General features: G+C 72.6%; 50 protein-coding genes (2 of these 50 running past the window's edge). 18 read left to right on the top strand and 32 right to left on the bottom strand.

Translation table 11 applies throughout. The annotated features are described in order from the left end of the window. The 4 genes from MUN78_RS01965 to MUN78_RS01950 form a co-directional block, all read left to right on the top strand. On the top strand, nucleotides 1-1,134 hold the 3' portion of the coding sequence (locus MUN78_RS01965; RefSeq protein ID WP_244728436.1) for a multicopper oxidase family protein. 447 nt of this gene lie to the left of the window's left edge; only the last 1,134 of its 1,581 coding nucleotides appear in the window; its start codon lies beyond the left edge, outside the window; the stop codon is at nucleotides 1,132-1,134. Nucleotides 1,135-1,257: 123 nt separating this feature from the next. Further along, nucleotides 1,258-2,442: a CE1758 family FMN-dependent luciferase-like monooxygenase gene (locus MUN78_RS01960; protein ID WP_244692756.1), complete on the top strand. Its 1,185-nt coding sequence runs from the start codon at nucleotides 1,258-1,260 to the stop codon at nucleotides 2,440-2,442. A gap of 28 nt (nucleotides 2,443-2,470) precedes the next feature. Next, the gene (locus MUN78_RS01955; protein WP_244728434.1) at nucleotides 2,471-2,917 is read left to right on the top strand and encodes a MarR family winged helix-turn-helix transcriptional regulator; all 447 of its coding nucleotides are present in this window, start codon (nucleotides 2,471-2,473) and stop codon (nucleotides 2,915-2,917) included. A 47-nt stretch (nucleotides 2,918-2,964) separates the two neighbouring features. Beyond that, complete coding sequence (locus MUN78_RS01950; protein WP_244728432.1) at nucleotides 2,965-3,672, top strand: CE1759 family FMN reductase; 708 nt, start codon at nucleotides 2,965-2,967, stop codon at nucleotides 3,670-3,672. Nucleotides 3,673-4,116: 444 nt separating this feature from the next. Here MUN78_RS01950 and MUN78_RS01945 read toward each other — a convergent pair whose 3' ends face one another. The 6 genes from MUN78_RS01945 to MUN78_RS01920 form a co-directional block, all read right to left on the bottom strand. Continuing rightward, complete coding sequence (locus MUN78_RS01945) at nucleotides 4,117-5,748, bottom strand: ATP-binding cassette domain-containing protein (RefSeq protein ID WP_244728430.1); 1,632 nt, start codon at nucleotides 5,746-5,748, stop codon at nucleotides 4,117-4,119. Further along, nucleotides 5,741-6,688 (bottom strand): energy-coupling factor transporter transmembrane component T family protein, encoded by a 948-nt coding sequence (locus MUN78_RS01940; protein ID WP_244728428.1) that lies wholly within the window; start codon nucleotides 6,686-6,688, stop codon nucleotides 5,741-5,743. The genes MUN78_RS01945 and MUN78_RS01940 overlap by 8 nt, the downstream gene beginning before the upstream one ends. Nucleotides 6,689-6,696: 8 nt before the next feature. After that, nucleotides 6,697-7,545, bottom strand: coding sequence for a histidine kinase (locus MUN78_RS01935; RefSeq protein ID WP_244728427.1), 849 nt, complete (start codon nucleotides 7,543-7,545; stop codon nucleotides 6,697-6,699). Further along, nucleotides 7,529-8,587 (bottom strand): nucleoside hydrolase, encoded by a 1,059-nt coding sequence (locus tag MUN78_RS01930; protein WP_244728425.1) that lies wholly within the window; start codon nucleotides 8,585-8,587, stop codon nucleotides 7,529-7,531. The genes MUN78_RS01935 and MUN78_RS01930 overlap by 17 nt, the downstream gene beginning before the upstream one ends. 108 nt (nucleotides 8,588-8,695) lie before the next feature. Continuing rightward, nucleotides 8,696-10,159 (bottom strand): purine-cytosine permease family protein, encoded by a 1,464-nt coding sequence (locus MUN78_RS01925; protein WP_244728423.1) that lies wholly within the window; start codon nucleotides 10,157-10,159, stop codon nucleotides 8,696-8,698. 142 nt (nucleotides 10,160-10,301) lie between these two features. Beyond that, nucleotides 10,302-11,207, bottom strand: a complete 906-nt coding sequence (locus MUN78_RS01920) for a LysR family transcriptional regulator (protein WP_244728421.1) — start codon at nucleotides 11,205-11,207, stop codon at nucleotides 10,302-10,304. Between the two features lie 72 nt (nucleotides 11,208-11,279). Between MUN78_RS01920 and hisD the strand changes: the two genes are divergently transcribed. Both hisD and MUN78_RS01910 read left to right on the top strand, forming a co-directional pair. Beyond that, the gene (gene hisD / locus MUN78_RS01915) at nucleotides 11,280-12,593 is read left to right on the top strand and encodes a histidinol dehydrogenase (protein ID WP_244728419.1); all 1,314 of its coding nucleotides are present in this window, start codon (nucleotides 11,280-11,282) and stop codon (nucleotides 12,591-12,593) included. 69 nt (nucleotides 12,594-12,662) lie between these two features. Next, nucleotides 12,663-13,517 carry a nitrilase-related carbon-nitrogen hydrolase gene (locus tag MUN78_RS01910; protein WP_244728417.1) on the top strand — a complete coding sequence of 285 codons (855 nt, stop codon included), beginning with the start codon at nucleotides 12,663-12,665 and terminating at the stop codon, nucleotides 13,515-13,517. Between the two features lie 9 nt (nucleotides 13,518-13,526). On the opposite strand, the gene MUN78_RS01905 is transcribed toward MUN78_RS01910, so the two are convergent. Beyond that, complete coding sequence (locus tag MUN78_RS01905; protein ID WP_244728416.1) at nucleotides 13,527-14,801, bottom strand: magnesium and cobalt transport protein CorA; 1,275 nt, start codon at nucleotides 14,799-14,801, stop codon at nucleotides 13,527-13,529. Between the two features lie 120 nt (nucleotides 14,802-14,921). Then, nucleotides 14,922-16,097 (bottom strand): MFS transporter, encoded by a 1,176-nt coding sequence (locus MUN78_RS01900; protein ID WP_429952297.1) that lies wholly within the window; start codon nucleotides 16,095-16,097, stop codon nucleotides 14,922-14,924. Between MUN78_RS01900 and MUN78_RS01895 the strand changes: the two genes are divergently transcribed. Beyond that, entirely contained in the window at nucleotides 16,090-16,296 is a 207-nt protein-coding gene (locus MUN78_RS01895) for a hypothetical protein (protein ID WP_244730147.1), read from the top strand. The genes MUN78_RS01900 and MUN78_RS01895 overlap by 8 nt on opposite strands. A 110-nt stretch (nucleotides 16,297-16,406) precedes the next feature. Here the strand turns inward: MUN78_RS01895 and MUN78_RS01890 are convergent, their stop codons facing one another. Further along, nucleotides 16,407-16,868: a MarR family winged helix-turn-helix transcriptional regulator gene (locus MUN78_RS01890; RefSeq protein ID WP_244728414.1), complete on the bottom strand. Its 462-nt coding sequence runs from the start codon at nucleotides 16,866-16,868 to the stop codon at nucleotides 16,407-16,409. Between the two features lie 179 nt (nucleotides 16,869-17,047). Between MUN78_RS01890 and MUN78_RS01885 the strand changes: the two genes are divergently transcribed. Then, nucleotides 17,048-17,695 carry a dihydrofolate reductase family protein gene (locus tag MUN78_RS01885; RefSeq protein WP_244728412.1) on the top strand — a complete coding sequence of 216 codons (648 nt, stop codon included), beginning with the start codon at nucleotides 17,048-17,050 and terminating at the stop codon, nucleotides 17,693-17,695. 111 nt (nucleotides 17,696-17,806) lie between these two features. On the opposite strand, the gene MUN78_RS01880 is transcribed toward MUN78_RS01885, so the two are convergent. Together MUN78_RS01880 and MUN78_RS01875 are read right to left on the bottom strand one after the other, a co-directional pair. Beyond that, nucleotides 17,807-19,204 (bottom strand): aspartate aminotransferase family protein, encoded by a 1,398-nt coding sequence (locus MUN78_RS01880; protein WP_244728410.1) that lies wholly within the window; start codon nucleotides 19,202-19,204, stop codon nucleotides 17,807-17,809. Between the two features lie 121 nt (nucleotides 19,205-19,325). Then, the gene (locus MUN78_RS01875) at nucleotides 19,326-20,813 is read right to left on the bottom strand and encodes a CoA-acylating methylmalonate-semialdehyde dehydrogenase (protein WP_244728408.1); all 1,488 of its coding nucleotides are present in this window, start codon (nucleotides 20,811-20,813) and stop codon (nucleotides 19,326-19,328) included. Nucleotides 20,814-20,973: 160 nt separating this feature from the next. Between MUN78_RS01875 and MUN78_RS01870 the strand changes: the two genes are divergently transcribed. After that, entirely contained in the window at nucleotides 20,974-22,782 is a 1,809-nt protein-coding gene (locus MUN78_RS01870) for a PucR family transcriptional regulator (protein ID WP_244728406.1), read from the top strand. Between the two features lie 429 nt (nucleotides 22,783-23,211). On the opposite strand, the gene MUN78_RS01865 is transcribed toward MUN78_RS01870, so the two are convergent. The 4 genes from MUN78_RS01865 to MUN78_RS01850 all read right to left on the bottom strand — a co-directional run bounded on the left by MUN78_RS01865 (nucleotide 23,212) and on the right by MUN78_RS01850 (nucleotide 26,618). Next, complete coding sequence (locus MUN78_RS01865; RefSeq protein WP_244728404.1) at nucleotides 23,212-23,868, bottom strand: Maf family protein; 657 nt, start codon at nucleotides 23,866-23,868, stop codon at nucleotides 23,212-23,214. A gap of 56 nt (nucleotides 23,869-23,924) precedes the next feature. After that, the gene (locus MUN78_RS01860; RefSeq protein ID WP_244692738.1) at nucleotides 23,925-24,659 is read right to left on the bottom strand and encodes an ABC transporter permease; all 735 of its coding nucleotides are present in this window, start codon (nucleotides 24,657-24,659) and stop codon (nucleotides 23,925-23,927) included. Then, complete coding sequence (locus MUN78_RS01855; RefSeq protein WP_244729982.1) at nucleotides 24,656-25,423, bottom strand: ABC transporter ATP-binding protein; 768 nt, start codon at nucleotides 25,421-25,423, stop codon at nucleotides 24,656-24,658. Before MUN78_RS01855 ends, MUN78_RS01860 begins: the two co-directional genes overlap by 4 nt. Nucleotides 25,424-26,030: 607 nt before the next feature. Further along, on the bottom strand, nucleotides 26,031-26,618 hold the full coding sequence (locus MUN78_RS01850) for a TetR/AcrR family transcriptional regulator (RefSeq protein WP_244728403.1): 588 nt from the start codon (nucleotides 26,616-26,618) through the stop codon (nucleotides 26,031-26,033). Between the two features lie 57 nt (nucleotides 26,619-26,675). Here MUN78_RS01850 and MUN78_RS01845 point away from each other — a divergent pair, with 57 nt between their 5' ends. Next, a complete protein-coding gene (locus MUN78_RS01845; protein WP_429952296.1) occupies nucleotides 26,676-27,998 on the top strand; it encodes a class I SAM-dependent RNA methyltransferase in 1,323 nt (440 codons plus the stop codon). 46 nt (nucleotides 27,999-28,044) lie between these two features. Here the strand turns inward: MUN78_RS01845 and MUN78_RS01840 are convergent, their stop codons facing one another. From MUN78_RS01840 to MUN78_RS01830, 3 genes are read right to left on the bottom strand one after another with little or no spacing between them, the layout of a single operon-like run. Further along, nucleotides 28,045-28,428, bottom strand: coding sequence for a cupredoxin domain-containing protein (locus tag MUN78_RS01840; RefSeq protein ID WP_244728399.1), 384 nt, complete (start codon nucleotides 28,426-28,428; stop codon nucleotides 28,045-28,047). Beyond that, a complete protein-coding gene (locus MUN78_RS01835) occupies nucleotides 28,428-29,861 on the bottom strand; it encodes an NAD(P)H-quinone dehydrogenase (RefSeq protein WP_244728397.1) in 1,434 nt (477 codons plus the stop codon). The genes MUN78_RS01840 and MUN78_RS01835 overlap by 1 nt, the downstream gene beginning before the upstream one ends. Nucleotides 29,862-29,897: 36 nt before the next feature. After that, on the bottom strand, nucleotides 29,898-30,377 hold the full coding sequence (locus MUN78_RS01830) for an SIP domain-containing protein (RefSeq protein WP_244694108.1): 480 nt from the start codon (nucleotides 30,375-30,377) through the stop codon (nucleotides 29,898-29,900). A 231-nt stretch (nucleotides 30,378-30,608) separates the two neighbouring features. Between MUN78_RS01830 and MUN78_RS01825 the strand changes: the two genes are divergently transcribed. The 3 genes from MUN78_RS01825 (at nucleotide 30,609) to MUN78_RS01815 (ending at nucleotide 36,571) form a co-directional block, all read left to right on the top strand. Then, nucleotides 30,609-33,446: an aminotransferase class I/II-fold pyridoxal phosphate-dependent enzyme gene (locus MUN78_RS01825; RefSeq protein ID WP_429952295.1), complete on the top strand. Its 2,838-nt coding sequence runs from the start codon at nucleotides 30,609-30,611 to the stop codon at nucleotides 33,444-33,446. Nucleotides 33,447-33,563: 117 nt separating this feature from the next. Next, on the top strand, nucleotides 33,564-34,367 hold the full coding sequence (locus MUN78_RS01820; protein ID WP_244692733.1) for a purine-nucleoside phosphorylase: 804 nt from the start codon (nucleotides 33,564-33,566) through the stop codon (nucleotides 34,365-34,367). Between the two features lie 740 nt (nucleotides 34,368-35,107). Further along, nucleotides 35,108-36,571, top strand: a complete 1,464-nt coding sequence (locus MUN78_RS01815) for a flavin monoamine oxidase family protein (RefSeq protein ID WP_244728395.1) — start codon at nucleotides 35,108-35,110, stop codon at nucleotides 36,569-36,571. Nucleotides 36,572-36,733: 162 nt separating this feature from the next. Here MUN78_RS01815 and MUN78_RS01810 read toward each other — a convergent pair whose 3' ends face one another. From MUN78_RS01810 to MUN78_RS01765, 10 genes are all read right to left on the bottom strand, one after another. After that, complete coding sequence (locus MUN78_RS01810) at nucleotides 36,734-38,404, bottom strand: amidohydrolase (protein WP_244728393.1); 1,671 nt, start codon at nucleotides 38,402-38,404, stop codon at nucleotides 36,734-36,736. 82 nt (nucleotides 38,405-38,486) lie between these two features. Continuing rightward, nucleotides 38,487-38,864: a cupin domain-containing protein gene (locus MUN78_RS01805; RefSeq protein WP_244728391.1), complete on the bottom strand. Its 378-nt coding sequence runs from the start codon at nucleotides 38,862-38,864 to the stop codon at nucleotides 38,487-38,489. A 115-nt stretch (nucleotides 38,865-38,979) separates the two neighbouring features. Continuing rightward, nucleotides 38,980-40,353: an NAD(P)/FAD-dependent oxidoreductase gene (locus MUN78_RS01800; RefSeq protein WP_244692729.1), complete on the bottom strand. Its 1,374-nt coding sequence runs from the start codon at nucleotides 40,351-40,353 to the stop codon at nucleotides 38,980-38,982. 94 nt (nucleotides 40,354-40,447) lie between these two features. Beyond that, nucleotides 40,448-41,047: a helix-turn-helix domain-containing protein gene (locus MUN78_RS01795; protein ID WP_244692728.1), complete on the bottom strand. Its 600-nt coding sequence runs from the start codon at nucleotides 41,045-41,047 to the stop codon at nucleotides 40,448-40,450. A gap of 171 nt (nucleotides 41,048-41,218) precedes the next feature. Then, complete coding sequence (locus MUN78_RS01790; RefSeq protein WP_244728389.1) at nucleotides 41,219-42,355, bottom strand: arginase family protein; 1,137 nt, start codon at nucleotides 42,353-42,355, stop codon at nucleotides 41,219-41,221. A 5-nt stretch (nucleotides 42,356-42,360) separates the two neighbouring features. Next, nucleotides 42,361-42,762 (bottom strand): cupin domain-containing protein, encoded by a 402-nt coding sequence (locus tag MUN78_RS01785; RefSeq protein WP_244728387.1) that lies wholly within the window; start codon nucleotides 42,760-42,762, stop codon nucleotides 42,361-42,363. Next, nucleotides 42,717-43,868: an ABC transporter ATP-binding protein gene (locus MUN78_RS01780; protein WP_244692725.1), complete on the bottom strand. Its 1,152-nt coding sequence runs from the start codon at nucleotides 43,866-43,868 to the stop codon at nucleotides 42,717-42,719. The genes MUN78_RS01785 and MUN78_RS01780 overlap by 46 nt, the downstream gene beginning before the upstream one ends. Next, complete coding sequence (locus tag MUN78_RS01775; protein WP_244728385.1) at nucleotides 43,865-44,683, bottom strand: ABC transporter permease; 819 nt, start codon at nucleotides 44,681-44,683, stop codon at nucleotides 43,865-43,867. The genes MUN78_RS01780 and MUN78_RS01775 overlap by 4 nt, the downstream gene beginning before the upstream one ends. After that, a complete protein-coding gene (locus tag MUN78_RS01770; protein ID WP_244728383.1) occupies nucleotides 44,680-45,531 on the bottom strand; it encodes an ABC transporter permease in 852 nt (283 codons plus the stop codon). The genes MUN78_RS01775 and MUN78_RS01770 overlap by 4 nt, the downstream gene beginning before the upstream one ends. 86 nt (nucleotides 45,532-45,617) lie before the next feature. Then, complete coding sequence (locus tag MUN78_RS01765) at nucleotides 45,618-46,676, bottom strand: ABC transporter substrate-binding protein (RefSeq protein ID WP_244728382.1); 1,059 nt, start codon at nucleotides 46,674-46,676, stop codon at nucleotides 45,618-45,620. Between the two features lie 151 nt (nucleotides 46,677-46,827). Between MUN78_RS01765 and MUN78_RS01760 the strand changes: the two genes are divergently transcribed. The 3 genes from MUN78_RS01760 to MUN78_RS01750 all read left to right on the top strand — a co-directional run bounded on the left by MUN78_RS01760 (nucleotide 46,828) and on the right by MUN78_RS01750 (nucleotide 50,502). Next, on the top strand, nucleotides 46,828-47,568 hold the full coding sequence (locus MUN78_RS01760; RefSeq protein WP_244692721.1) for a TetR/AcrR family transcriptional regulator: 741 nt from the start codon (nucleotides 46,828-46,830) through the stop codon (nucleotides 47,566-47,568). Nucleotides 47,569-47,709: 141 nt separating this feature from the next. Beyond that, the gene (locus MUN78_RS01755; RefSeq protein ID WP_244729979.1) at nucleotides 47,710-48,960 is read left to right on the top strand and encodes a M24 family metallopeptidase; all 1,251 of its coding nucleotides are present in this window, start codon (nucleotides 47,710-47,712) and stop codon (nucleotides 48,958-48,960) included. A 189-nt stretch (nucleotides 48,961-49,149) separates the two neighbouring features. After that, nucleotides 49,150-50,502, top strand: a complete 1,353-nt coding sequence (locus MUN78_RS01750; RefSeq protein WP_244728380.1) for an MFS transporter — start codon at nucleotides 49,150-49,152, stop codon at nucleotides 50,500-50,502. A gap of 33 nt (nucleotides 50,503-50,535) precedes the next feature. Here the strand turns inward: MUN78_RS01750 and MUN78_RS01745 are convergent, their stop codons facing one another. From MUN78_RS01745 to MUN78_RS01730, 4 genes are read right to left on the bottom strand one after another with little or no spacing between them, the layout of a single operon-like run. After that, nucleotides 50,536-51,714 carry an ABC transporter ATP-binding protein gene (locus MUN78_RS01745; protein ID WP_244728378.1) on the bottom strand — a complete coding sequence of 393 codons (1,179 nt, stop codon included), beginning with the start codon at nucleotides 51,712-51,714 and terminating at the stop codon, nucleotides 50,536-50,538. A 5-nt stretch (nucleotides 51,715-51,719) separates the two neighbouring features. Continuing rightward, complete coding sequence (locus MUN78_RS01740; RefSeq protein WP_244692718.1) at nucleotides 51,720-52,502, bottom strand: ABC transporter permease; 783 nt, start codon at nucleotides 52,500-52,502, stop codon at nucleotides 51,720-51,722. Further along, nucleotides 52,499-53,392: an ABC transporter permease gene (locus tag MUN78_RS01735; protein WP_244728376.1), complete on the bottom strand. Its 894-nt coding sequence runs from the start codon at nucleotides 53,390-53,392 to the stop codon at nucleotides 52,499-52,501. Before MUN78_RS01735 ends, MUN78_RS01740 begins: the two co-directional genes overlap by 4 nt. A gap of 4 nt (nucleotides 53,393-53,396) precedes the next feature. Continuing rightward, nucleotides 53,397-54,524, bottom strand: a complete 1,128-nt coding sequence (locus tag MUN78_RS01730) for an extracellular solute-binding protein (protein WP_244728375.1) — start codon at nucleotides 54,522-54,524, stop codon at nucleotides 53,397-53,399. 191 nt (nucleotides 54,525-54,715) lie between these two features. Between MUN78_RS01730 and MUN78_RS01725 the strand changes: the two genes are divergently transcribed. Continuing rightward, entirely contained in the window at nucleotides 54,716-56,056 is a 1,341-nt protein-coding gene (locus MUN78_RS01725) for a flavin monoamine oxidase family protein (protein WP_346730604.1), read from the top strand. A gap of 68 nt (nucleotides 56,057-56,124) precedes the next feature. Beyond that, on the top strand, nucleotides 56,125-56,272 hold the 5' portion of the coding sequence (locus MUN78_RS01720) for a PucR family transcriptional regulator (RefSeq protein ID WP_244728371.1). 1,715 nt of this gene lie beyond the right edge of the window; only the first 148 of its 1,863 coding nucleotides appear in the window; its start codon is at nucleotides 56,125-56,127; its stop codon lies off the right edge, out of view.

Genomic DNA, 56,272 nt, shown 5'->3' with positions numbered 1-56,272 from the left:
GACGGCGGACCGCACCAGGAGATTCCGGCGGGAGGCAGCTGGCGCCCGGCGTGGACGATCGACCAGCCGGCGGCGACGCTCTGGTACCACCCTCACCCGCACGGGGCGACCGAGACCCACGTCCTCCGCGGCCTCGCCGGCATGTTCATCCTCGACGACGATCGCACGGCGACGGCGGCGCTGCCGTCGGAGTATGGGGTCGACGACGTCCCCGTGATCGTGCAGGATCGCCGCTTCGCCGACGATGGCGGCTTCGTGCTCTCCGGCGACGGCGCCGAGCCGGGACTCCTCGGGGACACCGTGCTCGTCAACGGCACGGTGGGCCCGGTCCATGAGGTGCGGCGCGAACGCACCCGGCTGCGCCTGCTCAACGCCTCGACGGCGCGCAGCTACCGCTTCGCGCTTCCGGATCGGCCGCTCACGATGATCGCCGGGGACGGCGGCCTGCTGGACGCCCCGCTGCCGCTGGACGCGATCCAGCTCTCCCCGGGGGAACGGGCGGAGGTGATCGTCGAGATGCGCGCCGGCGAGACGCTCAGGCTCCGCTCCGAGGCCGTCGAGCTCGGCGGGGTGCTGCTGCCCGGAGCTTCCGGAGGCGGTGACGCCTTCGACGTGCTCGAGCTGCGGGCCGCCGAGACGCTCGAGCCGTCGCCCGAGCCGACCTGGGAGCCGTCGGCGCACGCGGAGGCCGATGCGCTCCACGAGACGGACGCGGTCGAGACGCGGGAGTTCGAGCTGAACGGGCGGGAGATCAACGGCGAGCGGATGGACCTGGGGCGCGTCGACGCCGCCGTGGAGCTCGGAGCGACCGAGCTGTGGGCCGTCCGCAGCACCCAGGCGATCCCGCACAGCTTCCATGTGCACGACGTGCAGTTCCGGATCCTGTCCGTGGACGGCGCGCCGCCGCCCCCCGAACTCGCCGGACGGAAGGACACCGTGCTCCTCGAGCCGCAGCGGCGATACCTGCTGCTCATGCGTTTCGACGACTACGCCGATCCGGACCACCCGTACATGTTCCACTGCCACATGCTGCTGCACGAGGACGAGGGGATGATGGGGCAGTTCGTCGTCGTGGAATCGGGCAGCGGGGCACGAGCGGAAGCGGGCCTCGACGCCCCGGAGCACGCGCACTGACGCGCGGTTCGCAGCGGCGGGAATAGATGCGGGCGGCGCGTGTTACATTTATATGCAAGCGCATATAAATGACGGCGGCACCGGCCGCCGTCGCGATCGCCCACCACCACGGGAGCCAGCATCATGGAATTCGGGATCTTCTCCGTCAGCGACGTCACCCGCGATCCGGTCAGCGGGGAGACGCCCAGCGAGGCCGAGCGCATCCGCGGGCTCGCACGCATCGCCGTGCACGCGGAGGAGGTCGGACTCGACGTCTTCGCGATCGGCGAGCATCACAACCCCCCGTTCTTCTCCTCGAGCCCCACCACCTTCCTCGCCTACATCGCCGCCCAGACGCGGCGGCTGAAGCTCAGCACCAGCACGACGCTCATCACCACCAACGACCCGGTGCGCATCGCCGAGGAGTACGCGATGCTGCAGCACCTCGCCGAGGGCCGCATGGACCTGATGCTCGGACGCGGCAACACGGCCCCCGTGTACCCGTGGTTCGGCAAGGACATCCGCACCGCGTTGCCGCTCGCACTCGACAACTACAACCTGCTGCACCGCCTGTGGCGCGAGGACGTCGTGGACTACGACGGCAACTTCCGCACTCCGCTGCAGGGCTTCACGAGCACGCCGCGCCCCCTCGACGACGTGCCCCCGTTCGTCTGGCACGGGTCGATCCGCACCCCCGAGATCGCGGAGCAGGCAGCCTACTACGGCGACGGATTCTTCTCGAACCACATCTTCGCGCCCTCGGAGCACTCGCTGCGCCTCATCAACTTCTACCGCGACCGCTTCGAGCACTACGGGCACGGCACGAGGCAGCAGGCCATCGTCGGGCTCGGCGGGCAGACCTTCATCGCGAAGCACTCGCAGGACGCCGCACGCCAATTCCGCCCCTACTTCGACGAGGCGCCCGTCTACGGCCACGGGCCCAGCCTCGAGGACTTCACGAGCCAGACGCCGCTCACCGTCGGCAGCCCGCAGGAGGTCATCGACAAGACCCTCGGCTTCCGGGAGATCTTCGGCGACTACCAGCGCCAGATGTTCCTCATCGATCACGCGGGGCTCCCCACGAAGACCGTGCTCGAGCAGCTCGACCTCCTCGGCGAGGAGGTGATCCCCGTGCTGCGACGCGAACTCGCCGCGCGACGCGATCCCGAGACCCCCGAGGCGCCCAGCCACGCGAGTCTCGTGCGGGCGAAGTACGGCGACGAGGCGCCGCGCCAGCCCCGACCGAACGCGAACCGGGGCGATAACGTGACCGGCGGCTCGCCCTACCAGGACTCGCCCGCCAAGCGCGGCGCATCCTTCGGGCTCTGAGCGAGCAGGCTGACGGGAGGACGACGGCATGGACGAGCAGCGACGACGGATCGATGTGCGCCTCGCGAACGAGGCGTGGGAGTCGCTCATGTCGGCTCACGCGAGCCTCATGCAGGTCTTCGCGGCCGAGCAGATGTGGGAGGAGATCAGCATGCGCGAGTACGACGTGCTGTACACCCTCGCGAAGCACGGCGCCCCGGTGCGCATGAGCGAGGTGCAGAGCGGCGTGCTGCTCAGCCAGCCCGCCCTCTCGCGGATGATCGACCGCCTCGCCCAGCGCGGCCTCGTCGCCCGCGAGCCCGATCCCGTCGACGGCCGCGCGGTGCGCCTCTCCCTCACCGAGGAGGGCGCCCGGATCCAGCGCGAGGTCGGCCGCGCGCACGCGAAGAGCGTCGCGCGGCAGCTGGACGCCGCGCTCACCCCCGAGGAGATGCGCCAGCTGCGGCATCTCGCCAGCCGACTCGCGGCGCGCTGAGCGCGCGGCCGGATCCACCCACCATTCCGAACCTTTCAGGAGCCCCCATGAACGCCCCCTTCGACGGTCGCCCGCCCGCGGAACCCGCGCACGGCCCGACCATCCGCACCCTCGCCGTCGTCAGCGCGGGCACGAGCGATCCGTCGACCACGACGATGCTCGCCAATCGCGTCGCCGATCGCGCGGCCGCCCTCGCCGCCGCGCAGGGCGTCGAACTGCGGATCCGCTTCGTCGATCTGCGCGCCCTCGCGGCCGACATCACGACCGCGCTCGTCGCGCAGCACGTCTCCCCCGCCCTGCAGGAGGTGAGCGACATCCTGCGCGACGCCGACGCGATCGTCGCGGCGACCCCGGTGTACAAGGCGGGTGCGAGCGGCCTGTTCACCGCGTTCTTCCAGGTGCTCGACAACGACCTGCTCATCGGCACCCCCGTCGTGCTCGGCGCGACCGCCGGCAGCGCGCGGCACGCCCTCGTCGTGGACGACCAGGTGCGCGGGCTCTTCGCCTATCTGCGCACCGTCACGGTGCCGACCGGGCTCTTCGCGGCGCCCGACGACTGGAACAGCCGGGAGTTCGGCAGCCGCATCGAGCGCGCGGCCGGCGAGCTCGTGGCGCTCATCGCCGCCGACTTCCGCGGCTCGGTGCGCTCCGGCTCGTGGGGCGCGTACCAGCACTCCTACGGCAGCGCGGGCGGCACGGAGCTCGGCATCGACCTCGACAGCGACCTCATGCGGCTCGCGACCGGCGGGCGGTAGGCGCGGCGCGGCGGTCCGACCGCGGCGTCGGGGGCATCCGTCGAGGATCCGGCTTCGGTCGCGACGGTGCGCGTCCGTCCGAGTGCTGCGTCGGTCGGCGATGCAGCTTCGGTGGGCCCGATCCGGGAGATTCGGGCTCACCGAAGCCGCATCGCCGACCGAAACGGCGCGGACGGACGGACCGGCCGGACAGCGCGGGCGGCGCGGGCGGACGGGGCGGCGCGGGCGGCGGCGCGGGCGGGAACCCGATGACCGCACCCGCGACACCGTTCGGCTGGTGCTTCGGTGAGAGATGCGGCCTCGGTGAGCGGGTTTCGGGAGATTCGAGCTCACCGACGCCGCATCGCCGACCGAAACGGCGCGGGCGGACGACGCGGCGCGAGCAGGGCGGGCGGACTACGCTGCGCGGTGGCGGCATCGCGGACAGCGCGGGCGAACCCGGCCTCACGCGCCGAGGCGCAGGGTCCGGTCGGCGATGGCGTCCGCCCACCGCAGATCGTGGGTCGTCAGGATCACGGCCCCGCCCGCCTCGACGAACGCCCGGAGGATGCGCTCGAGCCGCCGCATGGCGGGGAGATCGCGGCCGAGCGTCGGCTCGTCGAGCAGCAGCACGCGCGGCGCGAGGAGCAGCGCCGAGGCGATGACGAGCTCCTTGCGCTGCGCGGGCTGCAGGTCGGAGGGGTGCGCGTCGGCGAGCGCCGCGAGCCCCGTGCGGTCGAGCAGCGCGTCGACCTCTGCAGCGCGCTCGGCGCGCAGACGCGCGCGATCCGCGCGGCGATGCCGCGGCAGTGGTGCGGCCCGTTCGAGCTCGCCCCGCACGGTCGCCGCCGAGAGCTGCGCGCTCGGATCCTGCCCGACCCAGGCGACGCGCCCCGCGCGGCGGTACGCCGGCAGTCCCTGCAGCGGGATCGCGGCATCACCGGCTCCGACGAGCACCTCTCCCGCGACCGCGGCATCCCGCCCGAGGAGTCCGGCGATCCCGCGCAGCAGGGTCGACTTCCCGGCGCCGTTCGCGCCGATGACGGCGAGGATCTCGCCCGCCCCGAGCCGGAGCGCCAGGGGTGGGACGATCGTCGCCCCGCCCCGAGCGATCGACAGCCCGCGCAGCTCGAGGAGCGCCACGGGATCCGGCGGCGCCGACGCCCTGCGATCCCCCTCCGGGCGCATCTCGGGCTCGCCGTCGGATCGATCCCGCCCGGGAGGCTCCCCTGCGGGAACCGCATCCGGATCGGCCACGGGAACCGCATCCGGATCGACCACCGGCGCCGCGTCCCGGCCGACGGCGGGCACCGCATCCCGATCGGCGCTCCGTTCCGGCGCCGGCACCGGCGCAGATGCCGGCACGGGAACCTCGAGCGTGCTCCACACCCCGTGCGCGGCGAGCAGGGCGTCGCCGGCGGCGGGGGCGAGCGCGGGCGGGGCGACCTCGCGCACGGGGCGTCCCTCCTCCAGGAAGAGGACGCGATCCGCCGCGGCGCTCAGTTCGTCGTGCTGGTGCCCGGCGAGGAGCACCGCCCCGCCCCGCGCGCGGAACCGCGCGAGCGCGCCGCCCAGCCGCACTCGCGACCCGGGATCGAGGGACAGGCCCGGCTGATCCAGTACGAGCAGCCCGGGGTCGAGCGTCGTCAGCCCAGCGAGGGCGACGAGCTGCCGCTCCCCGCCGGAGAGCGCGTCGAGGCGGCGCCCCCGCAGCCGAGCCGCTCCGAGTGCTGCGAGCGCACCGGCGACGTCGACGGCGCGGCGATCCCCCGCGAGCCGCGTCGGCAGGCGCAGCTCGTCGTCGACGAAGCTCGTCATCCCGGTGATCTGCGCCTCGGGATCGTCGCCGAGCATGGCGACGGCGGCGCCCGGCGACGGCGCGCGCCGCAGCTCGCCCGACGCGATGCCGCGCTCGGCGAGGAGTCCCGCGGCCAGGCGGCACAGGGTCGAGGTGCCGGAGCCCTGGGGGCCGAGCACCGCGATCATCTCCCCTCGGCCGATGGCGAGATCGATGCCGGCGAGCGCCGGCGTCTCGGCGTCGTGGTAGCGGAACCCGGCCCCGGAGAGCACGAGCACGGCCCCGCCGCCCTCAGCCACGGAGCACCCCGATGAGCTCGGAGGCGGTCGGCAGCGGCAGCACGCCGATCGCCGAGGCGACGAGCAGCGCCGCAGCGACGAGCGGTGCGCCCCAACGCAGGACGGTCTGGATCCGCCCGTCGGGGTGCTCCTGCAGCGGCGCCGGCCGCACCGCCCGCCCGAAGCCGCGCTGCTCGAGCGCATCGTGCCGCTGATCCAGCTCGACGAGCGAGGCGCTCAGGAGCCCCGCCAGGATCCCGGGGAGCAGGCGCAGTCGCGTGACCGCCCGGGAGGTGTCCCAGCCGCGTGCCGCGCGGGCGTCGAGCGCGTGGGAGATGCGGTCGCGCAGGAGCGGGACGAGGCTCATGGCCGTCGCGCAGACGTACGCAATGCCGAGGGGGGCGCGCAGCCGGATCATGCCGTCGAAGGTGCGGGCCGAGTCCGCTCCGAACGCGAACAGCGCGCAGACGCCGATCATGGCGGCGACGCGGAGCCAGAGCTGCGCGGCGACGGCGAGTCCTTCCACGGTGATCGCGACGGGACCGCGCTCCCAGAGCACCGTCGCGTCGGCGCCCGGGTAGAAGAGCCCCTGCACGACGCCGACGACGAGCAGCATCGGCCCCGCGAGCACCGCGAGGGTCGCGAGCCAGCGGCCGAATCGCACCCGCGGCGAGCGCGCGGCCCCGGCTCCCGCGCCGACGAGCAGGAGCGCCGGGACGAGCGGCGAGGGGAGCCCGTAGACGAGCACGAGGGCGCAGCCGAGCAGCACGAGCTCGGTCGCGGGGTGCAGACCGCCGACGCGGGGGACGCCGGCGCCGGAGCGGGGGACGCCGGCGCCGGAGCGGGGGACGCCGGCGCCGGAGCGGGGGATGCCGGCGCCAGAGCGAAGGACGCCGACGCCGGCGTCCCGATCGCCCGGCGCGGGGATCGGGACGCCGGGGTCCGTCGGACGAGCGCGCACGGGAGCGCTCAGCGCCTGCTCGCCGCCGGCCGCGGGGGCGCGAGCGAGCGCATCGCCATCGGGTAGCGCCCCACGATCCGCCGCGGCAGGGTGCGCAGCGCGAGGAACGCGAGAAGGAACACGACGGCCTTGTCGGCGGTGTCTGAGGTGAGGCTCTGCAGCGTCGTGGCGTGCAGCATCTCGAGGCCCGCCGCCTGCAGGGTCGCGACGATGCCGCCGGTGCCGACGCCGAGCCCGCCGCCGAAGACGAAGGCCGCGACGGGCGCCCCGAGGGCGCCGCTCGGCAGGCCGACGATCGCGCCGGCGAGCACGGCCCACCAGACCGCGCGGAACGCGCCGATCCTGGCCGCCCAGCCCGCGGCGGCCCCGACGAAGGCGGCGCCCGCCGTGAACGCGATGACGGTCGGGTTGACGGTGACGCCCCAGATGACGTTGCCGAGCACACCGGTCAGCGCGCCGGCCGCGGGACCGGCGAGCACCCCGACGATCACGGATCCGATGGAGTCGAGGTAGAGTGGCAGCGGGGTCAACGTGCCGACGATCTGCCCGACGGTGATGTTCAGTGCGATCGCGATCGGCATGAGCGCGAAGATGCTGCGCGGGATCATCGGCAGCGTGCCCGCGGCGATGAGCGCGGCGCCGGCGAGATAGCCGAGCATCACCCAAAGGGTGGCATCGCCGAGATCCTGCCCGAGCGTGGCGGGCTGGGCGAGGAGCACCGCGACGTACGTCGCGATGATCACGAGGGAGCCGGCGGCGGTGAGGAGGTAGGCCCACTTCGGGGCGGCGGTGCGGGATTCTCCGGGACTCGTCGGTGCGACGAGCCCCTGCCCAGACCCGTTATCGGGTGCGGTCATGCTGCGGTCCTTTCATCAGGGTGTCGGTGAGGTGTTCGAGGAAGCGCCCCGCCTCGACGCGGCGGATGAGCTCCGCGCCGGCCGGCCTCTCCCAGCGGCCCAGCCAGTCGGCGACGGTCTCGCCGCGGGTCAGGGTCCCGGTGAGCTCGACATCGATCGGGGCGAGCGCGGTCTCCGCCCAGGGAATTCTGCCATCCCCGTTCGCTGCCCGGTCGCGGCGCGCCCATTCGAGCGCCGCCGCGAGGACGAAGGGATCGTGGATGTGCGCGAGGTAGCCGTGCCCGTCCTGCTCATGGAACTCGAAGTAGAAGCGCAGCGCCTCGCCGAGCTCGTGCAGCACGCCGGACCACGCGGCCCCGCCCTCGGCCCCCTCGGCGATCCTTCGCCACCGATCGGGCGTCATCTCGACCATCTCGGTCGCCTCGATCGGCCCCACGACGAGGGGGTGCGGCGCGCTGCCCGCGACCGAGGCGGTGCCGAAGGCCCCGAAGACCCGCGCCGCGGCCTCGGGATCGTAGCTGACGTTCCACTCCGTCGTGGGGAGCGTGTTGCCCCGGTAGTTGAACGCTCCGCCCATGACGAAGAGCCTGCGCAGGAGGCGCGGCAGATCCGGCTCGAGCTCGAGGGCGAGCGCGAGGTTCGTCGACGGACCGATGACGACGCCGATGAGCTCGCCCGGGTGCGCCCGCGCGGCCTCGACCCAGGCCTGGGCCGCCGTCGCGGCGGCCGGGACCGCGGCGGACTCGGGCAGCGCGGCGTAGCCGGAGCCGGTGTCGCCGTGGGTCACTTCGGCGTATGCGGCGTCATCGGCCGCGTGCGCGAGCGGGGCCGTCGCCCCGCGGTGCACGGGCAGATCGGGCCGGCCGGCGAGCGCGAGCCAGCCGAGGGTGTTGCGCACGACCTGGGCGGTCGACACGTTGCCCCCGCTCGCCGCGATCCCCGTGATCTCGACGTCGCCCTGGCAGAGCAGGTAGGCGATGGCGATGGCGTCGTCGATGCCGGGATCGCAGTCGAGGAAGAGGGGGATGGTGTGCGCGGCCATCCCTCTATTGTGACGGACGGCGGCCGAGCCCAGGACCCGGCGGTGCGGCGGGCGGCGCCGCGCCCCGACGCGGTGCGGATCGGACGCATCGCGAACGGGGCGCCCGCCTCACCGTCGGCCGAAGGCGACGGCCTGCGCCCCGGTGGCCGCGAGGTCGGCGCGCGCCGCCTCCCGCTCCGCCTCGCGGTCGATCGTGCGCCCGAGGAGGAGATAGACGACGCCGGAGACGAGGAGGCCGACGAAGAGGGCGATGTCCGCCCCGCCGAGGGCCTCGGCGACGGGCCCGACGTACCAGGCCGTGACGGCGAACGGGATCATGGCGACAAGCCCGACGGCGTAGGCCGTCATGCCCCGCCAGCCCCAGTTGCCGTACAGCCCGTTCGGCCGGAAGATCTCCGAGATCACGTAGTGGCCGCGTCGCACGAAGAAGTAGTCGACGAGATTGACGGAAGTCCAGGGCACGAGCACGTAGAGGAGGATCACGAGGAAGCTGCTGAAGTTGTCGAGGAACTCTCCGGTGCTCACGGAGGATCCGACGAAGGCGATGAGTGCGACGACGCTCGTGGCGACGAGGCGCACCGCACGGGTGGGGCGGACGGGACGGATGGAGTCGGCGACGGTGATGAGCTCCATCGCGGCGGCGTAGATGTTCACCGTGATGACCGCCACGAGACCGGGCAGCGCGGAGAGGAGCAGCACGGTGCCCGAACCCGGGAGCACCTGATCGGCGAGGGCGCGCACCGCGCCGATCGGATCGCCGCCGGCGAAGACCGCCGCCACGAACGCGCCGAGCAGCATGAGCCACGACGCGCCGACGAAGATGCCGCTGTAGGTGTAGAAGAGCGCGCGGCCCGGTTTCGTCTCGGGCCGCAGGTAGCGCGAGTAGTCGGAGACGTAGGGCGCCCAGCCGAGGGCGTACGAAGCCGCGGCGCCGAACTGGGCGAGGAACGCGGCCCAGGTGAAGCCGGAGAAGCCGAACTGCTCGGCCGGCAGCGGCACCACGACGACCGCCGCGACGGTGAGGATGCCGAAGGTGAGGAGGAAGAGCCAGGTGAGCCACTTCTGCGTGCGATGGATCCAGTGGTAGCCGAAGATGGCGAGCACGAGCGCGAGCGCGCTGATGAGGAAGTACCAGAGGACGTTCACGTCGGCGTGGGTGACGGCGACGAGGATCTCGCCCCCGAGCATCTGGTTGAACATGTTGAAGCCGACGAGGCTGAAGACCACGATGAGGCAGATCACCGCGACGCCGCGGTACCCGAACTGCGCGCGGGACTGGATCATCTGCGGCAGGCCGAGCTGCGGGCCCTGGGCCGAGTGGAACGCGGTGAAGACGGTGCCGACGGCGGCTCCGAGCAGGATCGCCACCGCGGACATCGCGAAGGATCCGCCGAGCGCCGCACCGAGCATGCCCGTCGCGAGCGTGGTGATGTTCGCGTTGGACATGAACCACAGGGAGAAGAGGCTCTTCGGACTGCCGCCGCGTTCGTCGAGCGGCACCCACTCGATGGAGCGGGACTCGATCAGCCGGCCGCGGTCCTGCGCGGCCGCATCGGGCGTGGGGTTCGCCATGGATCACCTTCCGTTGTGATGCGCGTGCGGTCGCTGCGGTGCGCCGACGCCTGTGCTCTCAGCACCATAGGCCGAGCCGCGATATCACACCAGACGATATTTCCCTGTGCCTGCCATCGTCTCAAGCTATGGCGCATCGTCCTCAGAGCTCGCCCCCGAGTCGCCGCACCATCTCCGCGGCCACTCGGATGAGCTCGGCGGTCGCCGGCGCGAGCGTGGATCCGGCGCGCGAGATCACCGCGATCGTGTCGAAGAGGGGCGGATCGAACGGGACGGTGCCCAGCCCCTCAGGGAAGGTCGGGCTCGCCGCCACGGCGCTCGAGACCAGGGTCTCCCCGGCGCCGCGCCGGACGAGCTCGAGCGCCGGCCCGACGGCCTCGACCTCGATCACGGGTTCGAGCCGCACGCCGGCCCGCTGCGCGCGCTCGGCGAGCTGGCGGCGCGTCGGGTCGGTCCAGCCGTAGTGCGCGTCGTAGACGATCATCTCCGTCGCGGCGACCTCCTCGATCGTCATCGGGCGCCCGCGCGCGGCCTCGGCCCGCCCCACCCAGAGCACCTCGTCGCGCATGAGCGGCGACACCTCGAGCCCCTCGTCGTCGATCGGGAGCACGACGAGGCCCGCCTCGAGATCGCCGGAGCGGACGCCCGCCGCGACCTCGGCCGAGTTCTGCCCGACCGCCCGCAGCCGCACGCCGGGGTGCTCCCGGCGGAAGCGGTCGATGAGCTCGGGGAGGAAGTAGTACGCGGCGTTGCGGAGCACGCCGATCGAGACCGTGCCGCCGGTGATCCCGCGCAGCGCCTGCAGGGCCGAGGTGCCGCCGTCGGCGGCGTCGACCGTGCGCTGCGCCCACGGGAGGAGCTCCTCGCCCGCGGGGGTGAGCTTCAGGCGACGGCCGCCGCGGACGAAGAGGGCGAGCCCGGTCTCGACCTCGAGCTTGCGCACGAGCTCGGAGACGGTCGGCTGGGTCGTCCCCAGCTCCTCGGCGGCCGCCGTGAAGGATCCGCTCATCGCCGAGACGAGGAAGGCGCGCAGTTGCGTCAGTGTCATCGTTCAAGACTATACGAAGCATAGATGATCATCCTCTTGTGCGATGGTTTCCCGGCTCCGTAGCATCGCAGCATGCTCTCCTCACCTGAAGTCCTCGCGTCCCTCTCGGGCCGTTTCACCCGTCTCAAGACCCCGGGCGTCGACGCCCCCGCGGCGCAGCGCGATCCCGCCGTGGTGTCGCGCGTCTCCGAGATCCTGCTCGACATCCAGCGGAACGGCCTCGACGCGGTCGCCCGGTACGCTCGGGAGCTCGATCGCTGGGAGGGCGGCGGCTTCGAGCTCACCGCGGAGACCATCCGCACGAGCGGCGACCGACTGGACCCCGCGCTGCGCGAGGCCATCGAGCTCGGCTCCGAGCGCACGCAGGCCTTCGCTCGGGAGCAGCGGGCGCACCTCGGCGATTTCGAGGTCGAGCTCGCCCCCGGCCTCCGCACGGGCGTGCGCTACGTCCCGGTATCCCGCGTCGGCGCCTATCTCCCCGCCGGGCGCTTCCCCCTCACCGCGAGCGCGTTCATGACCGTAGGCGTCGCGAAGGCCGCGGGCGTGCCGACGGTCGTCGCGTGCACGCCGCCGCAGCCGAGCGGCGGCGCCAACGACGCCGTCGTCTACGCCGCGCACCTCTCCGGCGCCGACCGCATCTACGTGCTCGGCGGCGTGCAGGCGCTCGCGGCGATGGCCTACGGCCTGCTCGACGAGCTGCCCGTCGACATGATCGTCGGCGCGGGCAACGCCTTCGTCGCCGAGGCGAAGCGCCAGCTCTTCGGCACCGTCGCCATCGACCTCCTCGCCGGCCCCTCCGAGGTCGCGGTGCTCGCCGACGGCACCGCCGATCCGGTGCTCGTCGCGGCCGATCTGCTCGGCCAGGCCGAGCACGGCCCGAACTCCCCCGCCGCCCTCGTGACCACCTCGGCAGAGCTCGGCGCCGCCGTCGCCGAGGAGGTCGAGCGGCAGCTCGCCGACCTCTCGACCGCCGAGATCGCCGGCCCCGCGTGGCGCGACTACGGGTCGATCACGATCGCCGAGGACGCCGACACGGCCATCGCCCTCATGGACGATCTCGCCCCCGAGCACCTCGAGGTGCTCACCGCGGACGACGACTACTTCCACGACCGCCTCCGCAACTACGGCTCGATCTTCCTCGGCCCGTGGAGCACCGTCGCCTACTCCGACAAGGGCATGGCGGGCACGAACCACGTGCTGCCGACGGCGGGCGGCGCGAAGCACTCGGCCGGCCTCTCGGTCTCCCGCTTCCTGAAGCCCCTCACCTACCAGCGCATCGCGCGCGAGGCGACCCCGCTGCTCGCCCCGGCCGTCGAGACGATCTCGAACTCGGAGGCGATGGCGGCCCACGCGGCCACGGCCCGCCTGCGCCGCGAGCGCCTGTAGCATGAGCCGCGGGCGCGCCGGGATCGGCCCGCCCGCGGCTCCGAGGACGACGAGAAGGACGGTGACGGGATGACCGGCGGCGACGAGAGCTCAGTACGGATGCGCTGCGCGCAGCTGGCGCCCGTGATCGGCGACCTCGCGGGCAACGCGGAGCGCATCGAGCGGGAGATCGCCCGCGCCGTCGCCGAGGGCGTCGAGCTGCTCGTGCTCCCCGAGCTCGCGACGAGCGGCTACGCGCTCAGCACCGAGGAGGCGCGGGCCGCCGCTCGGCGACCGGACGACGCGATGTTCTCGCGCTGGGCCGGCATGCTCGGCGAGCGCCTCACGGTGGTCCTCGGATTCTGCGAGGCCGGCGAGGAGCCGGGCGAGGAGGTCGCGACGGTCTACAACAGCGCCCTGATCCTCACCCCGGGCACCGCCCCCGTCGCGTACCGCAAGCTGCACCTGTGGGACACCGAGAAGCTCGTCTTCACCCCGGGCAGCGCCCCCGCCCCGGTCGTCGAGACGCCCTTCGGCGGCCTCGGCGTCTGCATCTGCTACGACCTCGAGTTCCCCGAGATGCCGCGCTCCCTCGCGCTCCGCGGCGCCGACGTCATCGCCGTCCCCACCAACTGGCCGCTCCTCGCCCACCCCGCGGGCGAGCACGCGCCCGAGGTCGTCCAGGCCATGGCCGCGGCCCGCGCCTCCGGCGTCGCGATCGCCTGCTGCGATCGGGCCGGCGAGGAGCGCGGCATCGCGTGGACCGAGGGCACGTGCATCGTCGGCACGGACGGCTGGATCGCGGCCGAGGCCGGATCCGGCGGCGGCCCGGCCCGCGCCGACGCGACGATCCCGCTCCCCGCCGAGCGCCGCAGCATCAGCACCCGCAACCACCTCTTCGCGGACCGCGCGCCGCGGCACTACGACCCGCGACTCACCGCCTGAGCGACCCGGCTACATCCACTTCTTCCAGCGGAAGAGCCCGTACAGCAGGCCGGCGAAGCCGATCATCGCCCCGACGGCGATCGGGTAGCCCGCGGCCCAGTGCAGCTCGGGCATGATGTCGAAGTTCATGCCGTAGACGGCGGCGATGAGCGTGGGCGCGAAGAGGATCGCCGCCCAGCCCGAGATCTTCTTCATGTCCTCGTTCTGCCGCTGCGCGACGAGCGTCGCGTTCACGGTGAGGATCTGCGACAGCGCGTCGCGCAGCTCGACGGTCTCCGAGCTCACGCGCGCGAGGTGGTCCGCGACGTCCTGCAGATAGGTCTGCAGCTCCTCGGGGATCGCGTACTTGTCCGCCCCGCGTCCCAGGCGGTTCGCCACGCGCGTGAGCGCGGCGCTCGTGTGCAGCATGTCGATCACCTCCTGGCTGAGGTGGTAGATGCGCGCCGCCGCCGCAGCGTCCCCGCTGAACACCTGGCGCTCGATCTGCTCGCGGTCGATCTGCAGCCCGTCGAGGGCGGGGAAGCAGCGGTCCACGACGGCGTCGAGCAGACGGTAGGCGGCCGCCTCCGGGCCGAGCTCCAGCAGTGCACGATCGGTGAGCTGCGGGGCGCGCCCGGTGATGGCGCGCTCGGCGGAGCCGTCGATCCGGTCCGGGATCGGGGTGCCGTCGATGAACCGCCCGTCCTGGCAGACGATCGCGATCGCGTCCGGACGGACGAGCACGTGGAACTCGCTGAACTCGACGTCCTCGCGCGCATCGTCGTAGTGCGCCGACTTCAGCACGAGGAAGAGGACGTCGCCGTAGCGCTCGACCTTCGGGCGCTGCCCGGCGTGCAGCAGGTCCTCGACGAGCAGCGGATGCAGCTCCCAGGCGGACGCGAGCTCCGCGATCGTCTCGGGATCGGGATGCACGAGCGCCAGCCACGCCATGTCGACAGGGGCCGTCCGGGGTCCGGCAGCAGGGTGCGCCGACCCCGTGCGGATCCCCGCAGCCGGAACGTCGGCCACCGCGGATCCCGACACCGCTGACCCCGCCGCCGGCGATCCGGCGGCCGGCACACCCGCTGCCGGCGCACCCGCAGCCGGGCCGCCGCCGGCGACCGCGAACGCCGCGGCGAAATCCGGCACCACCGACAGTTCCCCGGGAACGCCGCCGCGGATGCGCCTGGCCAGGATCTGCGCGCCCGGGCCGTGCGATCCGAGGCGCCGTCCGGCGGCTCTCGGCTGCGCCGGGATGCGCCCGGCGCGCCCCGCGCCCGGCGCATCGCGATCCTGAAGCGTCATGACCGGCCTCCGTTCTCCCGAACCTACCCTAGACCGTGAGCCGGACCGGCACGGGCCGCGCCGGCACGCGCCGCGCCGGACGCCCGTCATCGCATCGACGCCGCGCCCGCCCCCGGACGGTCAGGCGTCTCCCGCGGCGATCGCCTCCGCCTCCCCCGCGGCGCTCTCGTGCGAGCGCCCGATATGCGCGAGCGTCCGCCCGGCGACGCCGAGCACGAGCATCGACACCAGCACGGAGACGGCGCCGACCCAGTAGGGCGCGCCCGCTCCGAGCGCCTCGGCGATGGGTCCGGCGACGGCCGGGGCGACGGCCCCGCCCATGAAGCGCACGCCCGAGTACGTCGACGAGGCGACGTTGCGCGGAAGGTCCGTGGCCTCCATGACGGCCTCAGTGAGCGCGGTGTTCATCACGCCGAGCAGCAGGCCGCTCACGATGACGACCACGACGAGTCCGGTGAGGTTCTCGACGAAGACGCCGAGGAGGACGAGGCAGACGGTGAGCCCGCCGAGCATCGAGAAGAGCACGGGGCGCAGGCCGAGGCGACGGGTGAGCACCGGCGCGACGAGCACCGAGGTGATCGCGAGGGCGAGTCCCCAGCCGAAGAAGACGAGGCCGAGCTCGTGCGCCCCGAATTCGAGGCCGTGACGCGCGGCCGCCGCCTCCATCGGGTACGGGCTGTAGGCGAGCAGCACGAAGAATCCGAAGTTGTAGAAGAGCGCGACGAGCGCGAGCGCGAGCAGGGCGGGGGTGCGCAGCGCCCGGAATCCGGCGAGGATCGACACCTTCGCGGGCGCCGGCGCGTTCCGGGGCTGCCGCAGCAGGGCCAGGATCGCGATGAGCGCGATGCCCATGAGCGCGGCGGTGCCGAAGAACGGCCCGCGCCAGGAGATGCTGCCGAGCGCGCCGCCGACGAGCGGGCCGGCGGCGAGCCCCACCCCGAGCGCCGCCTCGTAGAGCACGATCGCCTGCCGGGAGCCGCCGGACGCCGCGCCGACGATGGCGGCGAGCGCGGTCGAGATGAAGAGGGCGTTGCCGAGGCCCCAGCCCGCCCGGAACCCGATGATCGCATCGACGGAGCCCGAGGCCCCGGCGAGCGCGGCGAAGACGACCACGAGCACCAGGCCCGCGATGAGGGTCCGCTTCACGCCGATGCGGCTCGATACCCAGCTCGTGAAGAACATGGCGGCGCCCGTGACGAAGAGATAGCTCGTGAAGAGCAGCATCGTCTGGCTCGGCGAGGCGTCGAGTTCGGCGCTGATGGCGGGCAGGATCGGGTCGACGAGTCCGATGCCCATGAAGGACACGGCGCAGGCGAAGGCGATGGCCCAGACGGTGACGGGCTGGCGCAGGATGGACGGCTTCGGCGCGGGGGCGCCGGTGCGGGGGCGAGCGGTGGTGGACGTGGGAGGCTCCTGGGGGTCGGGCGCGAACGGGTCGCGCGGTCGTCGGGAATCGGATGGGGCCGGCCGGATCGGGCTGAGCGGTACGGCCTGAGCGGATCGGCCGTGACGAGGCGTTCGGATCGGCCGTGACGAGGCGTTCGGATCGGCCGTGCCCGGCACCCCGCGCAGGACGCGGCGCGGCCCGCGCGGTGCCCCGCCGCGCTACCCGGAGGGGTCGTCGATGCGGTCGCCGAGCTCGTCCATGAGCTCGGCCGCGCGGGCGAGCGTGGCACGGTCGAACGCGGAGAGCGCTTCGAGATGGGGGCGCACACGGTCGGCCGCGTCGGCGCGGTACGCGTCGAGGGCGGCCCGCCCTTCGGCGGTCACCGAGACGAGGGTGGCCCGGCCGTCCTCCGGGTCCGGAGCACGGCTCGCCCACCCTTCCCCCTCGAGCCGCTGCACGAGCCCCGTCATGGAGGGCTGGGCGACCCGCTGCTGATGCGCGAGCGTGCTGATGCGCGCGGCCCCCGCATGCTCGAGCTCGGCGAGCACGCGCCAGGCGATCAGCGAGTATCCCCCGCCGGCGACCCGGCCGGCGATGCGCGAGAAGCGTCCGGTGACGCGTGTGAGGTCGAGCGCGAGCGCATCGGCACCCGAATCACTCTCTGCACTCGTGTCTCTCATAATCGAAGATCGTAGCACTTTTTACATTGTATAGCTATGTTTATCACCGAAATCGATTCGCCGCCGCGATCCGAGCCTTGACACGGCGCGAGGTGACGAGGATCATGCGAGACAGCGGGCGACCGCTCGTGTGAGACCGCGCGGCGCCGCATGCGCCGCGTCCGCCGGAGGAGACGACCATGGGAGCATCGGCGCGCACCGGGCGCATCGTCATCGATCTGTTCACCACGCTCGACGGCGTCGCTCAGGCCCCGGGCGGTCCCGAGGAGGATCCGCGCGGCGGGTTCCGCTTCGGCGGCTGGCAGGCCCCGATCGACGACGACATGGTCGGAGGCGCGGTGCTCGACTACGTCGGGCGGATGGACGCGCTGCTGCTCGGCCGGCGCACCTACGAGATCTTCGCCGGCTACTGGCCCCTGCACGCGGACAACCCGGTCGGGCGCACCTTCAACGCCGTGCCCAAGTACCTCGCGTCCCGCGATCCCGCGGTGCCCGCGCCCTGGGCCGGCACCACGCGGGTCGGCGACGACCTGGCCGCCGAGCTCGACGCGCTGCGGGAGCGCCACCGCGAGATCCACGTGGTCGGGAGCATCGACCTGGTGCAGACCCTGGTCGCCGAGCGACTGTTCGACGAACTCTGCCTCTGGGTGTACCCGATCGTGCTCGGCGAGGGGCGCACCGTCTTCCCCGCGGGAGCGGCGCCCACGAACCTCCGCCTCATCGAGCCCCCGAGGAGCGGCGACGCGGGGGCGGTGCAGCTGCGGTACGCCCCGCTGCCCGGCGCCCCCGGGACGGGGGTCATGCCGGAGCCGCAGGACCCGGCCTAGGCTCGCGGGCACGGCCAGGCGGCCGGGGGCGCCGGGATCCCGCCGGCCCCGGACGCGCCGCGGCGCCCGTCGATCCGCTGGGGATCGACGGGCGCCGCTGATCGGAGACGCCTACGCGCGCAGCGCGGCGGCCTCCGCATCGGCGACGTCGAGCGCCGCGTCGATGATGTCGAGGCCCGCGCGCAAATCCTCCTCGGAGATAATGAGCGGCGGCGCGACCTGCAGGCGGTTGCCCGCGGCGAACGGCCAGAGGCCCGCGGCCTTGCACGCCGCGACGACCTTCGCAAACGGCGCGCCCGCCGCGCCGGCGGCGTTGAACGGCACGAGCGGCTCGCGCGTCTCGCGGTCGATCACGAGCTCGATCGCCCAGAACAGGCCGGTGCCGCGCACCTCGCCGACCGAGGGGTGCTTCTCGGCCATCTCGCGCAGGCGCGGTCCCACGACCCGCTCGCCGAGATCCTTCACCCGCTCGAGGATGCCCTCCTCGGCGAAGATGTCGAAGGTCGCGACGCCGGCCGCGGCGCCCAGCGGGTGCCCGCTGTAGGTGAGCCCGCCGGGGAACGGCTTGTCGGCGAAGGTCTCGTGGATCGCCTCGGAGATGACGACGCCGCCGAGCGGCACGTAGCCCGAGTTGACGCCCTTCGCGAAGGTCACGAGGTCGGGCTGCACGTCGAAGGCCTGGAACGCGAACCACTCGCCCGTGCGGCCGAAGCCGGCCATGACTTCGTCGGCGATGAGCAGGATCCCGTGCTCGTCGCAGAGCGCGCGTACGCCCTCGAGGTAGCCGGGAGTCGGGATCAGGATGCCGTTGGTGCCGGTGACGCTCTCGAGGATGATCGCGGCGATGGTGCTCGGCCCCTCGAGCTCGATGGTCTGCCTGAGGTGCGCGAGCGCGCGCTCCGTCTCCTGCTCGGGGGTCTCAGCGTAGAACGCCGAGCGGTACGGGTAAGGGCCGAAGAAGTGCACGATGCCCGAGTCGAGCGTGCCGTTCGCCCAGCGGCGCGGCTCCCCCGTCAGCGTGATCGCGGTCGACGTCGAGCCGTGGTAGGAGCGGTAGCGGGCGAGGACCTTCTGGCGGCCGGTGTGGTGGCGCGCCATGCGCACGGCGTACTCGTTGGCGTCGGCGCCGCCGTTCGTGAAGAACACGGAGCGCGCGCCGTCGAAGGAGTGCTCGACGATGCGCTTGGCGAGCTCGCCGCGCACGTCGTTGGCCATCGCGGGCTGGATGGTGGCGAGCCGGCCGGCCTGCTCCTGGATCGCGCGCACGAGACCAGGGTGCTGATGGCCGAGGTTGAGGTTGACGAGCTGCGAGGAGAAGTCGAGGTACTCCGTACCGTCGTAGTCCCAGAAGCGCACGCCCTCACCCTTGGCGATCGGGAGCGGGTCGATCTGACCCTGCGCCGACCAGGAGTGGAAGACGTACTGGCGGTCATTCTCGCGCACCGCGCGCTGCGCCTCGGTATCGCCGAAGCTCTGCTCGGCCCCGTGCAGATCGGTGTAGTCGCCCATGGATGGTTCCCCTTCGAGTGAGTGGTGGGATTCGAGTATCGGATTCGCGCGACGCCGCGGGACCCGGATTCAGCTTCTCAGCATCCGGGTCCCGCGGCGTCGGCGGATCAGCTGGTGCTGATCAGTGGTTGCTCGGGAAGCCGAGATCGATCTTCGACTGCTCCGGATCCGGCCAGCGCGTTGTGACGACCTTCGAGCGGGTGTAGAAGTTGATCGACTCGGGCCCGTAGATGTGGGTGTCGCCGAACAGCGAGTCCTTCCAACCGCCGAAGGAGAAAGCGCCGACCGGGACCGGGATCGGGACGTTGACGCCGACCATGCCGGCCTCGACCTCGAACTCGAACTGGCGGGCGACGCCGCCGTCGCGGGTGAAGATGGCCGTGCCGTTGCCGAACTGGTGCTCGTTGATGATCCGCAGACCCTCCTCGTAGCTGTCCACGCGGACGACCGCGAGCACCGGCCCGAAGATCTCGTCGCGGTAGACCTTGCTGTCCGTCTTGACGTGATCGAGCAGCGTGGCGCCGGTGAAGAAGCCGTTGCCCTCGTAGGCGAAGTCGCGGCCGTCGACCACGATCGTCGCGCCCTCTGCCTCGGCGCCGGCGACGTAGGACTCCACGCGCGCCTTCGCCTCGGGGGTGATGAGCGGACCCATGTCGGTGCCCTCGGCGGCGCCGTCGCCGATCTTCAGGTTCGCGATGCGGCTCGTGAGCTCGGGGATCAGGCGATCCGCCAGCTCGTCGCCGACGGCGACGAGCACCGAGACGGCCATGCAGCGCTCGCCCGCGGCGCCGTAGGCCGCGGAGATCGCGGCGTCCGCCGTGACCTTCAGGTCGGCGTCGGGCATGACGAGCATGTGGTTCTTCGCCCCGCCGAGGGCCTGCACGCGCTTGCCGTTCGCGGCGGCGCGCTCGTAGATGTACTTCGCGATCGGGGTGGAGCCGACGAAGGAGACGGCCTTCACCTCGGGAGCGTCGAGCAGGGTGTCGACGGCGACCTTGTCGCCGTGGACGACGTTGAGCACGCCGTCGGGCAGGCCGGCCTCGCGGAAGAGATCCGCGATGAACACCGAGGCGGAGGGATCGCGCTCGGAGGGCTTGAGGACGACGGTGTTGCCGCAGGCGATGGCGCTCGCGATCATCCACAGCGGGACCATGATCGGGAAGTTGAAGGGCGTGATGGCCGCGACGACCCCGACGGGCTGCTTAATGGAGTGCACGTCGACGCCGGTCGACACCTGTTCGTCGCGCTCGCCCTTGAGGAGGTTGAGGAGACCGGCGGCGAACTCGACGTTCTCGAGGCCGCGCGAGACCTCGCCCGCCGCGTCCGAGAGCACCTTGCCGTGCTCGCTCGTGACGATGGCGGAGAGCTCGGGGGAGCGCTGCTTGAGCAGCTGGCGGAGGTTGAAGAAGACGTCCGCGCGCTTCGTCAGGCTCGTCTTCCGCCACCCCGGCAGCGCGGCCTTCGCCGCGGCGACGGCCTCCTCGACGGTCGCGACCGAGGCGATCGCGAGATCGTGGATCTGCTCGCCCGTGGCCGGGTTGTAGACCGGCTGCGTGCGCTCGGCGGCGGTCTGCTTCTCGCCGCCGATGACGTGGGGGATGAGTGCCATCCGTGTCGTCCTCTCCTGGAAGATGAAGACACATCACGCGAGTTCCGCGCAATGTGTTCGGAAGCGGTGCTCCCGGTAAGATCAGTCTGACAGCAGGAACGCCATCGATCGAGCGTCAGATCATCGCCGAATGCGAGCCATTCCGTACAATATGTATGACATGTTCTCCTCTCCTGACCCCGCTCCCCTCGAGGCGGCGCACGCCGTGAGCGTCGCCGACGCGCTCGCGCTGCCCGAACTCGCGGCCGGCTCCCCCGAGGTCGTTGCCGGCGCCGACGGCCTGCAGCGGCAGCTGCGCTGGGCGCACGTCGTCGCGGGCACGAGCGCCATCCCGCTGCTCGAGGGCGGCGAGCTCGTGCTCACGACCGGCGCGGGCTGGCCCACCGATCCCGAGGGGCTCCGGCGTCTCGCGCGCGAGCTCGTCGCGGCGGAGCCCGCCGCTGTGATCCTCGAGCTCCACACGGCCTACGCGGAACCGCCCGCCCCGCTCGTACGGGCGTGCGAGGCCGCGGGGATCCCGCTCGTGGCGCTGCGGCGCGAGGTGCGCTTCGTTCAGGTCACCCAGCGGATCCACCAGCGGATGCTGGCACTGCAGACCGAAGCCCTCGCCGCCCGGGCCGAGGTGCACACGATGCTCACGGAACTTGGGCTCAACCGCAGCCCCGTCGACTACGTCGTGGAACGGCTGTCGGAGACCCTCGACGCGCCGGTGGTGCTCGAGGACTCGGCCGAGCGCGTCGTGGCATGGTCGGGCCGGGGGCACGATCCCGAATCTGTGCTGGCGCCGTGGTCGCGCGCGACCGATCCGGACGGCGGGGCGGGGCGCGGCGCCGCGGATGATGGGGCTGGCGACGGGACGACCCGAACCGAGGCGCACGGCAGCAGGGCCGCGAGCGCGGCCGCGCGGAGCGCCGAGGCCGTGCTCCCGACGGGCTCCGAGCGCGTGCCCGTGGAGGCGCAGGGCGAGCGCTGGGGGCGGCTCTCCGCGCTGCCGGGACCACCGCACCCCGCCGGTCGGCGCACCGTGCTCGAGCTCGGGGCCTTCGCGCTCGCGCTCGGGAAGCTGGCCGACGACCGCGAGTGGCTGCAGCTGAGCTCGAAGCGGTTGTTCGACGTGCTGCTGAGCGGGCGCTACCGGCGCGACGCCGAGCTCGCGACGCAGCTCGCCGCCGCCGGGCTCCCGCTCGAGGGGCGCGTGCTGCTCGGCGCGACGCTGCGCGGGATCGGCGACTTCGGCGCGCACGACTCCCTCGAGCACGCGATCCTCGAGACCGCGCTCCGGCGGGCGGTCGCACCCGAGGGACGGGCGATCATCGTCACCGATCCGGGGGCCGGCGCGCGCGACGGATCCCGCGCCGCTCCGCCCGGCGAACCGGAGACGCGGGCTCCGCTCCTCGCGCTCCTCTCCTTCCCGCAGGACGACCCGCGCGTCGCCCCCGCGCAGGCCGCGGCGACCCCGCCGCTCGCGGCGCGCCTCGCCCGGGAGCTCGACATGCTGCTGCCCTCGACGACCCCGAAGGCGTGGCGAGCGCACCTCGCGCTCGGCGCCGCGGGCACCGGGCTGCGCTCGCTGATCGCCTCAATGGAGCGCGTGCGCGCCGCCGGCCGGCTGCGGGCGGTGGCGGGCGCGGGACGCGTCACGGTGCAGCAGGCGGAGCGGCAGGCCCTCGCCTATCTCGTGCGCGGCATCGCCGCCGATCCGGAGGTGCAGGAGTTCGCGGCGGAGACCCTCGGGCCGCTCATCGCGCACGACGCCGCCTCGGGCCCCGGGCACAGCGGCGATCTGCTGCGCGTGCTCGGCGCCTACCTCGAGCACCCCGCGAACCGATCGCTCGCGGCGCAGCGGGCGCGGCTCTCCCGCTCCGTGTTCTACCAGCGCCTCGCGCTCATCGAGGATCTGCTCGGCGTCGATCTCTCGGACGGCACGACGATCGCGACCCTTTCGGTCGCGCTGCTCGCACGCGGGTAGCGAGCCCGCGGATCCCTCGCGCTCCCGATCTCCCTCGCCCGGCGCCCCGCCCGTTCTCGTCCCCGCCTACGCCCCGTCCCCACTTCACCCCTCGCTTCGCACGTCAGTAGTTGCGACTTCACGCGCGCACCAGTCGCAACTACTGACGTCCGAGCTGGTGGGCGGGAGGCGGGGAAGGAATCACGGCTTGGCACGCGGTGCGGTCGCGGATCGGGCGAGCGCACGCGAGGATCGGCGCTGCCGCCCCAGCCCCGGCCCACCGACGCCTCGACGATTCGGACGTCAGAAGATGTCGCCACTGAGGCCCTCGGGCCACACGTACTGACGTCCGAAGGGAGGAGCGAGGGAGGAACGGAAGGAACGGAAGTGCACCTGACGAGCGGCAGGAGGAGGGGCGAGCGGAGCGGCCCGGCGCTGTCCCTCTCCGGCTCAGGCCGTGCCCGTCTCCCACAGGGCGGGGTACGGATGCCCGAGTCCGATGACGAGGCGTCGCAGCGCCGGCAGGGAGAGCCCGATCACGCAGCTCGGCGCGCCCTCGATGCGCTCGATGAAGGCTCCGGCGAGCCCGTCGATCGCGAAGCCGCCCGCGAGCTCGAGCGGCTCCCCGGTCGCCACGTAATCGGCGAGCTCCTGGTCGCCGAGGTCCGCGGAGAGGGTCACGCGCGCCGTGTCCACCGCTCCGGCCGCGGCGCGTACCTCGCCGCCCGTGCAGTCGATCAGCCAGTGCCCCGAGTGCAGTACCCCCGTGCGGCCGCGATGGCGCTTCGAGCGCTCGAGCGCGACTTCGGGCAGATGCGGCTTGCCGAGGATCTCCCCGTCGAGCAGGAACATCGAGTCGCCGCCGAGCACGAGGCCGTCGATCTCGCCCGTGCCCTCGGGTCCGTGCCGGCGCACGACGTCCTCCGCCTTCAGCCGCCCGAGGTACTCGGTGAGCTCGGGTGCCGTGAGCGCGCGGCCGAGCTCGGCCTCGCGCGCGGCGACCTCGGTCTCCTCGTCGACCTCAGGCGCGAAGCATCGGGGCTCGATGCCGGCCCCGCGGAGCACGGAGAGGCGGGCGGGCGAGGTCGAAGCGAGGATCAGGCGCATGCGCCCAGCCTAGCGAGACAGCGAGCGCGCAGGACGACGGTCGGCGGCCCCGCCGCCTACGGAGTCCGCCGGCGCAGCGTCACTGCGGCGAGGCAGAGCGCGGCGACGGTGACCGCTCCGACCACGAGCAGCGGTCGGCCGAGATCCCACCCCTCGTCACCGGCCGTCACCGCATTCACCGCATCGATCGCGTAGCTGAGCGGCAGCCAGTCGGAGATCGCCTCGAGCACCGCGGGCATGGCGTCGCGGGGCATGAGCAGACCGCCGAGCAGGATCTGCGGGAACACCAGCACGGGCATGAACTGCACGGCCTGGAATTCGGTGCGCGCGAACGCGCTCGCGAGCAGGCCGAGCCCGGTGCCGAGCAGCGCATCGACGACGGCGACCGTACCGAGCTGCCACACGGGCCCGTCGACCGAGAGGCCGCACACGGCAATCGCAAACCACACCGTGACGAGCGCCTGCACCACCGCGACGAGTCCGAAGGCCGCCGCGTAGCCGACGATGAAATCGCCCTTGCCGAGCGGCATCGTGAGCAATCGCTCGAGCGTGCCAGAACGCCGTTCGCGCAGCGTCGTCACCGACGTGACGATGAACATCAGAATGAAGGGGAAGAGCGCGAGGATCGGGCCGCCGAAGCGGTCGAAGGCGCCCTCCTGATCGCTCAGCAGCCACGAGAAGAGGCCGACGAGCAGGCCGGGCGCGACGAGCAGCAGCGCGACGGAACGGGGGTCGTGCGAGAGCTGTCGCAGCACCCGACCCGCCGTCGCGGCCGTGCGCACCGGAGTCATGATCCCGCTCCGTCCCGGGAGTGCCGACCTGGCGCGTGCGCCTCTCCGCGGAGTCCGCCCGCGGCGATGACGGCGAGGAACGCCGCTTCGGGATCGGCCGCACCCGTCGACTCGAGCAGCTCCCCCGGCGTCGTGTCGGCGACGAGCGCGCCGTCGCGGATCAGGAGCAGCCGATCGCAGCGGAGCGCCTCGTCCATGACGTGGCTGCTCACCATCAGTGCGGCGCCGTCGCGGGCGAGCCGCCCGAACAGCTCCCAGAGCTCGGCCCGAAGCACGGGATCCAGCCCCACGGTCGGTTCGTCGAGCACGATGAGTTCGGGCCGCCCGAGAAGCGCCGCCGCGAGCGAGACGCGGCCGCGCTGGCCGCCGCTCAGCCGGTCGACCCGCTGACTCGCGGCGGATCCGAGGCCCACGAGCTCGATGACACGATCCGCGTCCGCCCTCGGAGCCCCGAGCACTCGGGCGAAGTAGCGGAGGTTCTGCCGGACGCTCAGGTCGTCGTAGACGGAGGCCGCCTGAGTCGCGTACGAGACCCGCCGCCTGAGGGGAGGCGATCCCGCGGGCAGCCCGAGCACCGTCACCTCTCCCGAGACTCCCGCCTGGGCGCCCACGATGCTCCGCAGCAGCGTGGTCTTCCCGGATCCCGAGGGCCCGAGGACCCCGGTGATGCTGCCCGCGGCGACCTCGAGGTCGAGTCGCGAGAACACCTCCGTTCGCCCGCGTCTCACGGAGAGGCCGCGGATCCGGACCGCACCTTTATTCATCATGTAATGAATTTAGATCCGCGGGTCCCGGGTGTCAACGCCCCGCGCTGTCAGTGCACGCGCTGTCAGTGCATGCGCTCCGCGATCGCCCGTGCGCCGCCGTTCGGCTCCTTTCCGGCCCGTACCGCGGATTCCGCACCCCGCGCCCGCCCCTCCGCACCCCGCGCCCGCCCTTCTCGCCCCCTCCAATCCCCCAATTCACCCCCCTGAGGTGCACCCCTTCCCGATCCGGGTCACTCGCGCAGGGTGCGGCCGCGAACCACCCTGCCTGAATGACCCGAATCCGGAACGGCGGGTGTGGGTTCCGGGGAAGCAGAGTGCCAGCTCCGCGTCGGCGCTTCCACGCTGCCCGGTCCCTCGCCGCTTCCCTTTCCGTTCCACGCTCCCCGCGCCTCGGTTCCGAGGTCCCGCCTCCCCGATCCCCCTCCACTCAGCCGCCCGATTCGGGTCGCTCAGGCAGGGTGCCGCCGCGAACCACCCTGCCCCAGCGACCCCGATCCAGAACGTGCGGGCGGGGATAGGAGGAGACGGTAGAGGGAAGAGAGGCACAGGGCACAGGGCACAGGGCACAGGGCACAGGGCGCAGGCGGGGACCGGCCCTAGCCGCTCAGTCGAAGAGGTAGCGCTGGATCGTGGGGCCGACGCGCGCGACGAGCTCGTCGATCGGGGCGTCGGCGATCGGCTGCACCCGGAGCACGTAGCGGATCATGAGCAGCCCCGCGATCTGGGACGCCACGAGGTCCGCCCGCAGGCGGGCGTCGGGCACCTCGAGCCGGCCGGCCACACGGGGCAGCAGCTCCCGCGCGAGAAATCCGACGATGAGGGGGGATCCCGCCCGCCCGCCCACGGCGGTGCGCAGTAGCATGACGCCCCGACGCCGCACCCCGTCGTCGGCGAAGGCCTCGAGGACGTAGCGCACGATCCGTTCGCCCACCTCGGCGCGCGGGCCCGCGAGGATCAGCGGCACGACCACGTCGGGGCGCAGCGGCACATCGGCGGCCTCCGCGAAGAGATCCGCCTTCGCTCCGAAATAGTGGTGCACGAGCGCGGGATCCACGCCGGCGCGCTCGGCGATCCCCCGGATCGTCGCCCCCTCGTACCCCGTCTCGCCGAACGCCTCGACGGCGGCCGCGAGGATCCGAGAGCGCGAGTCCGTACCGCCGCGGGGCCGCCCCCGACCTCTCGTCTGCGCCATGCCCTCACCTTACCCAGCCGGCTCCGGGGTTCCGCCGGAGATGGGAGAATGGAGCACATGTCTGCAGCTGCGCACTCCGCTCCCCTCGCCGTCGGCGACACCATCGAACTCGAGGTCACGGGCATCGCCCACGGCGGCGTGAGCGTCGCCCGCCACGACGGCCGTGTCGTGTTCGTCGCCGACGCCATCCCGGGCGAGCGCGTGCGCGCGCGCATCACCGAGGCCCGCAAGAAGTCCTTCGCCCGTGCCGCCGTCGTCGAGGTCCTCCAGGACTCGCCGGATCGCCGCGCGCACGTCTGGGCCGAGGCCGACGTCTCGCGGGATCCCGATCACCGCGCCGGCGGCGCGGAGTTCGGGCACATCGCCCTCGAGCGGCAGCGCAGCCTCAAGGCGGAGGTGCTCGCCGACGCGATGCGCCGCTTCGGCGGCGTCGAGCTCGCGGCCGAGGACGGGGACGAGCTCGCCGGGCTCCTCGCCGAGCTCGTGGAGCCCGCCCCGGGCGACGACGCGTCCGGCGGAACGGGGTACCGGACGCGCGTCCGCCTCCACGTCGACCCCGAGACGGGCACGGTCGGCCCGTACGCGGCGCGCAGCCGCCGGGTGATCCCGGTCTCCTCCCTGCCGCTCGCGAGCGCGGAGGTGAACATGATCGCCCCGCTCGGAGACGCCATGCCCGGGGTCGCGACGGTCGACCTCGTGGCCCCCGCCGCCGACGATCCGCGCATGCTCCTCGGGCTCGTCGGCGAGAAGACCCGCGCGGGCGCGGGCGACACGATCCGCGAACTGGTGGAGGACCGAGGCTTCCTCGTGCGCGCCGGCGGCTTCTGGCAGGTGCACCGCGATGCCCCCGCCGTCCTCTTCACGGCGGTCCGCGACGCCATCGCGGAACTCGTCGACGACGACCGCTTCGACCCGGCCGCGGGGAACCTCGACCTCTACGGCGGCGCGGGGCTGCTCGCGGCCGCCATGGCGGAGGCGGCCGGCCCGGGGCTCAAGGTGACGACCGTCGAGTCCGAGGCCGGTGCGACCGACGACGCTGCGGAGAACCTGTCGGGGCTCGTGGGCGCCCTCGCCCTCACTGCCCGCGTCGATCGGCACCTCGCGGAGCTGCTGCGCGCCGCGCAGCCGGTGCGGGATCGGCTCCGGCGCGGCACGGTGGTGCTGGATCCGCCGCGCTCGGGCGCCGGCGGCGGCGTGACGGCCCAGCTCGCCGAACTCTCCCCCGCGAACATCGTGTACGTGGCCTGCGACCCGGTCGCGCTCGCCCGCGACACGAAGTCGCTGCGGGAGGCGGGATACGAGCTCACGGGACTGCGCGCCTTCGACATCTTCCCGCACACGCACCACTTCGAATCCCTGGCGGTGTTCCAGCGGGCGTAGCGGAGCGGTGCCCGCGGGCCGCGCACGGCCTCGCGCCCCCGGCGCGCTACGGCGCGACGACGCGGACGAGGCCGCGCATCTCCGGGTGGATCGAGCAGAGGTAGTCGAACTCGCCGGCCTCCGGGAACCGGTGCGTGTAGCTCCCCTCGCGCATGAGCTCGCTCACGAAGCTGCGATCGCCCGACACGACGTCGTGCTCCGCGAGGGCCGAGAACTCCCAGCGCACGGCCTCGCCGACGGCGATCTCGACCTCGGCGGGCTCGAACGCATTGTCGACCACGCGCACGGTGACGGCCGGCTGCGCGTCATCGTCGGACGGCACGGGTTCGGGCGCTCCGCTCGCGCAGCCCGCGAGCGCCGCGACGGCGCCGATCCCGAATATGCCGGCACCGGCATGCAGCAGCCCGCGCCGGGAGAGCACCGCCGTCATCAGTGCTGGTGCAGCGCGCGCGCCGCGTCCGTGATCGCGCCGGTCATGGAGGGGTAGACCGCGAACGCCGAGGCGACCTGGTCGACGGTGAGCCGATGCTCCACCGCGAGCGCGAGCGAGAAGATGAGCTCGCTCGCGCGGTGCGAGACGATGACGCCCCCGATGACGGTGCCGGAGGCCTTCCACGCGAAGAGCTTCACGAAGCCGTCGGTCGTGCCGATCATCTTCGCGCGCGGGTTGACGCTCAGCGGCACCGTGTGCGTGACGTGCTGGGCGAGGTCCGACGCCTCGTCCAGGGTGCGCTCGTTCCAGCCGACGGTCGCGATCTCCGGATAGGTGAAGACGTTCGCGGCGACGTTGCGCAGGTCGATCGGGCGCACGAAGTCGCCGAGCGCGTGCATGATGGCGGTGCGGCCCTGCATGGATGCCACGGATGCGAGCGGGAAGAAGTCGGTGCAGTCGCCCGCGGCGTAGATCGACGGCACGTTCGTGCGCGCCACCTTGTTCACGCGGATGTGCCCGCTGTCGGTCAGCGCGACGCCGGCGGATTCGAGGCCCAGTCCCTCGGTGTTCGGCACCGAGCCGACGGCCATGAGGCAGTGGGAGCCCTCGACGACGCGCCCGTCCTCGAGCTCGACGACGATCCCGGTCTCGGTGCGCTTCACGGTGGAGGCGCGGGACTTCGACATCACGTGCATGCCGAGCCGGGTGAACTCCCGCTCGATCACCGCCGCGGCGTCGGGATCCTCCCCCGGGAGCACCTGTTCGCGGCTGGAGACGAGGGTGACCTCGGCGCCGAGCGTGCGGTAGGCGTTCGCGAACTCGGCGCCGGTGACCCCCGAACCCACGACGACGAGGTGCTCGGGGATGGCGGGGAGGTCGTAGAGCTGCTTCCAGGTGAGGATCCGCTCTCCGTCCGGCTTCGCGGAATCGAGCTCGCGGGGGCTCGAACCGACGGCGACGACGATCGTGTCGGCCTCGATCCGGTCGAAGTCGGTGCCGCCCGCTGCGGTGGACACGAGGACGGCGCCGGTGCCGTCGAGCCGGCCCTCGCCCTGCACGACGCGGACCCCCGCATCCTCCATGCTGCGGAGCATGTCGACCGACTGCGCACCGGCCATGGCCATGAGCCGCTTGTTCACGGCGGCGAGGTTGACCGCGGTCTCCGGGCGCACCGGCTTGCCGTGATCGCCCGGCACGAAGGTCTGCACGCCGAGGCGACCGGAGTCGCGCACCGCCTGCACGGCGCCCGCGGTGGCGATCAGGCTCTTCGACGGGACGACGTCGGTGAGCACGGCGGCGCCGCCGACGCCGGCCCGCTCGACGAGCGTGACCTCCGCGCCGAGCTGGGCTCCCGCGAGCGCCGCCTCGTACCCTCCGGGACCGCCGCCGAGCACCGCGATGCGATGCTTCCGTTCATACGCTTTCGCCATGCGTCCAGTCTACGGCCCGCGAGCCGGGCGCCGGGCTCAGCGTTCGCCGGCGCGATCGCCGCGGCACTCCTGCTGACAGAACCCCGGCCAGCGCCGCTCGAGCCGGCGGTCGAGCTGCGCCCAGTAGCTCTGCATCACCGAGCTCGTGCGCGCGCCCATCCAGAGCTGGATGTTGCGCACGGCTTCGCTGTCGGCCCACAGCCACTCCTGGAACCAGGCCTCGACGGCGCCCGCGAGCGCCTCGCCGCGACGTCTGCCCACCCCGGGCCGCGGGCTCGCCTCGCGCTGCTCGCGGCAGAGCCAGGTGACGCCCACGTGCGGGGGCACGGGCAGCGGTTCGATCTGCATCTCGGCGAACACCTCGATGAACACCCGGCCGTAGGCCGTCTCCGGAAGGCCCGCGAGCCAGCCGCGCAGCTCCGGCAGATCCGAGACGTCGCCCGCGGCGAGCACGCAGTCGATGCCATCGGGGTCGACCACGGAGACGATCTGCGCGTCGTCGAAGGGCTCGGGCATGTTCACGTGACTAATGTTAGGCGATCCTAACCATCATCGGCTTGGGTTCTCGGGGAACATTCAGGATCCGTCGCAGCGCGTCATCCCCGGTCACACGGGACCGCGTGTTCCCCGGCCGGAATCACCGGTCGCCTACACTCGGACTCGGGTGATGCGGAGCATCGCCCCGCCCGCCGGAACCCCACGGACCGGGACGGCGCACGCACGAAGACGTCGGAAGGACAGTCGCCAATGACGAGGATCGAGTCCGCCCCCGGGACCACCGCCGAGCCGGCGCGCCGCGCCATCTCGCTCGCCGCGACCACCGACGGGGACTCGATCTCCCGCTCCGCCCCCCAGGCCGGCACGGCCGCGGCGCTGGAGCGCGATCCCGGCATGCCCGCGAGCTCCTGGCGGCTGCGCAGCGACGCCTGGGAGTACCTCCGCTACGCCGTGAAGCGGCTCGCGCTCGGGGGCGACGACCGCAGCGCCCTCGCCGCGGACAGCGAGATCCTCCGCTCGCTGCGCGCGCTCGAGACCGTCGAGCTGTACTGGGCCGGCTTCGGTCAGCAGTACGTCCGCGACATCGGCGACCTCCTCGAGCAGGGCGACTTCCGCACCGCCCTCGACCGCATCGGGCGGGTCGTGAAGCGCCTCCGCGGCGAAGCCCAGGGCGACGAGGCCTTCGACGAGTACGCCGACGAGCAGGAGCGGATCGAGTTCGCCGCCGACACCGACCCCAGACCCCGCTTCGAGGTGCTCGTCGTCGACGAGACGACCGCCGCGGACCGCGAGGCGATGCGCGGCGATGCGCAGCGACTGCGCGCGCCCGCCGACTCCTTCATCTACGAGTACGTCATCGTGCCGTCCGCGGACGACGCCGTGGCCGCGGTGCTCACGAACCCGAACATCCTCGCCTGCGTGGTGCGGCCCGGCTTCAGCGATCGCACCAGGCAGCGGCTCAGCCGCGATCTCCGGGAGACGATCCGGCTCGCCCGCTCCGAGGTGGCTCCGGGCCTCGCCCCGACGCGGAGCCAGCTCGCCTCCGTGCAGCGCGTGCTCGGCCTCGCCGACACGCTCGCCGCGATCCGACCCGAGCTCGACCTGTACTTCATGGCCGGCGCCCACATCGAGGAGCTCGCCGGGGCGCTCACGCGGCGGTTCCGCCGCGTCTTCCGCCGCGAGGATCAGCTCGAGCTGCACCTCACCCTGCTGCGGCGCATCTCGCACCTCTACGACACCCCCTTCTTCACCGCGATCCAGGATCACGCGCGCCGCCCCGTCGGCGTCTTCCACGCGCTCCCCGTCGCGCGCGGCGGCTCCGTCGTGTCGTCCAAGTGGATCCGCGACCTCGCCGACTTCTACGGCCTGAACCTGCTGCTCGCGGAGACCTCCGCCACCTCGGGTGGTCTCGACTCGCTGCTCGCGCCCGTCGGCACCATCAAGAAGGCGCAGGATCTCGCGGCGCGCGCCTACGGCGCGAAGCACACCTTCTTCGTGACGAACGGCACCTCGACGGCGAACAAGATCGTCCACCAGGCGCTCACCGCGCCGAACGACGTCGTGCTCGTGGACCGCAACTGCCACAAGTCGCACCACCACGCCGTGATGCTCACCGGTGCCCGGCCCGCCTATCTCGAGGCGTACCCGCTCAACGACTTCGCCTTCTACGGCGCCGTCCCCATCACCCGCATCAAGCAGCTGCTCCTCGACTACCGGGCCGCGGGGCGCCTCGACGAGGTGCGCATGATCACGCTCACCAACTGCACCTTCGACGGCATCGTCTACGATCCGGAGCGCGTGATGGCCGAGTGCCTCGCCATCAAGCCCGACCTCGTCTTCCTCTGGGACGAGGCATGGTTCGCCTTCGCCGCGTTCCATCCCGTCACCCGGCGCCGCACCGCCATGGCGGCGGCGCGCAGGCTCGAGGACCGGCTGCGGAGCTCCGCGCACGCCGCCGCGTACCGGGCGCAGCAGGAGCGCCTGCACGACGCCGACGGCGCGGCGCTCCCCGACGAGGCCTGGCTCGCCGAGCGGCTCCTCCCCGCCCCCGATGCGCGGATCCGGGTGTACGCGACGCAGTCCACCCACAAGACCCTCACCGCGCTGCGGCAGGGTTCCATGATCCACGTCTACGACCAGGACTGGGTGCGGGAGGCCGAGGAGCCCTTCCACGAGGCGTTCATGACCCATACCTCGACGTCGCCGAACTACCAGATCCTCTCCTCGCTCGACATCGGCCGCCGCCAGGTGGAGCTCGAGGGCTTCGAGCTCGTGCAGCGCCAGCTCGACCTCGCCACGAGCCTCGCGCAGTCCATCGCGCGCCACCCGCTCCTGCGCCGCACCTTCCGCGTGCTCACGGCGCACGACCTCGTGCCCGCCGCGCACCGCGGCTCCGGCCGGCCGATGCCGCTGCGCGACGGGCTGTCGACGATGTGGGAGGCATGGGCGAACGACGAGTTCGTCGTGGATCCCTCGCGGATCACCATCGAGATCAGCCGCACCGGTGTCGACGGCGACACCTTCAAGCACGAGCACCTCATGGACCGCTACGGCATCCAGGTGAACAAGACCAGCCGGAACACCGTGCTGTTCATGACGAACATCGGCACCTCCCGCAGCGCGATCGCGTACCTCATCGAGGTGCTCGTGAAGCTCGCGGAGCGCTTCGAGGAGGAGCAGGCGCAGCGCGATCCCGACCTCCCCCTGCCCGCCGAGATCCCGATGCCGCCGCTGCCCGACTTCAGCGCGTTCTCCGTCGACTACGCGAGCGACCGCGGGGGAGCGATCGCCGGCGGAGCCGAGCGCTCCGCGCTCCCCGACGGCGACATGCGCGCCGCGTTCTTCCGCGGCCAGCGCCGCGGCGCGGTCGAGCACGTGCTCCCCGCCGAGCTCCGCGCCCGGGTCGAGCGCGGCGAGGAGCCCGTCTCCGCCGGCTTCGTCACCCCGTACCCCCCGGGCTTCCCGGTGCTCGTCCCCGGGCAGGTCATCACGGCCGGCGTGCTCGACTTCATGGCCGTGCTCGACACCCGCGAGATCCACGGCTACGACCCGCGCCGCGGCTACCGGATCCTGCGCTCCGCCTGGTGAGCCGCACGGGCGGGAGCAACGGGCAGTCTGCAGTCCACCGCGGGGCGCGAGAAGCGATCCAGCGCGCGTAGCCGTCCGCGGTTCGAGCGCGCCGCGACCGCCTCTACACTGGTCGGCATGAGCATGGATCAGGATCCCACGACCCTCGCCGCCGCCGCGGCCGCCGCGATCGCCGAGCGGACCGGCGTGGAGCGCCACGACATCGCCCTCACCCTCGGCAGCGGCTGGGGGCGCGCGGCCGACGTGATCGGCGAGACGGTCGCCGTGATCCCCGCGGAGGAGGTGCCGGGCTTCCGCGCCGCGGGGATCCCCGGGCACTCCGGCACGCTGCGCTCGCTCCGACTGGCGTCGGGCAAGCACGCGCTCATCATCGGCGCGCGCACCCATCTCTACGAGGGCCACGGCGTGCAGGCCGTCGTGCACGGCGTGCGCACCGCGGCCGCGGCAGGCGCGGGCATCATGGTCCTCACGAACGGCGCGGGCGGGATCGATCCGGCGTTCGCCGTCGGCGAGGCCGTGCTCATCAACGACCACATCAACCTCACGGCCGTCTCGCCGCTCGTGGGCGCCGACTTCGTCGACGTCACCGACCTGTACGCGACGCGGCTGCGGGAGCTCGCGCGCGGTGCCGAGCCGTCGCTGCAGGAGGGCGTCTACGTGCAGCTCCCCGGTCCCCACTTCGAGACCCCCGCGGAGATCCGCTACCTGCGCGCGATCGGCGGTCAGGCCGTGGGCATGTCGACCGCGCTCGAGGCGATCGCCGCCCGGAAGGCCGGGATGGAGGTGCTCGGCTTCACCCTCATCACGAACCCGGCGGCCGGGATGGCTGGCGCGCTCAACCACGAGGAGGTGCTCGAGGAGGGCAAGGCCGCCGAGCCGCGGCTCGCGGATCTCCTCACGCGCGTCGTCGCCCGCCTCTGAGGATCGGCGGAGCCGACGCCCGGGGCGTCGCCTCCGCCTCCCGGGTTCCCTGACCCCGCCTGTCCCCGGCGCGCCTTCGCGCCCATTCTCCCACGCCCTTGTCCCGCCCCTTCCCCCGCGCGCACCTTTCGCGCACTTCTCCCGCACTTTCTCTCCCCCGCCCTTGTCCCGCCCTTGTCCTGCCTCGTCCCCCACGAAAATGACGCGAACTGCGCCTATTCGGTTCGGAGAGCCCCGTTCGCGTCATTCCCGCGAGGGTTCGCCCGGCGAGGGTTCGCCCGGCGAGCGGGCGATGCGGCGAGGGGCGAGTGACGGACGCGGGATGCGGAGCACGAGGTGGGCGCACGGCGCGGGCTACGAGCGGCGCACGCGCGGTCGCGTGCGCGCAGATTCTCGAGCGCAGCCCACGCGCGGCCTACGTGGCCTACGGGCGGGCGGGCCACGCGCGGGCGGGCGCCACGCGCGGAGCTTGATCGTCATGGGGTGATCTCCGGGGCGGGCCACGCGCGGACGGGCGGACACGCATGCACGCGCTGGCGGGCCACGCGCGAACGCGCGGGCCACGCACGGGCGGACGGCCCAAGTGCGGGCGACACAGAGCCCACGCACGGCAACCTCCTTGCCCGTACCTTCGTACGAGGCGGCGTCGCGACTCCCGCGGATCGTCTGAGGCGAGCGGGCTCCGGGCGCGACTAGGCTGGGCGCGTCCGGGCGACGCGGCCCGGCCGGAGGGAGTGCTCATGGAGTCCGTGGACGTCGTCGTCATCGGGGCCGGATTCGCCGGACTCGTCGCGGCGCGGGAGCTCGGCCGGGCCGGGCACGAGGTGCTCGTGATCGAGGCCAGGGACCGCATCGGGGGACGCACCTGGACGGACCACCGGCTCGGGCACGAGCTCGAGATGGGCGCCAACTGGGTGCACTGGGTACAGCCGCACGTGTGGGCGGAGATGACCCGCTACGGCCGGGGCATCGAGCGGAGCCCCGCGGCTGAAGAGGCCTACTGGCACGACTCGGACGGGCGTCCGCACCGCGGGACGCTCCCCGAGTTCATGGCGCTCATCGCGGACGGGCAGCGGCGCATCGTGGCCGACGTGGGCGAGGCCATGCCGCGGGGCACGGAGCCCGCGCACGGCGGCATCCGCGAGCTCGACGCGCTGAGCATCCAGGACAGGATCGACGCCCTCGCCCTCGACCCTGAGGCGCGCGCGGCGAACGAGGCCGTGTGGGTCGGGCACGTCAATGCGCCGCTCGACCGTGTGGGGCTCTCGAGCGCACTGCGCTGGGTCGCGGCGTGCGGCGGGCACTGGCCGCTCATGCACGAGGCCTCGGCAACCTACCGGGTGGTCGGCGGGCTGCGCGCCTTCGCGGAGCGGATCGCGGCCGACGTGCCCGGCGAGATCCGGCTCGGCACCGCGGTGACGTCGGTAACCCAGACGGCGGCGGATACGGCGACGGCGGTCACGGAGGCGACGGCGGTCACGGAGGCGACGGCGGGCCCGACCCCGGTCGCCGCCGCGGGATCCCACCAGGACGCCGGCGCGATCGTCGAGACCGCGGCGGGCGATCGGATCCGGGCCCGCCGGGTCGTGAGCACGCTGCCGGCCAACGCGATCATGGGGATCCGCTTCGATCCCGTGCTCCCGGAGACGTGGACGCGGCTCGCTCACGAGACCGTGGCCTCGCAGGGCGCGAAGCTGTGGCTGCGCGCCCGGGGGCACGTGCCCCGCTTCTTCGCGTACGCGAGCCAGCGGGATCCGCTCTCCGTGCTGAAGGCCGAGTTCACCGGCACGGACGAGGCAGGCGACTACACGCTGCTCGTCGCGTTCGGACCGGACCACGCCCGCGTCGATCCCGACGACCTGCCCGCGCTGCAGGCCGCGGTCGACGCCTGCCGCCCCGGCCTCGAGATCACGGCCGCCACCTCGCACGACTGGATGTCCGATCCGCTCTCCCGCACCACCTGGATGACCCACCGTCCGGGCCAGCTCACGCGGGATCTCGCGGCGCTGCAGGAGCCGTGGGGAGCGGTCCACTTCGCCACCACCGACAACGCCGATCTCTGGGGCGGCTTCATCGACGGCGCGGTCGAGAGCGCCCTGCGCGAGTCCCGCCGCGTCGCGGCTTCCCTGTCCTCCGGCTCCCCCACCGCCTCACTCGCACGTCAGGAGGTGTCGCCAGAAGGGCCGCTCACTCGCAACGAGTGACGTGCGAGCGAGGGCCAGGGCGACGCCCTGCCTGCTCGGGCCGTTCGCTCCGCGACACGCGCCTCTCCCTGCACGCCGCGGAATACACCCGAAGCGGTGCGAAACGGCACGTTTCCCCCGTCGTGCGTCATTCTCGCTCCTGCAGGATCTGGCGACGCGCCGCTACGCCTCGTGGATCACGCGGCCGTCCACGACGGTGAGCAGGATCGGCACCTCGGGCAGGGCGTCCGGCTCCGTCGTCACCGGGTCGGCGCCCCAGACCGTGAGGTCGGCGACGGCGCCGACCGCGAGCACGCCGCGATCCTCGTGACCGCGGGCGCGGGCCGGCCACAGCGTGTAGGCGAGGAGCGCCTCCTCCCCGCTCAGGCGCTGCTCCGGCTCGAAGACCGGCGCCCCGGGATCGCCGGGCGCATGGCGCCCGCGCGCCCACGCCATGCCGAGCCGCGGATCGTACTGCGCCACCGGCCAGTCGGAGCCGAGGGCGAGGGTCACCCCCGCGTCGAGCACGTCGCGCACCCGGTAGCCGGTCGCGTTGCGCCCCTCGCCGAGCCGCGTCGCCCAGCCGTCGCTGCCGTCCACGGCGCGCCACTGCATGTGCAGCGGCTGCATCGACGCGGTCACCCCGGCGTCGGAGCGGCCGGCGTTGAACGCGCGCAGTTGCGCGACGTCGGCGTCGGCGAGCACTTCGAGGTGCTCGATGGAGTGGAACGGCAGCCCGGGGCGCTCGGGGAGCCCGGCGTACACGTCGAGCACGCGGCTCACGGCGTAGTCGCCGACGGCGTGCGTCGCGATGAGCATGCCGGCCGCGTGATAGGCCCGCACGACCTCGCCGTAGCGCTCCCACGACGGCCAGAACGGCGCGCGACCGTCGCCGCAGGCGTCGGGCGCGTGCAGCCACGCCGTGCCGGTGTCGATGACACCGTCGCTGAAGAGCTTGATCGCCCCGGTCCGCCAGAGCCGGCCGGCGCGGTCCTTCGTCGCGATGACGCGCGCCACGTCCGCATCGGTGTCCCCCACGGCGTGCCAGTGGTGCACGGTCACGCGGTGATCGAGCTCCCCCCGCTCCTCGAGCTCCGCGAGCAGCTCCACGGTCGCGTCCTTGCCGTCCATGATCGCCCCGCCCGTGAGACCGACGGCGGCCAGTCGTCGGAACATGTCGCGCAGCGCATCGCGGTCCACGTCGTGCGCCGGCGCGGGGATCGCGTCGAAGACGAGATTGTAGGCCGTGGGCTCGCGCAGCTCGCCGGTCGGCGTGCCGTCGGCGTCAACGACCACCTCGCTCGCGTCGTCGAATGCGCGCGCGCCGTCGATGCCGGCCGCGGCGAGCGCCGGGGCGGTGGCGAGCGCGGTGTGCAGGTCGTAGCAGATGAGCACGACGGGGCGGCCGGGGGCCGCGTCCGCGAGCAGTGCGCCGCGCAGTCCGCCCGGGGTGTCGTCGTGTTCGAAGGGCTCGTACTCGAGATTCCAGCCGCGCAGCCACGCCCCCTCCGGGAGCCTCGCGTGCTCGGCGGCGAGCGCCGCGCGGATCTCAGCGATCGTGCCGAGCCCGCCGAGGTCGACGCCCGCGGTGACGGAGGCCGCCCAGTGGGGATGGGTGTGGGAGTCGAAGAGCCCGGGGGTGATCGTCGCCCCGGTGAGATCGCGGATCGGAATCCCCTCGGCGTCCGCCGCCCGGCGGATCTCCGCGTCGGAGCCGATGGCCGCGATCCGGCCGTCGCGGACGAGGAGCGCCGTCGCGGTCCCCGCGGTCGGCCCGCCGGCGGCTCCGGCGTCCTCGGTCTGGGTGCGCAGCCGCGCGCCGGTCAGGGCGAGCGACCCTCCGTGCTGTGCCATGGCGTCGATCCTCTCGGTCGGTCGGGTCTGTGACCCTGATGGGGCGGTGGGAAGGGGCGGTCGGGTGGGGCGGCGTCGACGCTCAGTCGAGGATCGTCGTGTAGTGCTTGCGGAGCGGCTCGTGCACCCGCCACACGCCCGTCCAGCCGGAGGGCATCACCATGACGTCGCCGGGACCGAACTCCTCGGGATCCTCCCCCTCGACCTCGAGGGTCACCCGGCCGGAGAGAATCGTGCAGATCTCGGTGTAGCCCTCGCGGGCGGCGGTGAAGACGCCGGGCGTGCACTCCCAGAGGCCGGTCTCGATGCGCGGCTCGCCGCCGGCGTTCGGCGTTCCGCCGCTCCACACCGCACGCGCGGCCTCGGTCATGCCCGCGGTGCGGGCGGTGGGCTTCGCGGCGTGCGGGCCGAGGTCTGCGGCCGCCGTGTCGTGGGCGGCGCGGGTGCGCGTGCGGGTCATGGTGCTCCTCCGGGGTGTCGTGCACGAGGGAACGTGCTCGGGGCCCGATGCTCGGGCGATGGGGTCGATGCTCGGACTCGGGGCTCCCGACCGGTGCTGGGCCGGGACGGCCCCGTCAGTGGGCGCGGCCGGTGATCACGTCGGCGACGTGGGCGATGGGCGAGGTGGTCCTCCGCCCGGCCAGCTCGGCGCGATCGGCGACGCCGTAGGCGGCGTAGAGCCCCTGGGTCGCGATCCAGCGCAGCGGCTCGGGCTCCCACTTGCGCACCCGGTGGTTCACCCACGGCAGTCCGGCGATCTCGGTGTCGTTGCCGAGCACGAGGTCGGCGATCGTGCGCCCCGCGAGGTTCGTCGACGTCACGCCGGTGCCGACGTAGCCGCCGCCCCAGGCGATGCCCGTCTCGCGGTCGAGGCCGACGGTCGCGGCCCAGTCCCGCGGCACCCCGAGCACGCCCGACCAGACATGGTCGATCGCCGCCCCGCGGGTGGCCGGGAAGAAGCGGTGGAGGATCTCGCTGAGCGTGTCGACGGTGGAGAGCGCGGTCTGCCCGTCGGTGTCCGTCTGCGAACCGTACCGGTAGGGCACACCGCGTCCGCCGATGGCGATGCGGTCGTCCGCCGTGCGCTGCGCGTACATGTACACGTGGGCGAAGTCGCCGAGCACCTCGCCCTGGTTCCAGTGCAGTTCGTCCCACACCGCGGCGTCGAGCGGCTCGGTCGCGATGAGCGAGGAGTTCATGGGCAGCCAGAGGCGCTTGAGTCCCTTGAGGCCGGCCGTGAAGCCCTCGGTCGCGCGCACGATGAAGTCCGCGGCGACGGTGCCGTGCGTGGTCCGCAGCCGGTGCGGTTCGATCTCGACGACGCGGGTGCGCTCGTAGATCTCGACGCCGAGTCGCTCGCAGGCGGCGGCGAGCCCCGAGACCAGCTTCGCGGGCTGGATGCGTGCGGCGTGCGGGTGCCACACCGCGGCCCGCGTGCCGGCGACGTTGATCTTCGCCCGCGCCGCGTCGGCCTCGAGCAGCTCGAGATCGGTGAAGCGCCAGGACTGCTCCTCGGCGGCGAACGCACGGATGCGCGCCTCCTGAGCGGGGGTGTAGGCGACGTTGAACTCGCCGCCCTTCATGATGTCGGCGTCGATGCCCTCGGCCGCCGCCACGCGGATCACCTCATCCACGGTCTCATTCATCGCGCGCTGGAAGCGCTCCGCGGCGTCGCGCCCGTGCGTCGGCTCGTACTGCGCCCGCCCGCCCGTCATCGCCGAGGTGAGCCAGCCGCCGTTGCGACCGGAGGCGCCGTAGCCGGCGTGCCGCTGCTCGACCACGACCACGCGCAGTTCGGGCCGCTGCTGCTTCAGGTAGTACGCCGTCCAGAGACCGGTGTAACCGGCCCCGACGATGGCGACGTCGGCGGTGAGGCTGCCAGGCAGCTCGGGGCGCGGCTGCGGAGCGCCGAGCTGCTGCCACCAGTGGGAGACGTTGCCGTTGATCATGGGTATCGGGCTTTCTGCTGTGCTGCGTTCAGGGTGGAGGATCGGGACGGGATGCCGTGCGCGGGATCGGCCGGCGGCGAGGAACGGCGCGCGCTCAGCCGGTGGCCGGCGGCCCGTGCGGCGCCTCGTCCGGCGTCGGAGGGCTGTTGATCCACAGCACGGCCGCGTCGGCGTCGGAGGTGTTGCGGACCCGGTGCGGGGTGGAGCTGAGGAACTCGATGGAGTCGTCGACCCGCATCTCGTAGCGCTCGCCGCCGAGCTCGAGGACGATCTCGCCCGCGGTGACGACGAGGATCTCCTGGGAGTCGCCGTGGGCGTAGGCCTCTGGCCCGGTGGAGCCGCCCGGCCGGAAGCGCCCGGCGTAGACCTCGAGATTGCCGAGCGGCGGCAGCGCGACGACGAACTTCTCGGCACCCTCCAGCTGCAGCCGCGGTCGATCGGCGGCGCGGAGCACGCCGCGGGTGTGCACGGCCGAGTCGTCGAGCAGCTGCGCCGGGCTCACGCCGAGGCCCGCGGCGATCTTGCGGAGGGAGGCGACGCTCGCGTTCGTGCGGCCGTTCTCGAGCTGGCTGAGGAAGGAGGAGCTGACGCCCGAGGCCGCGGCGAGCGCGCGCAGGCTCATGCCGCGCAGCCGCCGCAGGACCGCCACGCGCGGGCCGAGCCCGGCGTCGTCGCCCGCCGCCGTTCGCTCCATCGTCGCTCCTTCGCCGCAGAACCGGACACAGTGTCCCGTTCACTGAACGATATGTTCAGTCGATTGTGCTCCACGGTACCCCAGGCTCGGCGACCGCACAAGCCGCCTGAGCCGCACAAGCCGCCCGAGCCCGAGGTTCCGCCCCGCGTCGCCACGGCGGCCGCCGGACGGCTACCGTGCGCCGGGAGCGCCGACGCGCGCCAGGCGCTCCGGCGACAGCTCCGCCGCGATCTCGGCGAAGCGCGCGTCGAGGCCGAGCAGCTGATCCGGCACGTAGGCGAGCGGATCCGGCGTCTCCGAGGCGCCGCCGAGCAGGCCCTCGACGGTCGCGAGCAGGCAGTACGGGGCGTAGGACGGGTTGTAGCCGCCCTCCTGCACGAGGATCGCCCGCCCCTCGCTGTGCCGTTCGGCGAGCTCCCGCACCCGTCGGCCGATGCCGCGGAATCCCGGCATCGAGACGTTGTGCCGGCCGTTGGGGTCGTAGGCGCTCGCGTCCTGCCCGCTCGCGCACACGATCATGCCGGGGCGGAAGCGCTCGGCGAGCGGCGCGACGACCTCGTCGAAGGCGCGCAGATAGGCGGTATTGCCCGCGCCGAGCGGCAGCGGCACGTTCTGGGTGAAGCCGGCGCCCGCGCCCGCGCCCCGTTCCTCCAGCCGGCCGGTCTGCGGGTGGCTCGGTCCCCATGCGCCGTGGTCCATGTGCAGGCTGACGGTGAGCACATCGTCACGCTCGTAGAAGATGTCCTGCGTGCCGTTGCCGTGGTGCACGTCCCAGTCGACGACGAGCACCCGCTCGATACCGGCGCGCCTCGCGGCGTCGGCGGCGAGCGCCGCGCCGTTGAAGAAGCAGTACCCGTCGGCCTGGGCGCGCTGCGCGTGATGACCGGGCGGCCGGGTGAGCGCGTACGCCAGGGGCGCCGCGCCCGAGAGCACGGTCTCCGCCGCGGCGAGGGCCGTCCCGGCCGCCGCGAGCAGCGGCGCGTAGGACCCGGCGGACAGCCGCGTCGTGCCGGTCACCCATCCGCCGCCCCGCTCCGTCGCGCGGCGCACCTCCTCGATGTAGGCCGCGTCGTGCACCGCGGCCAGCTCCTCCTCCGCGGCCAGGCGGCCGGGCGCGAAGCGCACGGCGTCCGAGACCGGGCCGCGCGCGAGGATGTCGTGCATGCGCTCGATGCGCAGCCGGCCCTCCGTGTGCGGCTCGTTCGCGGCGAACCACGGGCTCGGGGCGGCCTCGTGCAGGGCGGGTCCGGTGTCGTGGTCGAGCACGCGGGCGTCGAAGTGGATCGGCAGGGGGTCGATGCGGGTCATCGCGCTCACTCCTGGGCGGGGGTCATGTTGTAGACGAAGAACGCGGGCTCGTCGCCGATGTTCTCGAGGTGGTAGGTCCACCCGGGCGCCAGGTAGACGGTGTCGTCGGGCCCGAGCTCGAAGACGCCCTCGTCCCAGGTGAGGCGCAGGCGCCCGCGGATGATGTAGTACGTCTCGTCGACGGGGCCGTACCAGTGCTCGGCCTCCTCGGGATCGAAGACCTCGCGGCTCGACCAGCGATTGGTCTGCTCGCCGGGATCCATCCAGCACACGCCCTGGGTGAGCTCGCTCTGATGCTCCTCGCGGGTGATGATGCGGTTGATGCGCACCCGGGTCGGCGCGGCGTCGGCCGCGAGCGGGGTCAGCTCGGCGAGTGTGACGTGGACGGGGCGAGGGTTGCGGTCCATGGGTTCTCCGTTTCGGTTGCGTCGTCGCGATGGGGGAAGATCGCGGTGCTCTCCGGCGACCACTGCAGTCGCACGGATCCGTCGCGCGCCGGGGCGGGAGCCTCGGTGCCGGTGCGGACGATCACCGGGCCGTCGTCGCTCGCGAACTCGATCCGGCGCTGGGCGCCGAGGTAGGTGATGTCGCGCACCCGGCCATCGAGCGCGCAGTCCCCCGCGGCGCGCGGCGCGCCCGCGGGTGCGCCGGGCTCGGCGACGCGGATCCGCTCGGGGCGGACGACGGCGATCGCGTCGCCGTCCGGCACATCCGCCGCGGGGATGCGCACGCCGCCGCGACCGACGAACTCGCCCGCCGCGACCCGTCCGTGGAACGCGTTCGATTCGCCGATGAACCGGGAGACGAAGAGGCTCGCGGGTCGCTCGTAGAGCTCCTCCGGGGTGCCGAGCTGCTCGATGCGCCCCTCGTTGAAGACCGCGATCCGGTCGGAGAGCGTGAGCGCCTCCTCCTGGTCGTGCGTCACGAACACGACGGTGATGCCGAGATCCTGGTGGAGCCGCCGCAGCTCGATCTGCAGGCGCTCCCTGAGCGCCCGGTCGAGCGCGCCGAAGGGCTCGTCCATGAGCAGCAGCCGGGGCTGGAACACGAGCGCTCGCGCGAGCGCCACGCGCTGCTGCTGGCCGCCGCTGAGCTGGCCGGGCTTCGCGTTCGCCCGAGCGCGGAGCTCGACGAGCTCGAGCGCCTCGAGCGCCCGGCGCGCCCGTTCGGCCTTCGGCACGCCGCGCTGGCGGAGCGGGAACTCGACGTTCTCGCGCACCGAGAGGTGCGGGAAGAGCGAGTAGTTCTGGAAGACCATGCCGAGCCCGCGCTTGTGCGGGGGCACCGTCGTGATCTCCTCGCCGTCGCAGACCACGCTGCCGCCGCTCGGCTCGGTGAAGCCCGCGATCATGGAGAGGGTCGTGGTCTTCCCCGATCCGCTCGGGCCGAGCAGGGTGAGGAATTCGCCTGAGGCGACGTGCAGATCGACGTGTTCGACGGCCGCCGTGCCGCCGTAGCGCTTGACGAGCCCGGTGAGTCGCAGCTCCGCTCCCGGAGTGGGCGTGAGGGTCATTCGGCGTCTCCTTGTCGGTGCGCGGCGCGTCGTTCCTGCACGAGCTGCACGAGTCGGGGGATGAGGATGATGAGCGTGGAGAGCACCAGCAGCAGCGTCGAGGCCGCGGCGATGCTCGGGTCGGTCTCGACGGTCACGGAGCTGTACATCTGCACGGGCAGGGTGCGCAGCGTCGGCGACTGCAGGAAGTACGCGACGACGACCTCGTCGAGGCTCGTCACGAACGCGAAGACGAAGCCGGTCGCGATGCCCGGGAGCAGGATCGGCAGCTCCACCTGCAGGAAGCGGGCGACGGGCCCCGCCCCGAGCACGGCCGCGGCTCGGGCGTGGGTCTCGTCGAGGCCCCGCAGCGCCGTGCTCACGGGGATGAGCACGAAGGGCAGCGCGAGCGTGATGTGGGCGAGGACGACGCCGAGGATCGAGCCGTTGAGGTTCCAGCGCAGATACATGCCGAAGATCGCGATCGCCGCCACGATCCCGGGGACGAGGATCGGCAGCATCATGGCGATCTGCGCGGTCGCGGCGAATCGCGCCCGCAGGCCCTTCAGGCCGTAGGCGGCGAGCGTGCCGAGCGCCGTCGCCGCGACGCCGACGATCACGGCGATCCCGAGGCTCGTCCCGAGGGAGCCGAGCCATCGCTGATCCGTGAAGAAGTGCTCGTACCACTGCAGCGACCAGCCCTCGATGGGGAAGGCGAAGCTGCGGCGGTCCGAGAACGACAGCGGGATCACGACGAGCGTCGGGGCGACGAGCAGCAGCGCGGCCACCGCGGCCCAGAGACGTATCGGCAGACGGATCCGGGTCGGTTCGTTCACGAGCGCTCACCTCCGGCGATCATCTGGGAAATGCCGCGGCGCAGCGGCGCGACGGCGAGGATCACGACGGCGAAGAGCCCGAGCGTCGCGAGCAGCAGGATGCCCGAGAGGGCGCCCGCGCCGGCGAAGTCGACGATCTTCTCGACGCGGAGCCCGATGACCTGCGCGATCATCGCCTCCTTCGGGCTGCCGATGAGCTGCGGCGTGATGTAGAAGCCGAGCGCGAGGATGAACACGAGCGCGCTCGAGGCGAAGACGCCGGGCAGGGATTGCGGCAGGTAGACCTGCCAGAAGGCCCGGTAGCGGTTGGCCCCGAGACTCTGCGCCGCGGCGAGCTGCCGGCGGTCGATGGAGCCGAGCGCGGTGAAGAGGGTGAGGATCATGTACGGCAGCAGGATCTGCACGATGGCGAGGATCACGCCGCTCGCGCTGCCGAGCAGGGTGACGTCCGAGGCGCCGAAGAAGGCGAGGATCGCCGACACCGGTCCGTCGCGCTGGAGCAGGGAGATCCAGGCGAAGGTGCGCGCCATGAGCGAGGTCCAGAACGGCACCAGCACGAGCACGAGCAGCAGCGTGCGCGCCGTGGGTCCGACGAGCGTGAGCAGGTAGGCGAAGGGGTAGCCGAGCAGCAGGCACACGACGACCGCGATGACCGCGGTCGCGAAGGTGCGGCCGAGCACGCGCAGCGTGGTCGGATCGGCGAGGGCCGCGGCGTACTGGCCGAGTCCCGGCTCCGGCTCGGTGAAGGATCGGTAGATGATGACGCCGATCGGGAGCAGGAAGAAGATCAGGATCACGGCGAGCGCCGGGATCACGGCGACGCCGCTGAAGAGGCGCGATGGACGCATGGGCCCTCCCGGGGGATGCGGATCGAGAAGCGGTGCGGATGGCGGCGGGGACCGGCGGACGGGCCGCCCGGTCCCCGCCCGGGCGGTCAGCTCGTGGACCAGGCGGTCCACTCGGCCTCGGCCTCCGCCGAGTTGTCGGCCCACCACTGGACGTCGGTCACGACGGACTGGTCCTGGACCTCGGCCTTGGCGACGTTCCACTTCTCCTGGAGCTCGCTGAGCTCGGGCTCGGCGGCGAGGTTGGCGGGCGAGTAGGGCTGGAGCTCCGCGAAGCGCGCCTGCGGCTCGGCGGTCGCGGCGTACTCGATGAAGCTCTGGGCGTTCTCGGCGTTCTTGCTGCCCTTGATGATGCTGAGGCTCGCCCACGAGAGGAGGTTGTCCTGCCAGACGGGGGCGATCGCGGCGCCGTTGTTCTCGGCCTCGTAGCCGCGCCCCGACCAGGCGAGCCACATGTCCGCGGCGCCGTCCTCCATGGACTGCTGCGATTCCGAGCTCGTGTCCCAGAAGGTGAGCGAGTCGCGGATCGTGTCGAGCTTGGCGTACGCGCGCTCGGTGTCGAGGGGGTAGAGGTCCTCGGGCGCGACTCCGTCGGCGAGCAGCGCGAATTCGAGCGCTCCCGCGCCGGCCCAGTTGGGCACGACCCGAGTGCCGGGGAACCGCTCCAGGTCGAAGAAGTCCGCGGGGGTGGCGGGGACGTCCCCGCTGTAGGTGTCGGTGTTGTAGATGAGCATGGTCGAGTACTGGGCGATCGGGATCGAGCAGTCCGACCACGTGCCCTCGGGGAAGTTCGAGGTGTCGATGTTCGTGAAGTCCAGCTCCTCGACGAGCGTGCCGCAGTTGGCCACCGGGAAGTACGGCTCCGTGTCCGCCACGTCCCAGATCGCGTTGCCCGACTCGACCATCTGCTGGATCTTCGGGTAGGAGGTGGGGCCGTCGTTCTGGACGCTCGCCCCGCTCTCCTCGGCCCACGGGGTGAGGAACGCCTCGTTCTGCGCGTCCTGGTACGCGCTGCCGTAGCTCGCGAAGACGAGGGAGTCCCCCGATCCCTCGTCGGGGGCGGCGCCCGAGGAGCAGGCGGCGAGGGCGAGCACGGCGGCTGCGGCGAGGCCCGCCGCGGGGAGCTGCCTCAAGGTTCTCTGGTGCATCTTCGATCGACTCCTTCGTCCGTCACGTTGATGGGACATTATAATAACGCATTATTGTTACCGCGCAAGCCGCGCGTCGCCCGCGACCGTAGGGTAAGACTCACCGAGCCCGGCGCGCGGACCGCACGCGCACGACACCGAGGGAGCCCGCGTGACCATCGCAGCCGACCACCGCACCGACGCCGCCGACATCGACCTGGCGACGCGGAGGCGGGCCGAGATCCTGGACGGCGCGATCCGCGTCATCTCCCGAGACGGCGTCGTCGCGGCGAAGCTCAAGGACATCGCGCGCGAGTCGGGGGTGAGCCTCGGCCTCGTCCAGCACTACTTCGACACGCGGGAGAACCTCATCGACGAGACCTTCGGCGCCATGATGCGCGTCATCTCCCGGGAGGGGGCGCACCGCGTCGGCGACGAGGATCCCCTCGAGGTCGTCTACGGCATGATCCGCCTGCACGTCTACGGCACCGTCGCCTTCCCCGAGCGCTGGGGATTCTGGAGCGAGCTCTGGGCCGCGTCGGGCCGATCCGAGCGCATCCGCGGACTCGCCACCCAGATCTACGAGCTCTGGGCGCGCCCCCTCGAGGCCGCGCTGCGGCGCCTCTCCGCCGAGGGGCGCCTCCCCTCGGGAGCGGACCCCCGCCGCACCGCGACCGGCATCCTCGCGCTGATGGACGGCCTCTCGATCCGCACGCTCGCCGAGCCCGGGGCCTTCGCGCCCGAGGTGATGCTCGGCATCCTCACCGAGTGGGTGACGACCCAGCTCGGCGTCGACGCCGACACCGCCGCGACCGCGATCGCCGCGAGCGGACGGGACGGGCGCCTCTCGGATCCCCCCGCGCTCACGCCGGAGCTCATCGCCGCGGCCCTGCTCGACACGCCGACCGCCTGAGGCGCCGTACCACCGCGCGCGGACGGGGCGCGACCGGAGCAGCGGGACCGGCTGCAATAATATGTTATTATCACAATCGCGCCAGCGTCGGCCGGTCCGACGGGCGCACCCCACACCCGACGGAGACACGCAGAGGTGAGCATGCTCGATTCGACGATCACACGGTTCATTCACGAGCAGCAGGAACGGATCACGGGCACGGACCCGCACATCGCGTTCAGCGAGGAGGAGTACGCCTCGCGGCTCGCGCGCCTGCAGCGCGCCATGGCCGAGGACGGGATCGATACGCTCGTGCTCTCCTCGCCCGAGGCGCAGAACTGGCTGCACGGGCTCGCGCTGCGCTGGTACAAGGCCAACGGCCCGCGGGACTGGCGCCCGCTCACCTGCACCGTGGTGCGGGTCGACGCGGGGTACATCCTGTTCGAGGGCATCGAGCACGCCGAGATGATCCGGCGCACCTCGGTGGCGCGCGACGTGCGGCTGCTCCCCCGGTACGAGCGCGACGGCATGCTCGGCTTCATCGTCAAGGAGATCTCGGCGGCCGGCTGGGTGGCGGGCGCCACCGTCGGGCTGGAGCTGTTCTCGGCGATCCCGAACCCCGCGGTGTCCCGCATGGTCGAGGGCGCCCTCATGACCGCGGGCGGGCGCGTCGTCGACGCGACCCTCACCTCTCGCCGCGTCCGCCTCGTGAAGTCCCCCGCCGAGCTCGAGGCCGTCAAGCGGGCGGCGGAGATCTGCGACGCCGGGCTCCTCCACCTCGCGAGCGTGCTCCGGCCGGGCATGACGGAGCTCGAGGCCCACGGCGAGCTCATCCGCGGACTGTCGGCGGCCGGCGGCGAGCCCGCCGGACTGCACCAGGTCGCCTTCGTCGGACTCGCCGCCCTCGGGGTGTACCACGAGATCTCCGGGCACCGCGTCATCACCGAGGACGACTTCCTCGACGTCGACCCCTGCGGGGTCTTCAAGCGCTACCACGCGAACCGCTCGCAGCTCTACGCGTTCCGCGAGCCGCCGCGCGGCGCCGTCGAGCTCATGCGCGTGCTCACCGGGGGCTTCGAGATCCTCACCGAGCGCGCGCGGCCCGGCGTGCGGATCGGCGACGTCAACGCGGAGCTCTACGCCTACTACCGCGACGCCGGCGTCTTCGAGCTGAACTCGAGCGTCTGGATCGGCGGCTACGAGATGGGCATCGCCTTCCCGCCCGACTGGGTCGGCGAGTGGAAGTTCACGGTCGTCGGCGGGGAGGACGACGACCGGGTGTTCGAGGCCGGTACCGTCGCGAACTTCGAGAGCATGTGCGGGATCGGCCTGCTCGACACCTTCGTGATCGAGGAGGAGCGCACGAGCCTGCTCTCGAAGCTGCCGCACGAGATCCTGGTCGTCGGCCGGTAGTCCGAGCGGGCCCGGGTCCGGACCCGGATCCGGCCCGCACGGCCCGGGGCACCGGCCGCCGGGGTGAATTCCGCGCCGAACCGGCGTATCATGGCTGCGTTCCGCCACAAGCGGGCACGCCCGAAGTCGCGCACTGAGCCCGACCTCGACTTAGCTGCACGCGCCCCCCGCGATCCGAAAGCCCTCCCCGTGTCAGCCACCCCAGCAGCCCCGACGACCCAGCCGCGCAACTCGCCCGCTCGCGTGATCCTCGCGAGCCTCGTCGGCACCACCATCGAGTTCTACGACTTCTACGTCTACGCGACGGCCGCGGTCCTCGTCTTCCCGCATCTCTTCTTCCCGACCGGCAACGAGACGACCGCGCTCCTCGCGTCCTTCGCCACCTTCGGCGCCGCGATGCTCGCCCGCCCCGTCGGCGCGATCTTCTTCGGGCACCTCGGCGATCGGATGGGCCGCAAGGCCACGCTCGTCGCCTCGCTGCTGACCATGGGCGTCGCCACGTTCCTCATCGGCGTGCTCCCCACGCACGCCCAGGTGGGCGCCTGGGCCGCCGTGCTCCTGCTCGTCATGCGCCTCGCCCAGGGCTTCGCGCTCGGCGGCGAATGGTCGGGCGCCGCGCTCGTCGCCACCGAGAACGCCCCGGAGGACAAGCGCGCCTGGTACGGCACCTTCCCGCAGCTGGGCGCCCCCATCGGCTTCATCATCGCGAACATGCTGTTCTACGTCATCAACATCGCGCTCGCCGACCCCGCGACCCCCGGGCAGCCCTCCGCGGCCTTCCTCGAGTGGGGCTGGCGCATCCCGTTCCTGTTCTCCGCGGTCATGGTGATCGTCGGCCTCTGGGTGCGACTCAAGCTCGTCGAGTCGCAGGCGTTCGAGCGCGCGAAGCAGACGGGCGGGGTGACGCGCATGCCGCTCGCCGTGGCCTTCCGCTTCCATTGGAAGGGCCTCATCCTCGGCACCTTCGCGATGCTCGCGACGTACGTGCTCTTCTATCTGATGACCTCGTACACGCTCACCTACGGCACGCGGCCCACCGATGCCGAGGTGCCCGGCGCCGGCTACGCGTACAACTCCTTCATCCTCATGCTCGTCTTCGGGGTCGTCTTCTTCGGCATCTTCACCCTCGTCTCCGGCCCGCTCGCGGATCGCTTCGGACGCCGCAGGACGCTGCTCGTCGTGACCGCGGGCATCGCGCTCTTCGGCCTGCTGTTCGTGCCGATGCTCGGCGGCGGCAGCACCCCGATGGTGATGTTCTTCCTCGCGCTCGGCTTCACCCTCATGGGTCTCACCTTCGGCCCGATGGGCGCCTTCCTGCCGGAGATGTTCCCGACGAACGTGCGCTACACCGGTTCGGCGGTCGCCTACAACGTGTCGTCGATCCTCGGCGCCGCGCTCGCCCCCATCATCGCCGTCTGGCTGTGGGGGCTCGTGGACGGCAGCCCCCTGCTCGTGGGGCTCTACCTCACGGCGGCGGCGCTCGTCACCTTCGTCTCCCTGCTCCTCACGAAGGAGACGAAGGACGTCGACATCGAGGCCTGAGCCGTGCGGGGCGCCCGCGGCGCCCCGCACCGCTCACGTCGCGGATTCGCCCGCCTCGCCCGTGTTCACGAGGAGCACGCCCGCGGCGACCTCCCAGGTCATCGCGACCTCGTCGCCGAGGTTGTGGATGCGCGCCTCCTGACCGAGCCGCACCGCGCCCTCGGTGCCGTCGGGGAGCCGCACGGCGTAGCGCCGGGACGCGCCGAGATAGGTCACGTCGAGGATCGTGACCGGGATCGCGTTGCGCTCGGCCGTCGGCGCCGCACCGGCGGCTTCGAGGCGCAGGTTCTCCGGGCGGATGAGGATCGCGAGGTCGTCGTGCGGCAGCTGTCCGTCGGCGACGATCCGGTGCCCGGCGACGTCGACGGCCGTGCGCCGCTCCCCGTCCGGCGCGCCCCGCCCGAGGAGCACCGTCGATTCGCCCAGGAACCGGCCCACGAACAGGGTCTGCGGCGCCTCGTAGAGATCCTCCGCGGTCCCGACCTGCTCGATCCGGCCGTTGTTGAACACCGCGATCCGGTCCGACATCGACAGCGCCTCCTCCTGATCGTGGGTGACGTACACGAACGTCGACCCCACCTCCCGGTGGATGCGCTTGATCTCGGTCTGCAGCCACTCCCGCAGCTTCTTGTCGAGCGCGCCCAGCGGCTCATCCATCAGCAGCACCCTCGGCTCGTAGACGAGCGCCCGCGCCAGCGCGACGCGCTGCTGCTGGCCCCCCGAGAGCTCCGACGGATACCGATCCCCGTACTCCCCCATCCGCACCATGCCCAGCGCGTCCGCGACCATGCGCCGCTGCTCGTCCTTCGCGATCCTCCGCCGCTGCAAGGGGTACGCGATGTTCTCCGCGACGGTCTTGTGCGGGAACAGGGCGTAGTTCTGGAACACCATGCCGATCTCCCGCTTGTGCGGCGGAAGTTTGGCGACCGGCTTGCCGTAGATGCGCAGCTCCCCCTCGGACACCCCCGTGAAGCCCGCGATCATGTTCAGCGTCGTCGTCTTGCCCGATCCCGACGGCCCGAGGAAGGTCATGAACTCGCCCGGCTCGATCGTGAGATCCACCCGGTCGACCACGGCCTGATCCCCGTACCGCTTGGTCACCTGCTGCAGGCTGATCCCCGCCTCCCCGGCGCCGCCGGGCAGGGGGCCCGCGGGCGGCGCGCCGGGCGACGGCGCGCCGCCCGCGGGAACGGGGATGTCGTCATGAGTCATAGCGTTCACGCTACCGGTCGCTTTCTCTTGCGCGTGGCGAACTGGGCGATGAGCATCACGACCACCGAGGTGAGCATCGTGATCACCGCGACGGCCGCCACCGTCGGATCATTGGTCTGGGTGACGCTGTTGAAGATCTTCACGGGCAGCGTCTGCAGGGAGGGGGATTGGATGAACAGGGACAGCACGACCTCGTCGAACGACGTCACGAAGGCGAACAGGGCGCCCGCCGTCACCCCGGGGGCGATGAGCGGCAGCGTGATCGAGAAGAAGGTCCGCACCCGCCCGGCGCCGAGGCTCGCCGACGCCTGCTCGAGGCGCGGATCGAGGCCCTGCAGCGACGCCATGACGTTCGTGATCACGAGCGGCATCGACACGATCGTGTGCGCGAGCACGAAGCCGGGCAGCGTGCCCAGCAGATCCAGCCGCAGGAACAGCGAGTACAGTCCCACCGCGAGCACGATGCCCGGCACGATCAGCGGCAGCAGGAAGTACCCCTCCATGAGCCCCTTGCCCCGGAAGCGGAGCTTCGCGAGCCCGAGGGACGCGAGCACCCCCACCGTGGTCGCCACGAGCATCGTGAGCACCGCCACCTGCAGCGACGAGAACAGGGCGCGCAGCCACGACGCGTCCGTGAAGAAGTTCTCGTACCACTGCGTCGAGAACCCCTGCGGCGGGAAGTTGAACGACGGGGCCGAGTTGAACGACATCGGGACGATCACGAGCGTGGGCACGATCAGCCACACCACGATGAGCGCCGAGAACACTCCCAGCAGGCGCTTCGTCATCGCTCCACCCCCGGGAACAGGCTGCCCTGCTTGTTGACGCGCGACACGACCACGAGGATCAGGATCGTGCACAGCAGCAGGAACACGCCCAGCGCCGTGCCCTGCCCCCACATCAGGAACACGCTGATCTGCTGCTGGATCAGCGCCGAGATCATCGTCTCCTTCGAGGAGCCCAGGAGCGCCGGGATGATGTAGAACCCGAGCCCCAGGATGAACACCGTCACGCCTCCCGAGAAGATCCCCGGACGCGACAGCGGCAGGTACACCGTGAAGAACGCGGTCACCGGGTTCGCCCCGAGGTTCGACGCCGCGGGCAGCAGGCGCTTGTCGATCTTCGCCATCGACGAGTACAGCGGCAGCACCATGAACGGCAGCAGCACCTGGCTCATGCCGAGCGCGACCCCGAACGTCGTGCGGATCAGCGGGACCGGGCCGATCCCGAACCACGCCGCGAGCAGCCCGTTGATCGGACCCGTGTCCTGCAGCAGCACCATCCACGCGAGCGTGCGGACCAGGATCGAGGTCCACAGCGGCATCATGATGAACAGCTGCATCAGATTCCGGGTCCGGTCCGACACGATCGTCATGAGGTACGCGTACGGATAGGCGAGCAGCAGGCACACCGCGGTCACCGCGATCGCCGTGCCGAAGGTGCGCAGCACCACCGCGATGTTCGCCTCGGTCGACACGAGCCACGCGTAGTTCTGCAGTCCGGGCTGCGGGTCCGTGACCGAACGCACGAAGACGTCGATCAGCGGCGCCAGGAAGAAGAGCGACACCAGCACGAACGCCGGCACGAGCAGCAGCAGCGGACGCCAGTTCTCCGGCGCCCGCCTCCGCCGCCCGGCACCGGCGACCGCGATCGCCTCCGTGACGGATCCCTCGCTCACCGGATCAGCTCCCGGTCGCCCAGCCGGCCCAGGCCGCGGCGAGCGCATCGTAGTTCTCGACCCAGAAGTCGACGTTCGGGGAGATGCCGGTGTCCAGGTGCTCGGTCGTCATCCACTCCGTGAGCAGCTCGTCCATCTCCGGCTCGGCGTCGACGTTCACCCCGCCGTACGAGGTGAGCTCCGTCATCTTCGCCTGCTGCTCGGCGCCGAGGGAGTAGTTGACGGCCGCGAAGGCGGCCTGCTTGTCCTTCACGCCCTTCGGAATGCCGTTCGAGTCGACCATGATCATCCACTCGTCCCACATGGGTGCCACCGGCGCGCCCGCGGCCGCTGCGCCGTAGCCCCGCCCGGACCAGACGAGGCCCATGACGGCCTCGCCGGCCTCGAGCTGCTGCTGGGCCTGCGCGCCGGTCGTCCAGCCGATCACGTCGTCCCCGAGGCCGCGATACATGTCGAAGGCACCCTCGATGTCGTCCACCGAGAGCTCGGCGACGTCCTTGCCCTGAGCGGTCAGGGCGAACTCGACGGTCTGCGGGTCGACGTAGGTCGACTGGCTCACGGTCCGCTTGCCCGGGTACTTCTCGGTGTCGAAGAAGTCGGCGGCGCTCGTCGGCGGGTCGTCGCCGAAGGCGTCGGTGTTGTAGACCACGACGAGGCCGTAGAGGATCTGCGGCACCATGCACTTGTCGGTGATCGTCCCCTCGGGGATCTTCGAGGTGTCGATCTGGTCGTAGTCGTACTCCTCGTAGAGGGTGCCGCAGCCGCGCGCCGTGTCGAACTGGGTCGTGTTGACGATGTCCCAGCTCACGTTGCCCGCGTCGACCATCGCCTTGAGCTTGCCCGCATCGAACGCGTCCTGCGTGAAGGCGGCGCCGGAGGCCTCGGCGAACGGATCCCACAGCGCCTCGGTCTGCCCGTCCTGGAAGACGCCGCCGGAGCCGGCGAAGGTGAGGCTCGCGCCGGCGAGCGCGCCCTCCTCGATCTCGCCCGCGACGGGCGTACCGAGATCGCGTTCAGGCACGGGCTCCGCGTCGTCGCCGCCGCTGCACCCGACGAGCGCGAGCGCGAGCGCCGCGGTTCCGGCGAGGAGGCCGAGCCCCCGGCGCATCCTCGGATTCTTCAGAGTGGTCATCGTCATCCCTCACCTCGTCGTGATCGTGGAACCCGACGGTCGGCGAGCGCCGCGGCTCGCAGGAGCCGCCGGGTGCCCCGACGCTACCAACGCGGCCGCGGGCCGGCCCCCGGCCCGTTACCTCTTCGTTACCGCGGGAGCGCGAGATTCATAGCTTCGTACGGAGGCGTACCGCGCGGGCGTACGAAGATATGGTTTCGTCGGACGGATCGCGGCCGCCCGAGCGCCGCGGCCGCGGCGCTCCTACGATGGGACGGGTACGGCGCGCATCGCGGCGCGACCGGATCGCGAAGGAGCAGCGCATGGACATCGTCGTCATCGGGGCGGGGCTCGCCGGCCTCACCGCCGCCTGGGAACTGGAGAAGGCCGGGCATCGCTGCACCGTGCTCGAGGCGCGGGATCGCGTCGGCGGCCGCACCTGGTCCGAACGGCTCGGCAACGGCGAACTCACCGAGCGGGGCGGCGAGTACATCTTCCCGACGGAGTTCGCCATCCGCCGGCTCGCGGCCGAGCTGGAGGTGCCGATCATGTCGCACCACGTGCGCTACGGCCGCCGGACCGTCAATGGGCGGGTGATCTCCTTCGCGGAGCTCGCGGACACCACCGAGCGCGTGCGCGCCGCCCTCTCCCGCATGCTCGCCGACGGCGAGCGCGAGATCTCGCTCGAGCGCGCCTTCGCCGAGGCGCTCGGCGCGGACTACCGGCTCGATCCGGTCTACCGCCGCACGACCACCTCGGCCGCGGCCGACCCCGCGCTCGTCAGCGCCGAGGCGGTGCTGCTCCACGAGTCGGCGACCGCCGGCGGCTACGTCGAGGACGGCGGCCGTCTCGTCGGCGGCAACCAGTCGCTGTCCGTCGAGATCGCCCGCAGGCTCGGCGATCGCGTGCGGCTCGAGCACCCGATCACCGGGCTCGAGCAGTCGGCGCGCGGCGTGCAGGCGGTGCTCGCCGACGGGTCGCGCGTCGACGGCGATGCGGCGGTCCTCGCCGTGCCCCTCCCGATCCTGCGCGGCCTCGACCTCGGCTTCGCGCTCCCCGAGGCGCAGCAGCTGGCCCTCGATCACCGCTTCATGGGCGTCGCGGCGAAGCTCGGCGTGCCCCTCTCCCGCGTCGACGACGACATCGCGCTGCAGCACCCCGAGCACACCTGGTGGTCCTGGCGCTCGCTCTCCGTCGACGGCGAGCACCGCATCGACGCGCTCTCCTCCTTCGCCGGCGGTCCGTCCGCCCTCGACGCCCTCGGGGTGGCGGGCGGACCGGCGGGGTGGGTCGCGGAGCTGCGGCGGATGCGGCCGGAGCTCGAGATCGACGGCGACGTGCTGCTCACCACCTGGGCGGACGACCCCTGGGCCCGAGGCGCGTACACGGCGCCGGGCCTCGCCTGGACCGCGGCCGACGCGGGGGCCTTCGAGCGCAGCGCGGGCCGGGTCGCCATCGCCGGCGAGCACACGGGGCTCGCGCAATCGCTCTCCGGCGCGGTCGCCTCCGGCGTCCGGGCCGCGACCGCGCTGATCCGGGAGCTGCGCGGGTGAGCGTGGCGATCGACTCGCGCGCTCCCGCCGCCTCCCGCACCGATCCGCGGCGCCACTAGACGGTTCGCATGGCGTTCACCGTCAGGTCGCTGCTCGATTCCCCGGCCGTCCGCACCGACTCGTTGACGCCGGGGGTCGGGGAGTCGCGGCGCATCACCTGGGCCCACGTGTGCGAGCGACCGGAGCCGTGGCGCTGGCTCGGCCCCGGCGCGCTCG

It is taken from the genome of Leucobacter allii (assembly GCF_022919155.1).
Taxonomy (GTDB): domain Bacteria; phylum Actinomycetota; class Actinomycetes; order Actinomycetales; family Microbacteriaceae; genus Leucobacter; species Leucobacter allii.
This window is presented reverse-complemented; position numbering and strand designations above follow the sequence as displayed.

Coding starts and splice junctions, on each gene's coding strand:
- MUN78_RS01820 (WP_244692733.1), top strand. CDS start 33,564: ATGAGCATGGATCAGGATCCCACGACCCTCGCCGCCGCCGCGGCCGCC.
- MUN78_RS01740 (WP_244692718.1), bottom strand. CDS start 52,502: ATGACGAAGCGCCTGCTGGGAGTGTTCTCGGCGCTCATCGTGGTGTGG.
- MUN78_RS01900 (WP_429952297.1), bottom strand. CDS start 16,097: ATGGGCATCGGACTCGTCGACCCGATCCTGCCCGCCATCAGCGCCGAA.
- MUN78_RS01925 (WP_244728423.1), bottom strand. CDS start 10,159: ATGGCGAACCCCACGCCCGATGCGGCCGCGCAGGACCGCGGCCGGCTG.
- MUN78_RS01895 (WP_244730147.1), top strand. CDS start 16,090: ATGCCCATGAAGGACACGGCGCAGGCGAAGGCGATGGCCCAGACGGTG.
- MUN78_RS01860 (WP_244692738.1), bottom strand. CDS start 24,659: ATGACTCCGGTGCGCACGGCCGCGACGGCGGGTCGGGTGCTGCGACAG.
- MUN78_RS01955 (WP_244728434.1), top strand. CDS start 2,471: ATGGACGAGCAGCGACGACGGATCGATGTGCGCCTCGCGAACGAGGCG.
- MUN78_RS01835 (WP_244728397.1), bottom strand. CDS start 29,861: ATGGCGAAAGCGTATGAACGGAAGCATCGCATCGCGGTGCTCGGCGGC.
- MUN78_RS01815 (WP_244728395.1), top strand. CDS start 35,108: ATGGAGTCCGTGGACGTCGTCGTCATCGGGGCCGGATTCGCCGGACTC.
- MUN78_RS01800 (WP_244692729.1), bottom strand. CDS start 40,353: ATGATCAACGGCAACGTCTCCCACTGGTGGCAGCAGCTCGGCGCTCCG.
- MUN78_RS01885 (WP_244728412.1), top strand. CDS start 17,048: ATGGGAGCATCGGCGCGCACCGGGCGCATCGTCATCGATCTGTTCACC.
- MUN78_RS01870 (WP_244728406.1), top strand. CDS start 20,974: ATGTTCTCCTCTCCTGACCCCGCTCCCCTCGAGGCGGCGCACGCCGTG.
- MUN78_RS01830 (WP_244694108.1), bottom strand. CDS start 30,377: ATGCCCGAGCCCTTCGACGACGCGCAGATCGTCTCCGTGGTCGACCCC.
- MUN78_RS01765 (WP_244728382.1), bottom strand. CDS start 46,676: ATGCACCAGAGAACCTTGAGGCAGCTCCCCGCGGCGGGCCTCGCCGCA.
- MUN78_RS01845 (WP_429952296.1), top strand. CDS start 26,676: ATGTCTGCAGCTGCGCACTCCGCTCCCCTCGCCGTCGGCGACACCATC.
- MUN78_RS01950 (WP_244728432.1), top strand. CDS start 2,965: ATGAACGCCCCCTTCGACGGTCGCCCGCCCGCGGAACCCGCGCACGGC.
- MUN78_RS01875 (WP_244728408.1), bottom strand. CDS start 20,813: ATGGCACTCATCCCCCACGTCATCGGCGGCGAGAAGCAGACCGCCGCC.
- MUN78_RS01795 (WP_244692728.1), bottom strand. CDS start 41,047: ATGGAGCGAACGGCGGCGGGCGACGACGCCGGGCTCGGCCCGCGCGTG.
- MUN78_RS01730 (WP_244728375.1), bottom strand. CDS start 54,524: ATGACCACTCTGAAGAATCCGAGGATGCGCCGGGGGCTCGGCCTCCTC.
- MUN78_RS01880 (WP_244728410.1), bottom strand. CDS start 19,204: ATGGGCGACTACACCGATCTGCACGGGGCCGAGCAGAGCTTCGGCGAT.
- MUN78_RS01960 (WP_244692756.1), top strand. CDS start 1,258: ATGGAATTCGGGATCTTCTCCGTCAGCGACGTCACCCGCGATCCGGTC.
- MUN78_RS01755 (WP_244729979.1), top strand. CDS start 47,710: ATGCTCGATTCGACGATCACACGGTTCATTCACGAGCAGCAGGAACGG.
- MUN78_RS01840 (WP_244728399.1), bottom strand. CDS start 28,428: ATGACGGCGGTGCTCTCCCGGCGCGGGCTGCTGCATGCCGGTGCCGGC.
- hisD (WP_244728419.1), top strand. CDS start 11,280: ATGCTCTCCTCACCTGAAGTCCTCGCGTCCCTCTCGGGCCGTTTCACC.
- MUN78_RS01810 (WP_244728393.1), bottom strand. CDS start 38,404: ATGGCACAGCACGGAGGGTCGCTCGCCCTGACCGGCGCGCGGCTGCGC.
- MUN78_RS01935 (WP_244728427.1), bottom strand. CDS start 7,545: ATGACCGCACCCGATAACGGGTCTGGGCAGGGGCTCGTCGCACCGACG.
- MUN78_RS01805 (WP_244728391.1), bottom strand. CDS start 38,864: ATGACCCGCACGCGCACCCGCGCCGCCCACGACACGGCGGCCGCAGAC.
- MUN78_RS01780 (WP_244692725.1), bottom strand. CDS start 43,868: ATGACCCTCACGCCCACTCCGGGAGCGGAGCTGCGACTCACCGGGCTC.
- MUN78_RS01910 (WP_244728417.1), top strand. CDS start 12,663: ATGACCGGCGGCGACGAGAGCTCAGTACGGATGCGCTGCGCGCAGCTG.
- MUN78_RS01770 (WP_244728383.1), bottom strand. CDS start 45,531: ATGCGTCCATCGCGCCTCTTCAGCGGCGTCGCCGTGATCCCGGCGCTC.
- MUN78_RS01890 (WP_244728414.1), bottom strand. CDS start 16,868: ATGAGAGACACGAGTGCAGAGAGTGATTCGGGTGCCGATGCGCTCGCG.
- MUN78_RS01905 (WP_244728416.1), bottom strand. CDS start 14,801: ATGACGCTTCAGGATCGCGATGCGCCGGGCGCGGGGCGCGCCGGGCGC.
- MUN78_RS01850 (WP_244728403.1), bottom strand. CDS start 26,618: ATGGCGCAGACGAGAGGTCGGGGGCGGCCCCGCGGCGGTACGGACTCG.
- MUN78_RS01790 (WP_244728389.1), bottom strand. CDS start 42,355: ATGACCCGCATCGACCCCCTGCCGATCCACTTCGACGCCCGCGTGCTC.
- MUN78_RS01865 (WP_244728404.1), bottom strand. CDS start 23,868: ATGCGCCTGATCCTCGCTTCGACCTCGCCCGCCCGCCTCTCCGTGCTC.
- MUN78_RS01825 (WP_429952295.1), top strand. CDS start 30,609: ATGACGAGGATCGAGTCCGCCCCCGGGACCACCGCCGAGCCGGCGCGC.
- MUN78_RS01855 (WP_244729982.1), bottom strand. CDS start 25,423: ATGAATAAAGGTGCGGTCCGGATCCGCGGCCTCTCCGTGAGACGCGGG.
- MUN78_RS01745 (WP_244728378.1), bottom strand. CDS start 51,714: ATGACTCATGACGACATCCCCGTTCCCGCGGGCGGCGCGCCGTCGCCC.
- MUN78_RS01785 (WP_244728387.1), bottom strand. CDS start 42,762: ATGGACCGCAACCCTCGCCCCGTCCACGTCACACTCGCCGAGCTGACC.
- MUN78_RS01930 (WP_244728425.1), bottom strand. CDS start 8,587: ATGGCCGCGCACACCATCCCCCTCTTCCTCGACTGCGATCCCGGCATC.
- MUN78_RS01920 (WP_244728421.1), bottom strand. CDS start 11,207: ATGACACTGACGCAACTGCGCGCCTTCCTCGTCTCGGCGATGAGCGGA.
- MUN78_RS01725 (WP_346730604.1), top strand. CDS start 54,716: ATGGTTTCGTCGGACGGATCGCGGCCGCCCGAGCGCCGCGGCCGCGGC.